This is a genomic window from Thiocapsa roseopersicina (assembly GCF_900106925.1).
Taxonomy (GTDB): domain Bacteria; phylum Pseudomonadota; class Gammaproteobacteria; order Chromatiales; family Chromatiaceae; genus Thiocapsa; species Thiocapsa roseopersicina.
On the sequence record NZ_FNNZ01000013.1, the window covers coordinates 57,672 to 114,569 of the forward strand.

Consider the following 56,898-nt stretch of genomic DNA (forward strand, 5'->3'; position numbering starts at 1 on the left):
GCCGCTCGAACCGAGAGCTCCCACGCATAAACGTGATAACGCACCCTGATCGCACTGCCCCCCGTCCGACAGATCCAGGTTTGCTTGTCGCGCTTGCGACACTCGAGCGGCGTTCCGTCGACCGATTCGGCGACGAGCGTCAGGATATTCCTTGCGAAGTCCCGGATCATATAGCTGCCGGGAATCCACGCGGGCAACGACAGCTCGATGAGCTCGGCACCAGAATTCGGGACCTCGATCTCGACGTGGAACTGATGTGCTTGCGCAGAAGCGGGGCAAACGCGATAAATCAGGTCGAGCGACATCGGGAATGCGCAGGAGGCAGTAAGGGGAAAGGTGATGTTTCCGAGATCGCGAACGTCGGTCCTTCAAACGACCTCGAGGCAATGCCCCGAGGTCGAAGTCAGCTTACCAGCGCGGCCCGCGTGAGGGACGCTCACCGCGCGGCTTGGCCTGGTTGACCTTCAGGTTGCGGCCCTTCAGCGGCGTCTCGTTCAGCCCCTTGATGGCGGCGTCGGCCTCGGAGTTGTTCGGCATCTCGACAAAGCCGAAGCCCTTGGACTCGCCGGTAAACTTGTCGGTGATCAAGTTCACGCTCGAAATCTCGCCATAGGCGGAGAATGCGGTCTTCAGCTCGTCTTGGGTCACGCCGTAGGCCAGGTTGCCAACGTAAATATTCATTATTCAAGAGTTCCGTGAGAGCGCATTGAAGAGAAAGAGAGAACGGTCGAAAAATCAATACGCAACTGTTTCGACGGTCTTTGCCCCCAACCGTTGGGGACGAAGTTTCCGCGGGGGCGGGCTGACCCGCCTCCCCGCGAGGGTTGTTCACGCCTATGGCGCCACGCGCCCGCGCCGGTCGCCGCCACGCCACGGACGTTTTGCCGTCGGCGAAGCGGCCGCAGTCGGCTTGCGCGCCGGTCGGCTCGGTCCACGCGAATCGCGGCGACCGCCGAGGCTTCGATCGGGCTCGCACTCGGGCGCAACCAGCGACGGCTCGAAACCGGCCACGGGATTCATCGAAATCTCTTTGCGCAGGAGCCGCTGGATCCCCTGCAACAAACCGTGCTCGTCATGACTGACCAAGGACAAAGCGTTTCCACCGGAGCCTGCTCGACCGGTTCGCCCGATACGGTGAACATAGTCTTCGGCCACGTTCGGCAGCTCGAAGTTCACCACTTGGGGCAAATCGACGATATCCAATCCCCGCGCGGCGATATCGGTCGCCACCAATGCCCGGACGCTCCCGCGCTTGAAATCGTCCAAGGCACGTGTTCGGGCCGATTGGCTTTTGTTGCCGTGGATAGCGGCGGCCGTGATGCCCTCTCGACCTAAGTGCTCGACCAGCCGATTCGCACCGGCCTTGGTCCGCGTGAACACCAGCACCTGATGCCAACCCTCGCTGCGGAAGAGGTGCGCGAGCAGATCGCGCTTGCGGGCCTTATCGACCGGATGCGCGGCCTGCGTGACCGACTCGGCGGCCGTGTTGCGGCGTGCGACCTCGATCAGCTTCGGACGCTTGAGAAGTCCGTCGGCCAGACGCCTGATGTCGTCGGAGTAGGTCGCCGAAAACAGCAGATTCTGACGCCGCTCGGGGAGCAGCTGAATGATGCGCCGGATGTCGTGGATGAAGCCCATATCCAACATGCGATCGGCCTCGTCGAGGACGAGGATCTCGACGCGCGACAGATCGACGGTGCGTCGGCCGGCATGATCGAGCAAACGCCCCGGGGTTGCGATCAGAACATCCACGCCCCGCTGCAACTGATTGATCTGCGGCTGCATACCGACACCGCCGAAGACGATCGCCGAGCGCAAGGGCAAGTGCAGGCCATAGGCATGCACACGCTCGCCGACCTGGGCCGCGAGCTCGCGCGTCGGCGTCAAGATCAGTGCGCGCGGATGACGTTGCGGATGACCCTTCTCGGAGAGCCGCTGCAGAAGCGGCAGTACGAAGGCCGCCGTCTTGCCGGTTCCTGTTTGCGCCCCGGCAAGCAAGTCATGACCGGCCAAAATCTCCGGTATTGCCTGCAGTTGAATCGGGGTCGGACGGGCATAACGCTGCGTCGCCACGGCACGCAGCAAGTCGGCCTGAAGGCCGAGTGAATCGAATGACATGAAAACTCCTGAAACCGGCCTAAAACCGCGCAAGCACGGGACCGGCCTAGGCAGAAAAGAGGCGTTCGGGGATGAAGCCTTGGGAAAAGGTGGGGTCAGCCGCGAGACGACGCATCGACCGGATGATGCGAGAACGGGAGTCTACGCGATGCGCTCAATGAAAGCCAGCGCCGCGCATATTCTATTTATCGGTGCGTTTTCCGAGTCAGCTTGGCCGGAGGTCGGAAACCGCCCCGACCCACCATCTCGACATCCGAGCTTGCTTGAAAGCGCTTCGCGCGACCGGAACAAGCCCGCCCGATGCCGAAATGGATGCCGAGATGGCGCCTTAGGAAATCACCGGAACAATCGCGCCTAGGCGTCGACCGCCTGGAGATAGTTGGATTTGAAGGCTTCGCGATCGGTCTTGGAAGAGGGGTCGTAGCCCTGCTCCGCCATCTTCTGCTTCATCCACCCGGGGAGAACGCCACGCACATAGACGTTGTCGCCATTCTCCGGATCGACATATCGCGTATACTGCCGCCCCCCGGTAGACGAACGCCGGACCGAGCCGACCGCACGCCGACGCTTGGATTCCACCAGAGGCAGAATTTCTTCCAATTCGTAGCCGTATTGCGCGATCAGCCCCCTGATCTGTTGAGCGACTTCCGATTTCGCCTCCTGACGGCGCACTTCCAGAGCGCGCTTCAGCTCAGTCTTGCTGCTTTCGATCTCGGCAAGCTGCTGCTGAATCTCGTCGACGCTAAGGTTAGCGTACTCCACGTGATGTACCTCCAAAACGAGTAAAGGGTAATCCCTAAAAAGTAAGCGAGCCGTCATTCGGCTCGGTGTCTATAATTTATGCGATTTGCATTGGATGTCAAGAAGAAACGGTAAAACGCGATCGGATGAGCTGCCGAGATCGATCCATGGGACATCTTTAAGCGAGCGTCGCGGCGCACAACTTGACCGAGAATGCCTACAGAATCGCACACGCTGATTGAGCAATTCGGAGCCGAATCCGATTCGGCAGAGCCGGAGACTCATCGGCTCGATGCCTGGTTAAGCGCCGCATCCTCCTCATTGCGGATCAGAAACATCGCGTCACCGTAACTGAAGAACCGATACCGAGCATCCACGGCATGGCAGTAGGCATCCATGACGAGGCGATAACCCGAAAAGGCGGAAACCAGCATGAGCAGCGTGGATTCGGGCAAGTGGAAATTGGTGATCATCGCGTCCACCACCCGAAACCGATAGCCGGGCCGAATAAAGAGGCGACTATCGCCCCGAAAAGGTTTGAGCTCGCCGTCGGCCGCGGCGGTCTCGAGACTGCGCACGCTCGTGGTGCCGACGGCGACGACACGTCCACCCCTCGCGCGCGTCGAATGCACCGCACGGCAGACATCCTCATTCACATCGATCCATTCGGCGTGCATCTCGTGTCGATCGATGTCGGCAACCCGGACCGGCTGGAAGGTTCCCGCACCGACGTGCAGCGTCACCTCCGCGAACCCAACGCCCATCTCCCGCAAACGGACCAACATAGCCTCGTCGAAGTGAAGACCTGCCGTCGGCGCGGCGACGGCCCCGCTGTGGCGTGCGTAAACCGTTTGATAGCGCGCCTCGTCCGAGGCGTCGTCCGGACGCTGGATATAGGGCGGCAAGGGGATATGACCCTGCTCCGACATGAGATCGGCGAAGGTGCCCTCGATCAGACCGAGTCGATAGAGATCGCCTTCGCGCTGACCCACGATGAGCTGCGCCCCCCCGTCGAGATCGATCGAGCACCCGGGTTTGGGCGACTTGCTCGCCCGGACCTGGGCCAACGCCGCGCGCGCATCCAAGACACGCTCGATGAGGATCTCGACCCGACCGCCGGTGCCTTTGCGCCCGAACAGCCGGGCACGCATCACCCGCGTGTTGTTGAACACCAAGAGATCGCCCGGCCGGAGCAACCGCGGCAAATCGGAAAAGAGAAGGTCGCGACACCCCTCGCCCGTGGGGTCGAGTGCAAGCAAGCGCGACGCACCGCGATCGGGCAGCGGGCGCTGGGCGACCAAGTCGGCAGGCAGGTCATAGTGAAAATCGCGAAGGTGCATGGAGCGAACAACAAGCAGCAGGATTCAAACGGTCTTCGACAAAGGTCTAGGAGCGGGCGGTCGGCGAACGCGGCGCGCATCATAGCATCCGAAGCGCGATCGTCTTCGGTTATCCTTGACGGCTGGATATCTCAATGACGCCCGCCTGAACATCGTGAGACTCGGTATCGATCGGCTATTGGAAGACCAAGCGCTGCGCCGACCCCTTCAAGGTCGCCGTCTGGCACTGCTCGGGCACCCCGCGTCCTGCACATCCGACGGTCGGCATAGTCTGGACGCCCTGATGGACCTCGGCGAGCTGAATGTCACGGCCGCCTTCGGCCCTCAGCACGGGATGCGCGGCGACAAGCAGGACAACATGGTCGAGACCGAGGACGCCCTGGACCCGCGACACGGCATCCCGGTCTTCAGCCTGTACGGCAAGGTGCGCTACCCGACCGACGCGATGCTCGATCGCTTCGATGTGTTGCTGGTCGACCTGCAGGACATCGGCACCCGCATCTACACCTATGTCACAACGCTGGCCTATCTGATCGACGCCTGCGCCGCGGCGGGCAAGGCCATCCGGGTCCTGGACCGACCCAACCCCGCCGGCCGCCCGATCGAGGGCAGCATCCTGGAGCCGGGCTGGGAGAGTTTCGTCGGTGCGGGTCCGATCATGATGCGCCACGGACTCACCTTCGGGGAGCTGGCGCGCTGGATCGTCGACTACCGCGGTCACGACATCGACCTCGAGGTGATCGCGATGGACGGCTATCGCCCCGAGGTCGGCCCGGGTTTCGGCTGGCCGGTCATGGAGCTCCCATGGATTAACCCGAGCCCCAACGCCGCAAGCCTGAATATGGCCCGCTGCTTTCCGGGCACCGTCTTGCTGGAGGGAACGACGCTGTCGGAAGGGCGCGGCACCACCGTGTCGCTCGAGGTGGTCGGCGCACCGGATATCGACTTCGAGCGTGTGCTCGCACGCATGCGCGCCGAGCATGCCGACTGGACCGAGGGCGCGCTGATCCGCCCCTGCTGGTTCGAGCCCACCTTCCACAAACATGCAGGCCGGCTGTGCTCGGGGCTCCAGATCCACACCGATCATCACGGCTACCGTCACGATCGCTTCAAGCCGTACCGACTCATCGCGCTCCTGCTGAAGGCGGTTCGATCGGAGTACTCGGACTATCCGATCTGGCGTGACTTCCCCTACGAATACGAGACCGAGCGTCTCGCCATCGACCTGCTCTCGGGCTGCACCGTTCTGCGCGAGTGGGTCGACGATCCGGAGGCTCGACCGGGCGATTTGGAACTGCGCCTAAGTGCGGACGAGGCGCAGTGGGCCGAGACGACGGCGGGGTTGCGACTCTATTAAATCGCGTCCAGAGCGAGATGCTCACTTTCGAGTAAGCTCGACGTTTGGTGCATCCACGACCCTTAGCGGGGACGCGGTTTAAAATAATATATTTTTTAATATCTTAAACCGCGCCGGATCCAGCGGCCGTCAAATCTGCCGGAGCCGACCCCATCCAAAAACATCGCATACCGCGCCGGGCGCGGTTTAAGCGGCCGGGGAGCGCGCATCGCGGAAGCGGATCGTCACGATGAGCCCGTCGGCATCGCCGCCGAGCGCGATGGATGCCTGATGCAGATCGAGCACGGCCTTCACGAGGCTCAACCCGAGTCCGCTGCCGGGCGTAGAGCGGCTGTCGTCGAGGCGAACGAAACGATCGAGGACCCGGTCGCGCGCCTCGGGCGGAATGCCCGGCCCGGAATCGCGAATCGTCACCGTCACGCCATCCTCCGAAGATGCTCCTGCAAGCGCGATGGTCCCGCCCGGAGGCGTGTATTTGATGGCATTGTCGACTAGGTTGGCCAAGGCTTGGAACAGGAGGTCGCGATCGCCCGTGACCTGGATCGGACCGTCGAGCCGAAGCCTTAAGTCCTGCCCCTTCTCGGCCGCGAGCGGCTCGTAGAGCTCGGCCAAATCCTCCAGCAGGGCGGCCAGATCCACGCGGGCAAAGGCGGCCCGTCGGGCGCCGGACTCGATGCGAGCGATCCGCAACAGCGCATTGAATGTGGACAGCATCTCCTCGGTATCGGCGATCGTCTCGGCGGCGAGCGAGCGGGCGTTCTCGCAGCCGTCGAGCTCGGTGCGCAGCAGCTCGAGCTTGGTCCTCACCCGGGTCAGGGGCGTGCGCAGATCATGGGCGATGTTGTCCGAGACCTGACGCACGCCCGCCATCAGCTGCTCGATGCGCTCGAGCATCCGGTTGAGATTCGCGGCCAGCGCGTCGAAGTCGTCGCCGCTGCCGTTGAGCGGGATGCGCCGCGAGAGATCCCCGGCCATGATCTCGCCGGCGGTCTGGTTGATCGTCTCGAGCCGCCGCATCACGCCCGCGCTCAGCAGCCATCCGCCCAGCAGGGCCAGGGCCGCAGTGATGGCCAGCCCCCAGCCGAGCGCGTCGAGGATCAGGGCACGCGTGGCCTCCAGATCGCGTACGTCGCGCCCGACCAAGAGCCGCAAACCGCCGTGCAGCAGAAAGACCTGTCCGCGTGCCGCATGCTCTTCGGTGCGGTCCGGTCCACGCTCGCGCAGACGGAAGCCGAGCCAGCCCTCCGCATCCGGAAATCCCGTGGGCCAGCGATCGAGATTGCCGGCGAGCGGCTCGAGCGTGTCGTCGACCAGCAGATAGACGCTCGACCCGACCGGATCGCGTGCAACACGCTCTTTAATGATCGAGGAAAGGCCGTTCAAGCCACGCCGTCGGTATTGCTCGGCAAGCCCGCGAATCTCGGCCTCGATGGTGGCCGCGCTCTGGCGGTCCATATAGCCGGCGGTCGACCAATAGAGAAAGGCCATGAGAATGCCGACCGAGACGCCGAGCAGCAGCACATAGAGAACGGCCAGACGGAAGGTCGAGCTGCGCAGGATGTTGGCGGCCCGCGCACGCAGGGCCGACCCCGGAACCTCGGCGTCGCTCATGCGTCGCGGATCATATAGCCGACACCGCGGACGGTCTGGAGGAGCGGCGGGTCGAAGTCCTTGTCGATCTTGCCGCGCAGGCGGCTGATATGGACATCGATGACGTTGGTTTGGGGATCGAAGTGATAGTCCCAGACCTGCTCGAGCAGCATGGTGCGCGTCACCACCTGGCCGGCGTGCCGCACCAGATATTCGAGCAGCCGAAACTCGCGCGGCTGGAGCTGAATCTCGCGGCCGGAGCGGTTTACCTCGCGCTTGAGAAGATCCATCTCGAGATCCGCGACCCGCAGGCGCGTCTCAGGAGTATCGGCCTTGCCGCGACGCAACAGGACCTCGAGACGCGCATGTAGCTCGGAGAAGGCAAAGGGCTTGACGAGATAGTCGTCGCCGCCCGCCCGCAGACCCTCGACGCGGTCGTCGACCTCGCCCAGGGCACTGAGAAAGAGCACGGGCGTGCGGTTGCCCGAGGCGCGCAACGTCCGCACGATGCCGACCCCGTCGAGCCCGGGCAGCATGCGGTCGACGATCAAGGCGTCGTAGTCGCCGCTTGCGGCCTGCAACAGACCGGCGCGACCGTCCGCGACATGGTCGGTGACCGCGCCGGTTTCGGCGAGTGCCTTCAGGAGATAGTCGGCGGTTTGGCGGTCGTCTTCGATCAGGAGGACTCGCATGGGTTGCTCGTCGGGAAGTGGGGGTGATGTGGCCGGGCTCGGGCGTTCGGCCTCCAGCTATCAGCCTTTGGCCGAAATAGCATACCGCGGAAGCCACACAGTCGAGGCGCGCGATCGCTTGTCGCCAAGCGATCGCTACGCCTTAGGTGCGCCCGAGATCAGGACGCGAAGGGGACGGCAATGAAGAGGGGCAGACCGTCCTTCTCGACACGCAGGATCAGACTTTCACGCTTCTCCTCGGCGGCCGCGCGCACCGCGGTCACGACCTGCTCCGGCGTGCTGACCGACGCCTTCCCGACCATCGAGATGAGGCTGCCGGCCTCCACCCCGGCGCGATCGGCCGGACTGTCGGGCTCGACCTGCGCGACGAAGACGCCGGCGGCATCCGCGTCGAGCCCGCGCTCGGCACGCAGCTCCGGGGTGAGCGGCGACAGATAGAGTCCCAGCCGGGGGCGGCTCGGCGCGTCGGCGTCTTCGCTCGGCGCCGCCGCGACCTGATCCTCGTCGGGCATCCGACCGATCGTCAAGGTCAGGTCACGCGTCGTGCCGTCGCGCACCACGCTCAGTGTCATGGCGGTGCCGGCCTTGGTCGCGGCGATCAGCTTCGACAGGTCCTTCGCGCTCGTGAGCGGCTGCCCGGACGCACTGAGGATGACATCGCCGGTTCGCAGATCGGCCGCGGCGGCGGGACTGCCGGGCACCAGATCGGCAACCAGCACGCCGGTCACCTCCTCGAGCCCGAGCCCGGCAGCCAATTCCTCTGTGACCTGCTGGATCTGCACGCCCAGCCAACCGCGCTCCACGCGCCCGTTCTCGCGCAGGTCGGCCACCACACGCTCGACGGTCTCGGCCGGGATGGCGAAGCCGATCCCGACATTGCCTCCGCTCGGCGAGAAGATGGCGGTATTGACGCCGATCACCCGACCCTCGATGTCGAACAGAGGTCCGCCCGAGTTGCCGCGATTGATGGGCGCATCGATCTGTAGATAGTCGTCGTAGGGGCCCGAGTTGATGTCGCGTCCGCGTGCGGAGATGATCCCGGCATTCACCGATCCGCCGAGACCGAAGGGGTTGCCGACCGCCAGGACCCAATCGCCCACGCGCGCCTTGCTCGAATCACCCAGCTCGACAGCGACCAGCGGGCGGTCGATGTCGATCTTAAGCACGGCGAGGTCCGTTTTGGGGTCGACACCGACCACGCGCGCCACATGACCGGTGCCGTCGTTCAGGACAACCGTCACCTCGCCCGCGCCCTCGATGACGTGATGGTTGGTGACGATATGGCCGTCGCTGTCCACCACGAAACCCGAGCCCTGCCCGGTGGCCTGGCGCGGCATCGCCCGCCCGCGCTGCTCGAAGAAACGCCGGAAGGACTCGGGCACCTCGGCATCCGGCGGAAGCGCCGGGTGACCCTGCAACGCCATGGGCTGAAGACTCTCGGACTTGACCGAGACGTTGACCACGGCCGGGGTGACCCGCTCGGCCACGTCGGCAAAGCTCGGAAGCGCCGCCGATGCGACGCGCGCATCCACGGGGATGGGTTGATCCGCAGCCACGGCACCGCGGCCGTTCCAATAGAGGGCGCCGGATGCGAGGGCAAGGGCCAAGGTCGCACTGACGAGTGCCGGGTGCCGCAGAGGCAGCGACACAGGGGCGGCGATCGATCGAGTCGGGGTTGTGATTCGGCGATTTGACACGGTATTCTCCTGACCAAGATCCGGGCGACATCGCCGTCGAGACGGATGCGCACCGGGGGTTTGCTGAACAGGTCGAGAGTATCCGGGCGCCGCCATTGCCCGAGGATGTCCGACACCTTAATTCTTGTTCATCCATGGAGCCGTCCACAGGGTCGCTTGCAGGAGCGGCGCCGACGGGGTACCGTTCGCGCGCCGGCAGCAGTGCGTCGGCGCTATTCGCACCGCGACGGGAATCGGAGAAACTCACCCTCGCGCAAGCACCATTCACAAGTATAAGCAGACGGAACATCGGCTCCGAAAGGATGATCCGAGTCGATCCGTCCGCACAACAGGGGAGCACACCATGAATGGAAAAACACTGGCCATGAGCTTGGCCTTCGCACTTGCAGGCGGGATCGCCACGGTCTCCTCGACCACGATAGCGGACGTGACGGTCATCCCGGTCACGGGCGCCGAGGTCACCTCGGAGATCAGCGGGATCGTCGAGATCGTCAACGTCGAGCGACGCATGCTGACGATCAAGACACCGGATGGCCGGTTCCAGGTCATCAATGTCCCTGAACAGGTCGGGCGCCTCGACGGGATCAAGATCGGCAACAAGCTCACCATCACCGAGACCGAGGCCGTACTCATCGATCTTGTCAAGGGACCCGACAAGGCCGCCGTCGGGACGACGCAGGAAACGGTCGTCGACCGCGAGCGCGGAAGGAAGCCGGCCGGCACCATGACCGACACCATGACCCTCTACGGTCGGATCGCGGCGGTCGACAAGGCCAAGCGCAAGGTCAGCGTGCAGGGCGCGCAGGAGACGGTCGACTTCACCGTGAATGACCCCGCACTCCTCAAAGAGCTGGCGGTGGGCGACGGCGTGGTCGCGACCTTCATCCGTTCGGTCAAAGGCAAGGTCGAGATTCGCTGAAACGATTGGAGGTCGATATGGCAACCATCGAAGAAGTCGAGATGGGACGTTACGCCCAAGAGCTCGAAGACGATGTTCGTCACCTGGTGCGCAAGTACTGCCGCATCATGGCTTGGGATATCCCGGACCTCGACGAAAAAGCTGCGCGTGGGCTGATCCTTGCGGCACTGCGCGCATCCGTCACCCGCGTCGAATCCGAGTAACCGGAAATCGACATGTCCAACGGCGTCGCCGCCGTCGCGGCTCGCCGTCGCGATCGGGTATGCGGGAAGCCACCGGCCGGCCGATTCGGGATACGTCCGATCACGCTCGGCCTTCTGACCTACATGCTTGCGGTTACCGGCTGTCAATCCACGCCGTCGAGCTCGCGCGGCGATGCCTGCACCTTCGCCCCCGGCATGACGACGGATGACTTGGCGCGTTGTGGCTGCGCCCCCGGAAACTCGCGCGGCGACGGCTCCGTCATGCTGATGTCGGAGGAGGCGCTCAACAACACACGCACCGTCGCCATCATCAACTACATGTGTCCGCTCGGCGCGGCCGGTGTCGCGAGGGTTGCCGTCATGAACGGCGTCGCCACGACCGTCTACGAGTAGAGGATACATCCAATTCGATCGGGTCGAAGGCGATGAGAGCACTGGACAAGCTCGTGCGGCGATGGCAGCTCAAGGCGATGGAGCACGTCGATACAACGGCGCTCGTCCAGGCGGGCAAGCGGCGTATCGTCGAGCGGTTTCAACGTGTCGCGCGCGAAGTGCCCGCCTACGCCGCCCTGCTGAAGACGCGCGGCATCCTTGCCGAGACGATCCGCACGCCCGCCGATTTCCTGGCACTGTGCCCGATTCTCGAAAAGCAGGACGTCTTCGGCAGCGTCCCGATCGAGCAACTGTGCGTCGGCGGACGGCTCGGGCCGTTGGCGGGTGTCCTGACAAGCTCGGGGCAGGGCGGGCGATTCGCCTTCGGTCTCTCCACGCATCGGCAAAACAAACGCGCGGCCAAGGTGATCGAGCTGGCGATGGAATACGCCTTCGGAACCGATCGCAACCGCACCCTCCTGATCAATGCACTCCCGATGGGCGTGCGCTTTTCCTGCTCGACCGTCACGGTCGCCGAGACCAGCGTGCGCGAGGATATGGTGTGCGCCTTGGTCGAGCAGTTTTCCCCCCGCTACGACCAGACTGTATTGGTCACCGACCCGCTCTTCTGCAAACGCATCCTGGATCATGGACGTGCGACGGGGCTTGAGTGGGGGCGCTTCAAGATCCATGTCATCCTCGGCGAGGAGACCTTCGGGGAGGCTTTCCGTCACTATGTCGCGAGCCGACTCGGGCAGGATCCCGAGGGCTGGACGCGCGGCTTGGTCGGTTCATCGATGGGTGTCGGCGAGCTCGGCCTCAATCTTTTCTTCGAGACGAGGGAGACGGTCCGGATTCGGCAACTGGCGTATCGCCGACGCGATCTCCTGAGCACTGCGCTCGGCGATTGGCCGGGCCGGGTCCCGCCGCTGGTCTTCGTTTACGATCCAATGCGGATTTTCGTCGAGGTCATCGAGCCCGATGCGAGCGGTTTCGGTGCCTTGACCCTATCGACGCTCGACCCCTCCTTGATGCTTCCGCTCATCCGTTACCGCACGGGTGATCGCGCCAGGCTGGTGATCAACACCGAGATTGCCCACGCCCTGCAGCAGGCAGGCGAGAACGGCATCGCGATCCCGAAGCTTCCGATGATCGCGGTCGCGGGCCGGGAAAAGGATGTCCTACCCGACGGACGCACCCTGCTCGACATCAAAGACGCGCTCTATATGCAGCCACACCTCGCCGACCAGCTCAGCGGAGCATTCCGCATCGAGCCCGGCGATACGGGCACGCGTTTGCATATTCAGCTGGGAGCGGGTTCGACCGCGCACGAAAACGAGATCGCCGATGGCTTGGCGACCTGCCTTTCGGGCCCGGAGTCCGTTGCGCGCGATCGAATCGAGATCTGGCGCCATGGTGACTTTCCATTCGGCCGAACGCTCGATTACGAGAGAAAATTCAGCTACATCGGAGCGATGTAGCCCCGGACCGCTAAGAGGTGATCGCCTCGCGCGAGAGACCCGCAGCGGTCGCTGACCGCAGGCACCTCACGCGGCAGAGCCGACCGATCGCCAGCTTGCGTCCTGGCCCTGCAGACCGACAGGCATCAAGGCGGGCTCGAGACCCTTGACCATGTATGCGAACGTCGCCGGCGAGGCCCTGGAAACCCCTCTTTCAAGCGCATCGATACTGACGACATAGGGTCGCACGGGACCGTAATAGTCTGTTTCCGGGCCAGCCGGCATGTATTTGAATCCCATGCGTTTGAGCAATACGTACAAACTCCGCTCCATGGCGAAGACCCAGTGGGTAATCCCACGTCGCTTGCTCTGCTGATAGAGCAAGCGGCAGATACCCATCAGAATTTCCGGGGAATTGCGCGGGGGCGCAAAGGCAAGCACGTCTGCCCCCTCCCCCGACAGCGACTCCTCCCGCGGCGGACCGCCGTAGGGCGTATCGCCCTCGCGCCTGCGAAACGCTTTGGACACCGCAAGACGCGACACCTCTCCGTATCGGGCCAGCGAGGGATGACTCGGGTCGTTCAGGAAACCGAACTCCTCGGAGAAGACGCAGTGCTGCATCGCCGGAAACCCGAGCGGAGAGCTCATCACCAGCCGCGCAGTGCCCGCGGGATGCCCCGCACGATGGGTGGCCAGCACATGCAGAGCGTGCGCGTCGTAGTCGTCCGACTCCAACTGCGTCGGATAGTGCGCCTCGTCCAAAAACTCGCGCTCGACGCAGTAAACCTGATAGCGAATCGAGTAAACGGTTTCCAGATCCGACGCATCCCGGACGCAGGTGAACCGAAAGTATGGATCTGGACCGTGGCCCGCCCCCGGATGACTCGCTGACTCCACCGCATTCAAGCTCATGCAACCCTCCGGGTGACAATATCGGAGCCACGCAACCACAGGCCGCGAGCGCGCAAAACAAGAGGCGAGATTACACTTGCGCCGAGCATCTCCTGGAAGTTTCGCCGACATGCGCTCCTGTCCGCCACACGACCTGAGCCTCGCCCAGTGCAGGAGGCTAGCACATCAACAACATGTCGCGTAATCCCAAGGATTACGGATCCGCTGCAAGAGTCGTCTTCGGCACCGACGCGACATGCAACGCTTTGCGCACGGACATGACCCTTGTGTATAGGCACCCGTACCAACTAGACTTGGGGCGTCGCTTTATCTCCCCAAGCCCGGTCGCGACTCACGAGACCGCGCTCGATCATGGCGAAGATCATGACGAGAGTTGCGACTCGCAGACGCCCAGATAAGACAATCCACGCCGACACTCCAGTCAACGGGGAAGAGCGGCACGGCATCGGTGCCGGTTGAGAAGGCGACCTGCCCGCGATCGCTCGGGCCGCGCCTGTCTTCGATACCGTCCATCGGCGCTGTAAGGACCTCGGCACGGGGCCTCGATTCTCGAGCGCACCCGTGATGGATGAGTCGATTCAGGACTTCTGGAACACGCCTTGATCTCCCGACGGTCTGTGCGCAATATCCTCAAGAGCTCGGTCGGTGCGGCCTTGTGCTGCTTATCGCTGCATGCCAGTCCGCAAGACTTGATCGCTCACCGCGACTCGGATGTCGAGACCTTGACCCGCAACGAGGCCCGTCTTTTCTTCACGATGCGCCTCAAGAACTGGCCCAACGGAACATTGGTCAAGGTTTTCGTACTCCCCGACAACAACGCACTTCATAATCGCTTCTCCAACGAAGTCCTCGGACTCTATCCCTACCAACTTCGCCGCGTTTGGGACCGACAGATCTTTTCCGGGACAGGGCAGGCGCCGACAACCGTATCGAGCGAGCAGGAGATGCTCGACCGTATCGCAACCACGCCGGGAGCGATCGGCTATGCAGACGGACCGATCGATAATTCAAGTATTCGCCTGTTGGAGGTGCGTTGAGATGCGTACCCGGCTCGCTATCGCGGTCATGCTGGCATGGCTAATTCCGAGCGCGGCTCCGGCACTGGAGTTTGTCGAGGGGAAGCTGCAGGTCCACGGCTTTGCCAGCCAGGCCGTCCTCAAGTCGACCGACAATTACTATTTCGGCAATAGCCCCGGCACCTCGTTCGACTTCACCGAGATAGGGCTGAACGCCTCCTACCAAAGCACTCCGAGTCTGCTGTTTTCGGGGCAGCTCTTGGTCCGACGCGCCGGGGAGATGTACGACGGCACCCCGTCTCTGGACTATGGGTTGGTGGATTTTACACCCATCTCCGATACCGAGCGGCGCCTCGGGGTGCGCCTCGGGCGCATCAAAAATCCGTTCGGACTCTACAACGAGACGCGCGACGTTCCCTTCACGCGCCCGAGCATTTTTCTTCCGCAGGTCATCTACTACGATAAGATTCGCAACGCTTTGCTGTCCTACGACGGCATCATGTTCTACGGAGACCGTTACCTGGAGCAGGGCAATCTTTCGCTGAACTTGGGCGTCGGGCAGTCCGTGATCGACGACAACGCGGAATGGGCATATCTCGGCGCCGACGTCGACGGCGAGATGCAGGCCGATGGCATCAACTGGGGGATCGGGAGCCTTTGGTTCTCGACTCCGGCAGACGAGCTCAAGCTCGGCCTCAGCGCCATCCTGACCGAACTGGACTTCGATGCCGGCCCGGGGTCGCCCTTGAGCTCGGGCACCATCGACGTCTTCGACTGGGTCGCTTCGTTTCAGTACAACGCTGCGGATTGGACGATTTCGGCCGAGTACTCCCGAGCACCCACGCACTGGAACGATCTCGGCCCCTATTTCCCCTTCAAAGATCAGGTCATGGAGGGGTATTATCTTCAGGGTGCCTACCGACTTCGACCGAATCTCGAGATCATGGCCCGTTACGAGGAAGGCTTTGCAAATCGCAACGACCGCGACGGACGGGATTTCTCGGATCTCACCGGCGGAACCACGCCACGCTTCGATTTCTTCTCCAAGATCCTGACAGCGGGGCTGCGCTGGGACCTCAATCCGAACATCATGTTTCGTCTCGAGTTTCAACGACACGACGGAACCTACGCCTTGTCGATCCGCGAAAACCCGGACTCGGGCGACCTCGTTCGCGAGTGGGACGTCTTCGCCGCCTCCATTTCGGTGCGTTTTTAAGGCCCCCGGGGATGGACGACGGAGCCACCGTCAAGACCACGCCGTCGGTCGATCTGAGTCTGCGCTGGAAGGCGCTCATCGCCATGACCCTGGCGCTCGTGCTCGTGAATGCATCGCTCGCGTTGATCTCGAACTTTCAGCTGACCCGTCAGTTCGAGCTCCAACAGAGCGCCGTTCGCGATCAACAAGCTCGACAGTTGCGCGCGCTCGTCGAAGAGGGCACCCAAGCGATGTCGAAGCTCGCCAGCCTGGTTCCTCTGCTCGGTCGCGGCGAATCGTCGATGACGGACCCGGACGCTGCGATCCAGGAGGCGTTGCTTACCAACGGTGCCATGCTCGATTTGGAATGGGACATTCGATCCGTTCAGTGGATTCGGCCGGACGGCACCACGGCAATCGTCTGGCCGGAAGATGCTCAGGATATTCCGGACGCACTGCGCGCCGAGCTTCAAAGAACGCCCGAGCAGGCGATTGCGGCACTCTTGTGCAGCCCGGAATGCCGGCAGTACAAAGCAACCCCGCTCCTTTGGGATGGCACCTTCGCCGGCAACCTGGTCCTCGGCCGCTCGCTTGCCGATGCATTGCTGGCCTTCCATGCGCTGACCGGGGCCGAGGTCGCCATCACCTGGCGCGATGATGCCCGGTCCGCGGAGCTGTTGAATCCGCTCAGCTCGGAATACCTGCGGTTTCCCGCCGTCACCTACCCGGACGACACCCTGCCCGTTCTGCGCGCCGCCGCGCCGATGCTGACAAGCGGCGACACGATGCAGGAGCCGCTTCTGATCCCGCATGGGTCGGGCTGGTCCGAGATCTTTCGCATCCCGGCGCTTGCCGCCGGCATCGACGCTCTCGTGATCAACGACGTGACGACCCAGCGCGAGGCGATCCGCACGGCCACGACCGGCAGCATCCTGCTCGGAACCCTGGGTTTGATCCTCTCGGGCTCGTTGCTCCTGCTGATCATCAAGGGCCCCTTGTACCGACTCAGGGATTTGGCAACGGTGATCCCCTTGCTGGCGGAAAACCGCTATGCGGATCTGCGCCGCCAGCTCCCGGGGCGCTCGAAGTCGCTCATGCTGCGCGACGAGATCGATCTCATGACAGACACTGTTAGGAGCCTGACCGACCGCATGGAGCTGCTCCAGTACGACCGCGAGCAGGCCGAGGCCCGCCTCGTCTGGCTCGCCGACCACGACCCCTTGACACAGCTGTACAACCGCCGCCGTTTCAACGACGATTTCGAGCGCATCCTGGATCAAACCATCCGTTTCGGACATCAGGGCGCCCTCCTGTTCCTGGACCTCGACCAATTCAAGGACGTCAACGATCTGAGCGGCCACCGCGTCGGCGATACCTTGCTGCAGCGCGTCTCCGAGCAATTGAGACTCGTCACACAGACAAGCGATTTGCTCGCACGCCTGGGCGGAGACGAGTTCGCCTTGGTCTTGCCCGAGGCGACGGAGGACGACGCCCTCGCCAGCGCGGAGTCGGTCCAAGAGGCGGTCTGCTCGATCAGCCTACAGGAGCACGGCCGCCGCCACAGGGTGACGGCGAGTATCGGCATCGTCATGTTTCCGACCCAGGGCAACGACATCGGCCAACTCATGGCGAGTGCCGATCTCGCCATGTATCAGGCCAAAGAGAAGGGCCGCGGGCGCTGGTACCTCTTCTCCGAGGAAGACCAGGGCAAGGAGCAGCTCGATGCCCGCGTGCTCTGGCGCGAGCAGATCAATCAGGCATTGACCCAGGGGCGATTCGAGCTGCACGTGCAACCGATCATCGAGATCGCCACCGGGCGGGTACGGCACATGGAGGTCTTGCTCCGGATGCGCGATGTGCGCGGCGGGATGGTGTATCCCGATCGGTTCATCCCCGTGGCCGAACGCACCGGACAGATCCAGGCTATCGATCGGTGGGTCATCGACAATGCGCTTGCCGCTATGGAGCTGCGGAATGACCTGAGCCTCTCGATCAACCTCTCCGCCAGCGCGATGGACGACCCTTTACTGCTGACGGACCTGCGACACCTCTTGGAAAAACACCGTATCGCGCCCGAGCGGATCTCCTTCGAGGTCACCGAAACCGCCGCGATCAACAGTCTGCTGAATGCCACGCGCCTGATGCGCGGAATGCAGGAGCTCGGATGTCGGTTCGCCCTGGATGATTTCGGCAGCGGCTATGCCTCTTACGCCTATCTGCGCAAACTTCCGGTCGACGAGGTCAAAATCGACGGGGCCTTCGTGCGAGACATCGCCAAGAATCCGGAAGACCGGATATTCGTCAAGGCGATCACCGACATGGCCCACGGCATGGGTAAGCGCGTCATCGCCGAATTCGTCGAGAACGCCGAGATCCTGGCGATTCTGAAGGGACTCGGGGTCGACGACGCCCAAGGGTACCATTTCAGCAAGCCGGTCAAGCTGGAGCAGCCGGGCACACCGATCATGTTCGACGGCGTCCTTTGATCGCCGAAGGATTTACCCCTCGCCGACCGCCCCCCGGATCACTTCGAAGATTGCTGCGGAATCCGCTTCGCCCAGCCCGCGCTCGACCAGCAGGTCCAGCCATTCCGCGACCATCGCCGCCGTCGTCAAGGAGATCCCCAACTCCTGCGCGGACTCGAGCACGACCCGCATATCCTTCCGATGCAGGCGTGACTTGAAGCCCGGGGTGTAATCGCCCTCGATCATCCGCAGGCCGTGCACCTCCAGGATTCTGCTGCCCGCAAAGCCGCCGAGCAGGGCCTCGCGCACCTTCCGCGGATCCACACCGCTCGCCTGCGCCAGCAAGACCGCCTCCGAGACGCCGGCGATGGTCGCGCCGACGACGATCTGGTTGCATGACTTGCAGACCTGACCGGCACCGCTCGGGCCGACGTGCACGATATTCCCGCCCATCGCCTCGAACAGCGGCCGCACCCGCGCAAAGTCGGCCGGCTCGCCCCCGACCATGATGGACAGGGTACCGGCCTTCGCCCCGGCCTCGCCGCCCGAAACCGGGGCGTCGAGCATCGCCGCCCCGGCGTCGCGGAGTCGCTCGGCGATCATCCGCGTGGACGAGGGCGAGATCGTACTCATGTCTACGACGACCGCATCGGGTCGGACGCCCTGGATGACCCCATCCGGACCCAGGATCACCGCTTCGACATCCGGGGTATCCGAGACCATCGTGAAGACGATCGACGTCTCTCGGGCAACCGCCGCGGGGCTCTCGGCAATCCGTGCACCGGCCTCGGCCAGCGGCGCCATCGATTCGGGACGCCGGGCATGAACGACGAGGTCGTAGCCGGCCTTGACGAGATTCAAGGCCATCGGCCGACCCATAATCCCGAGTCCGATGAAACCGACAGTTTGGGTCATGCTGTGATCCTCGTTGCTTGTTTCACCTGAGCCGCGCCCCGCCGAGAGCATGTCGAGCGACAAGGACGGGTTGACCGCAAACCTACACCGGGTGCCCCGAGCGCGGCTCAGCCGTCGAGCAGCTCGAGCCAATGGACGACCGGGATCTCGGTGCCGCCGCCGATCTGAAGCTGGCAGCCGATGTTGGCCGTCGCGATCAGCTCGGGCCGGCCGGACTCCAGCGCCTCGACCTTGCTCGCAAGCAATCGCGCGGAGAGCTCGGGTTGCGTGATCGAATAGGTCCCGGCGGAGCCGCAGCACAGATGACCGTCGGGCACCGGTGTCAAGGTAAACCCGAGCCGCGACAGGACCGGCTCCACGACCTGCTTGAGCTGCTGGCCGTGCTGCAGCGTGCAGGACGCGTGGAAGGCGACCTTGCGACCTTCACCCGGCGAGCCGAGCGGCGCGAGATCCAGACTCGCGATGATCTCGATCGGATCGCGCGCCAAGTCCGCCACGCGTGCGGCGCGCTCGGCATAGACGGCATCCTCGGCCAGCGCATGGCCGTAATCCTTCACCATGGCACCGCAACCGCTCGCGGTGACCAGGATCGCCTCGCAGCCCGCCTCGATCTCGGGCCACCAGGCATTGATATTGCGCCGCATGGCATCGAGCCCGTCCGTCACGGCGTTCAGGTGATAGGCCGCGGCACCGCAACAGCCGGCATCGGGCGACTCGATCAGATCGAACCCGAGCCGCGCCAGCACCCGCGCCGCCGCCGCGTTGGTCTTGGGCGTGGCGACCGACTGGACGCACCCGCCGAGCACCAACATGCGACGACGCCCCGCGGGCTTCGGCCAGACACCGGCCGGGCGCGGTGTCGGCAGCTTCGCCTTGAGCTTGAGCGGCAGCAGCGGCTTCACCCAGCGCCCGATCCGCATCAGGGGGCCGAAACGCGACGGATAGGGCACGGTTTTCACGAGCGCCCAGCGCAGCAGCCGCTCGGACAGAGGACGTTCCACGCGCTCCTCGACCAGGTGCCGCCCGATATCGAGCAGGCGCGCGTAACGCACACCCGACGGACAGGTCGTCTCGCAGGAGCGGCAGGTCAGACAGCGATCGAGATGCTGCTGGGTGATGCGGGTCGGCGCTTGGCCTTCCATGACCAACTTGATCTGGTAGATGCGCCCCCGCGGTCCGTCGAGCTCGTCGCCGAGCAGCTGATAGGTCGGGCAGGTCGCGGTGCAGAAGCCGCAGTGCACGCAGGTCCGCAGGATGGCGTCGGCCTCGCGACCGGCAGGCGTGCTCAGAAACTCGGGCAGGATCTCGGTCTGCATGCCTGGCTCCTAGAGGGTCGCGTAGAGGCGACCGGGGTTCAGGATGCCGTTCGGATCGAAGGCCCGTTTCATCTCGCGATGCAGTGTCATGAGTCCGGCGGGGAGCGGGTGGAAGACCTCCGAGCGGCGATCACCCCCGCGAAAGAGCGTGGCATGCCCGCCGACGGAGCCGACCGCCGCGCGGATGACCTCGGCCTCGGCATCGCTGCGCAGCCAGCGTTGCGCCCCGCCCCACTCGATCAGCTGCGCGCCCGGCAACGCCAGGGGCGCGACGGTCGGCGGCACCGACACGCGCCACAGCGGGCCCTCGCCGGCAAAGAAGGGATGGCGCTGCTCGCGTATCCGATCGCGCCAGAAGGCGAGCGCATCGCCGTCGTCGATCGCCTCGCCGCCGATCCGCTCGGCGGCGGCCGAGACACCGCCGTGGTTGCCGGACAACCGCACCCAAAGCTGCTCGCCGTCGAAACAGGTCGCGCTGATCGGCAGCGGCTTGGCGGCCCAGCCCGTCATGCGGGCGATCGCCTCCGCCTGCGAGCAGGTCTGTACCAGCGTCCGGCCGGTCGTCGGGATGGGGAGCACCTTCACGCTGATGTCGAGCAGAACGCCGAGTGTCCCGAAGGCCCCGGTCATGAGCCGCGAGATGTCGTAGCCGGCGACGTTCTTCATCACCTCGCCGCCGAAACGCAGGACCTCGGCACGCCCGGTCAGCACGCGTGTGCCGAGCACCAGGTCGCGGGCCGAGCCCGCGTAGGGTCGCGCGGGACCGGAGAGACCACAAGCGATGGTTCCGCCCAAGGTCGCGCCTAACGCCGAGCCGCCCCCTTCCGACGCATCGGCGAAATGCGGCGGCTCGAACGGGAGCATCTGCCCCTGCTCGGCGAGCGCGGCCTCGATCTCGCGCAGCGGGGTGCCGCAGCGCGCGGTCACGACCAGCTCCTTGTGCTGGTAGTTGAGGATCCCGTTATGTCCGGACAGGGACATGACATCGCCGTCGACCGCGCGCCCGAGCCACGACTTGGTGCCGTTGCCCTCCAAGCGCAGAGGCAAGGAGGCATCGGCCGCGTGGCGGACCCGATCTTGAAGCTCGGCGGTCAGGTCGTTGCTCAACGGTCTCCCCTTGTCGTTTAGGAACGATTCAAAATCAATATGAAAAGGTAGGTTGGGCAAAGCGCAGCGTGCCCAACCCGCACCGTCATCACAGAGAGCTCGACGAGAGAATCCCTTTGCGAGGCTTGTCGTTGTCGTTGTCGACAACGATTTGGTGCTTCGGTACCGAATTTATTTCTGGCTCGCGGCTCGCAGGGCGCTGCGGATGATCTCCTCGGCCCCGCCGCTGCCGTCGTCCGCCGCGCGGGCCATCCGCGTCGCGTCGACGGGGCGATAGCCCAGGGCCACCAGAGCGCTCACCGCATCGGCGAGCGCTTGCTCGCGCGGATCTCCACCGCCGGCACGCGTCTCGGGAAGATGGGGGACGCTGCCCGGAATCACATCCAGGCTGTCGCGCAATTCCATCACCAAGCGCTGGGCCGTCTTCCGGCCGATCCCCGGGACCCGGATCAGGACATCAAGGTCTTCGTGCTCGATACATTGTGCGAAGCGTGCCGCGTCCATCGAGGAGAGGATCGCCAAGGCCATCTTGGCGCCGACGCCGGTGACCTTGAGCAGACGCCGAAAGAGCGCGCGCTCCTGCTCGCGGCCGAAGCCGTAGAGCGACCAGGCATCCTCGCGCACCACCAAGTGGGTCACCAGGGCGACGGTCTCGCCGACGGCGGGCAGGTCGTAGAAGGTCGACATGGGGGCCTCGACCTCGTAGCCGACACCGCCCACGTCCAGCAACAGCTGGGGCGGGTGCTTGGCGAGGATGCGGCCGTGCAGACGGCCGATCACGGGCGCCAATCCCGCCAGGAGGCGGAGGCCCGTCCGCGCGCGGGGATGCCCATCGAGTGGGCATGACAGAGTGCGATCGCCAGGGCGTCGGCCTCGTCCTCGCAGGGTGTCTCGGGCAGCGCGAGCAGGACCCGAATCATGTGTTGGACCTGGGCCTTGTCGGCCCCGCCGGTGCCGACGACGGCGAGCTTGACCGTCTTGGGACTGTATTCATGCACCGTCACGCCGGACTTGAGCCCGGCGCAGAGTGCCGCGCCGCGCGCCTGACCGATCTTGAGCGCTGCAGTCGGATCACGGGCGAAGATGAGCTGCTCGACCGCCATCTCGTGCGGCGCATGCTCGGCCACGATGGCGGCCACACCGTCGAAGATGCGACCGAGACGATCCGGCCAGGGGTATTCGCCGACTCGCAGGGTGCCGCTGGCGATCCAAAGGCTGCGCTGACCATCGGTGTCGATGACCCCGTAGCCGGTCGTGCGCGAGCCGGGATCGATGCCCAGGATGCGATGGCGGAGCTTGGCCGGGGATCCGATCGGCGTGCGGCCGACGAATACGCCGACCGGTTGCTGACGCTCCTCAGGCATCGAGCTCGGCCAGGATCTCGTCGGCGATATCGGCGTTGTGATAGACGTCTTGGACATCGTCCAGGTCGTCGAGGACATCGACCAGACGCAGAAGCTTCTCGGCCGTGTCGCGATCGAGCTCGGCGAGGGTCGCGGCGTTGTAGGAGACCTCGGCCACCTCGGTATCGAACCCGGCTTGGGTCAGCGCGTCCTTCACCGAGGCGAACGCCTCGGGCGTGGTGACCACGTCGAGCGAGCCGTCGTCGTTGGCAAGGACATCCTCGGCACCGGCCTCGAGGGCCGCTTCCATCACCGCATCCTCGTCGGTGCCGGGCTGGAAACTGATGATGCCCTGCTTGGTGAAGAGATAGCCGACCGAGCCGTCGGTGCCCAGGTTGCCGCCGTGCTTGCTGAAGGCATGACGAACCTCGGCCGCGGTGCGGTTGCGGTTGTCGGTCATGCAATCGACCATGATGGCGACGCCGCCGGGACCATAGCCCTCGTAGCGGATCTCCTCGTAGTCGTCGCCCTCCATCCCGCCGGCGCCGCGCTTGATGGCGCGCTCGACCGTATCGCGCGGCATGTTGGCGCCGAACGCCTTGTCCATCGCCAGACGCAACCGCGGGTTCGCACCCGGATCACCGCCGCCTTCGCGGCTCGCGACCGTCACCTCGCGAATCAGCTTGGTCCAGACCTTGCCGCGCTGCTTGTCCTGCGCCGCCTTGCGATGCTTGATGTTGGCCCATTTGCTGTGACCCGCCATCGATGACCTCTCTTCACTCGAAATCGACCAAGCGCGCCCGGGATCCGGAACTGCGACCATGAGCCGGGCCGGTTGACACCACGGGAGTCGCGCTGCATGTTGTTTGGCCTGTCATTCTAGCATCGGCCGGGAAACACCGGGTAAACCCCGGCGCGCGGATCCAAGCGCGGACCGCCCGGCGGGCCCGCAACCGAACGCCGATCCGACCCCCGGCGATACCCCAGCGACATCAGGACCAGGACATGTACGCGACCCCCGAAACCGGCGACGGTTGGATCACGGCCCTCGTCGGCACCGACGAGGAAGGCTTTCGGGTCGAGGCGCGCTTTGCGATCTCGCCGCGGTTTCGCGCGCTCGTGAAGGGTCGTGAGTCCGATCTGGTCTTCGCCGCCCGCAGTCGGCTCGCTCGGATCGGGATCAACATCTGTCCGCTCGAAGAGCCGCTCTTCGACGGGGACCACTGCACGCTCAAGCTCCAGGTCGTCTCGGCGATCCGCTCATTCGGCATCGCCGAGCATCTTCGGCATATCGTGGTGCCGGGTCTGCGGGTCGGACGTCTGGTGTTCTGCCCGCAGGACAATCGGCTCGACTCCGCCGCCATCCACGGACTCATCCAGGGCAACGAGATCCAGGTCCCGGCCGGCTTCTCGGTCGACAGCAACGGCTATCTCATCCTGCGGCCGCAGCGACAGCTCTTCCGATTTCTCAAGCCCTTGACGCTCGAGCAGATCACGGCGATCGCCACCCATGCCGACGGTAAGGATCTGCTGAACCGCCTGCAGATCCGCGAAGCGGTCGATCACATCGCGCTGCCCCCGAACGACGGACTGGTGACGGCCTGCTCCATGTTTCTGCACCGTCATTACGTGGTGCTCCGCAACCTGGACGACGCGCTCGGCTTTCATCTGCAGGCGACGGTCCTGGATCCGGTCTCCACGCGCGGCACGAACGTCTATCTGGAGTTCATCAACCGCTCCGAGCGGTTGATCATCAATCCGAGCGTCGCCGCATCGGTACACGACGCCATCCCGGTCACGCCGAGTCGGCGCTACTGGCATGGCCGTGCGAGCACCTCGTCCGCCGACGCGGAGAGCGGGAACGACTATCCGCAGCTCGCCGAGATCTTCGATCGGCTCGAGGCGGGTCCGCTCGAGGATCGCTACTCGCATCGCATGATGGCGGTGACGCAGCATCCCGAGACCTTGCTGGCCGGAGGTCGACCGGATCGGATCTGGACCCGGCCCGAGGAGCCGCGCGACCCACGCGGCGGGACCGACCTGGCGGCCGGCTTGGTCGCCGAGGGCCTGAAGCTCGACACCCGTACCGAATTCGGCACCGCTATCCTGGAAGATCTCGCCGACGGTGCACGAGCGACGCTGTTGCTCGGCTATTTCCCGAATCTCATCGAGCACACCGAGATCTGCGCCGCAGCCCTGCGCCAGCGCATCGGTCGCATCGTCTTTCGGCGCGCCTCCTTCGAGCATGGTCACTTCCTATCAGCCCGCGACCACGGCCGACTGGCCGACTACGAGGGTCTCGGGATCGAGGTCTTCTGGTGCAACGATGCGCGCGCTCAAGTCGTGCGACACGTCTTCCGCGGGTTGCGCGGTTATTTCACCACGCCCGAGCAGGTCGACCGCTTCCGCTCCAGCCTGGTCTTCGCCATCTACGGATCCATCAAGCCGCTGGATGAGGCATCCGCCCTCCAGATCGAGCGTCTGCTGGCCAACCTGAAGGGTCTCTTCGGCAGCGACATCAGCATCCTCACGGGCGGCGGACCGGGTGCGATGCTCCAGGTCACCGAGGCCGCACACCGGCTCGGCCTGCTGGTCGGCTCCAGCTACATCGAGACGCTGGACCAGAAGCCCAATCAAAGCGCCGACTACTACCAGACCTTCCAGGCGCGTAGCCGCCAGTCACGCCAGCGCTGGTTCGAGATCGCGAGCTTCCACATCTTCCTCTCGGGCGGAGTCGGAACACTCGAAGAGATCGGCCTGACCCTGACCGACATGAAGCTCGGCGTCATCGAGGCCGGCCCCATCGTCTTTTTCGACGGCTCGGGCGAGGGATTCTACTGGGAGGGACTCAAGACCCAGCTCGAACGCATGACCGCCCAAGGCCGACTGCCGAGCTGGGTGCTCGACAACATCCTCATGACCGCGGACCCGGACGCTATCCCGCGCTTCTACAAGCAGACCCTGCGGCTGGGGTAAGGCCGTTTTGAACCTTGCATTCCGGCAAGCAACAGGGATGGCCGGCCGCCTGCTGATCCTGCTCTCCGCCCTCGCGGCCTCGGCAGCGGCCGAGGAGTTGCCGCTCTGGGAGGTCGGCGTGGGCGGCGGCGTGATCCGCATCCCGGATTATCGCGGCTCCGGCGAGGCAGGCACCTATCCCTATCCCTTTGTCATGCCGATCTATCGCGGCCGACAGCTCCAAGCGGACGAAGAAGGCATCAAGGGCGTGCTCGGCGAATCGAGCCGACTGCGGCTCGACTTCAGCGTCTTCGGCAATGTCCCGGTCAGCAGCGACAACAATGTGCGCGAGGGCATGGACGACCTGGACCCGATCCTGGAGATCGGCCCGATGTTGCGCTACAAGGCATGGACCGCGCCGCACCCCACTCAATCGGTAATCCTCGACCTGCCCGTCCGAGCAGCCCTGTCGATCGGACACGGCGTCGGATACGTCGGCTATGCGATCACCCCGCGCATCTCGTACCGGCGCCAAGTCGACCTGCTCGACAGACCCTGGAAGTGGTCGATCGGCGCCGAGGCGCTCTGGGGATCCGGGGGATTGAACCGCTATTACTATCAGGTCGACGCGGCGGATGCGACGGGGCAGCGACCGGCCTACATGGCCGAGGCCGGCTTTGGCGGCACCCGACTGCGCACCAGCCTCTACCGGCGCGATCGGAAGAAACTCATCAGCCTTTACGCCCTCTACGACAACCTCCAAGGGGCCGTCTTCGAAGACAGCCCGCTGGTGGAGCAGGCCTCGGGGTGGACCGTCGGGTTTGTCGTCACCTGGTTTGTGTTTCAGTCGAAGGACTTGGTCGAAATGAAGCAATGGGAATGGATGACCGAATAGCCCCTGCATGCAGCGGCGGACCGGTCGGTGCGCAAGCCGTCCGAGCCCGCGAGATCCGCATCGTGCGGTCGTTCCAGGGCACCGAGGTCCGGCGCGCGCATGCCCTCGATCTCGGGTGCGGGCGTACGATCGCGCCATGATCGCGTATACGAGCGGCGAGCCGGGCGGTGCAGATGGTGGGTTGCTCGCCGATATCCGCTTCGGACTGCACCATGATCGCGATCCCGCCGACCCGCGCCGTATCCAAATCGGCACACCGCCCATCGCCGGCTCGCCACGCCGCGAGGTCTGGCGTCTGCCGCAGACCGGCACGGCGGGTTGGTCGGGCGACATCGGCTACGTCTGCGGAGGCGACTTTCTCTTTGCGCATCTGCTGGTCCAAGAGCCCGCCGGGATCGACCTGTCGCGCCTGACAGAACGAGCCTACAAGCAGCTACTCGCAGTCCTGCGCGATACCGGCTTCCCGCACCCGCTGCGCATCTGGAACTACATGTCGCGCATCAACGACGAGGAGCTGGGCCTGGAGCGCTATCAAGCCTTTTGCAGAGGCCGCGCCAGAGCCTTTGCGGAGGCTGCGATCCCGGAACGCTGCTTTCCCGCAGCCACGGCCATCGGTTGCGAGGCACCGGGCCTCTCGATCCATCTGCTGGCCGGGCGCGGCGCAGGCGTGCCCATCGGCAACCCCCGCCAGATCAGCGCCTACCGCTATCCCCTGCCTTATGGACCGCGGCCGCCGTCCTTCGCACGCGCGCTCTGCTATCGAGGTCCGTGCGGGACCCTGGAGCTGGCCATCTCGGGCACGGCGAGCATCGTCGGCCATATCACCATGCATCCGGGGGAGCCGATGCGCCAAACCCGGGAGACGATTCGCAACCTCCACAGCCTCGTCGAGCAGGCGCGCATCGTGCCGCGCCGATCCGACCGGGGCCCGCCGGCACTGCTCAAGGTCTACCTGCGCGATCCGGAGCGCGTTCGCGAGGTCAACACCCTGCTGCGCGCCTGGACGCGCGGGCGCACCGAGATCATGTACCTGCACGGCAACATCTGTCGGCGGGATCTGGAGATCGAGATCGAAGGACACGACAGGGTCTCGCTGCACCATGACGGCGATCCTCACCCGAGCGACCGAGCCGACAGCCGAGAGGCACGCCCATGAATCCACCTCCGGTCAAACGGAGCTTGTCCCCGCACCCCGTGCTTCCCGCCCACTATGGCGCGGAGGAAGACCGTGTCGGGTACGTTCGCGGCTTATTCGATCGGACCGCCGAGAGCTACGACCGGATCAACGCCTGGATGAGCCTGAATCGGGGCCAGCACTATCGCAGGGATGCGATGGTGCGTGCCGGGGTTCGGGAAGGCCAGCGGGTGCTCGACTGCGCCTGCGGCACCGGCGTGATGGCCGCGCATGCACAGAGGCTCGTCGGCACCTCCGGCGTCGTCGTCGCGATCGACCCGAGCCTGCCGATGCTCGCGGTCGCCGGAACCCGCGGGGTGCAAAACCGCGTATCCGGGACCGCCGAGCGCCTACCCCTGCCGGATGCCAGCGTCGATGTCGTCACCATGGGTTATGCACTGCGCCACGTCGCTGATCTGGGCGTCGCCTTCGCCGAGTTTGCTCGGGTGCTGCGCCCGGGCGGTCGGCTGCTGGTCCTGGAGATGGTGCCGCCGCGCTCGCCTGTCGGACACCTCCTCGCGAAGCTCTATTTGAAGCACCTGGTGCCGACGCTGGCCTCATGGCTGGGCGGCAGCGGCGACGCCCGCCGGTTGATGCAGTACTATTGGGACACAGTGGATCAGTGTGTTGCTCCGGGCGTGGTGATCGACGCCTTGCAGGACGCGGGGTTCGTCTCGGTCGCACGATCGGTGAAGCTCGCACTCCTGACCGAGTACACCGCATGTCGTCTCGACGACGACCGATCCTGACAGCGTTTTGAGCAGGCTTTAGGCATGACGGAAGAGACGGCAACAGCTTCGCAACCCTCTATCGAGCAGGTCGAAGAGATGGTGATCCGCGCGTTGCGGCTCGAAGAGGTGGGCATTACACGGATCGACCCGAACGATACGCTCTTCGGCAGCGGGCTCGGGCTTGATTCGATCGACGCGCTCGAGCTCGCGCTGGCTGTCTCCAAGGAGTACGGCGTGACCATCAGCTCGGATGACCCGAACGTGCAGCAGATCTTCGCCTCGCTCGCGAATCTCGCCACCTACATCCAAACTCGACGGCGCGAGGCATGACCCTCTCGGCGCGCGTGCCGACCGCGCTCGCGATCCGCCGCCGGGTCCTGCGGGACCTGGAGCACACCCCCTTCATTGACTCCCTGCGCGGATCCCTGCGCCTGGACCTTCGCTGATCCAGGCGGAGCCGTCGCGTGCCCGAAACACCGGAATCACTACCGCTCTTGCCTGGATTCCAGGCGAATCGGACCTTGTTTCTGACCGGCTCGGCCGGCGTGGTGACGCATCGGGAATTCCTGAACAAGGCCGACGCACTCGCCAGGACACTACCGACCGCACCCTATCTGATCAATCTCTGCAACAATCGGTATCTGTTCGCGCTCGCCTTCGCGGCCGGACTGATCCGAGGTGCCGTGAGCCTGTTCCCGCCGAATCGGCTCGCCGCAACCGCGCACGAGATCGCCCTGGAGTATCCCGGCGCCGTCTGCCTCGCCGACACGTCGGTCGAAGGACTGGAGCTGCCGCTCGGTGTTGTCGAGGAGCCGGATTCGCTCGCCTGCGTCGAGCGGGCAATGCACTTCATCGCAGCCGATCGCGAGGTCTTCATCGGCTTCACCTCCGGCAGCACCGGCCACCCGCGTCCGCATCCGAAGCGCTGGGGCGATCTCGTCGGCTGCGCCCGTGCGGCCGCACGGCGCTTCGGCTTCGGCCCGGAGTGCAGCATCGTCGCCACCGTCGTCCCTCAGCACATGTACGGCATGGAGCTGTCGATCATGGTGCCCTTTGCGACCGGCGCCGCGGTGGCCGCAGCCCGCCCCTTCTTTCCGGCCGACATCCGTGACGCGCTCGCGCGCGCACCGGCGCCGCGCATCCTGGTGGCGACGCCCGTGCATCTTGCGAGCTGTGTCGAGGCGGGCTTGACCTGGCCCTCCGTGGACAGGGTGATCTCGGCGACCGCCCCGCTGTCGCAGACGCTGGCCGAACGTGTCGAGTCGCTGCTGTCCACCCGGGTGCTCGAGGTCTACGGCAGCACCGAGACCGGCTCGATCGCCAGTCGCCGCACCTGCCGGGATCCGGCTTGGACCTGGTACGAGAGCGTGCGCCCGCTGCGCGAGGCGGATGGGGTCCGCGTCACGGCCGACTTCCTCCCTGCCGCGACGATGCTCGGCGACCTCTTGGAGCTCGATGGCGACGGCGGCTTTCATCTCCTCGGCCGAGCCGCCGAGATGCTCAAGGTCGGCGGCAAGCGCGCCTCGTTGGCCGATCTGAACCTGAAGCTGACGGCGATCGAGGGCGTGCGTGACGGCGTCTTCGTGGCACCCGACGGGGACCGGGATCCGGTCGGGCGCCTCGCCGTGATCGCGGTTGCACCGGGGCTGACCCGGCAGGCGCTGATTGCCGGATTGGCGGGTCGTATCGATCCGGTCTTTTACCCGCGCCGGGTCGTCTTCGTCGATCGCCTGCCCCGGAACGAGGCCGGCAAACTGCCGCGGGAGAGCCTGCTGCGGATCTTGGAGACCCCGATCCAAGGCGAGCAAGATGCAGACTAGCAGGATGCCGACTCGGCGGATCTCCATCCCGCTCGAGCATCCGGTGTTCGAGGGTCATTTCCCGGGTCGCCCGATCATGCCCGGATCCCTGTTGATCGATCTCGTGCTTGCCGCCTGGGAGAACTCCGGGGGCGATCCGGTCACATCGGTGCCGAGCGTGAAGTTCCATCGGCCGGTGGCGCCCGGCGACACCCTGGTGCTCCACTTTACGCCGACGATCACGGGGACTGGAGCCGGGGTGCGCTTCACCTGTCTTCGCGAGGAGACGCTGGTCTGCTCCGGTCTTCTCGCACCGCAGGCACCATGACCGACTGGTCCAGCCAAGGCGAGCGAGGCAGCCGCTTCGCGGTGCGTCTGATCCTCTGGATCGCGCTCCATCTGGGTCGAGCGCCCGCGCGCCTGCTGCTCTATCCGATCACGCTCTATTTCCTGATCAAGGCCGGGCCGCAACGGCGCGCGTCCCGACGCTTCCTGACCCAAGTGCTCGGCAGACCCGCTCGGCTCGCGGACATCGCCCGACATCTCCACAGCTTTGCGGCAACCATCCTCGACCGCGTCTTCCTGCTCGCCGGGCGCCGAGAGCTGCTGGACATACGCCTGCATCACCCGGAGCGAGTCACCGACCGCGTCGCGGCCGGTCAGGGCTTCCTCTTGCTCGGGTCGCATCTCGGCAGCTTCGAGATCCTGCGCGCGCTCGCCATCGAGGAGGCGCGGTTGCCCCTGAAGATCCTCATGTATCCGACCCACAACCGTATCATCACGGAGCTGCTGCATGCCTTGAACCCGGCATTCGCCGACTCGGTGATCTCGCTCGCCTCCCCGCAGCCGCTCCTGGCCGTGCAGGAGAACCTCCAGGCCGGCCGGATCGTCGGTCTGCTCGGCGATCGCTACATGCCGGGCGAGCCGACGGTGATCTGCGACTTTCTCGGACGTCGCGCCGCCTTTCCGACCGGCCCGCTGAGTCTGGCCGCGGTGACCGGGGTGCCCGTGATCCTCCCCTTCGGGATCTATCGCGGCGGCAACCGCTACGATGTCTATTTCGAGATCCTCGCCGAGCGCATCGAACTCGATCGCGCGCGGCGCAAGGCATCGCTGCAGGAGTGGATTCAGCGCTACGCGGACTGCCTCGCCCATTACAGCCGCGAGGCACCCGAGAATTGGTTCAACTTCTACGACTTTTGGGAGGATGCGGATGACGAGCGCGGGACCTCGCAACGTGCGCGCTAGAGAGGCCGCCACGTCGTTCCTGCTCGGTCTGTGCTCGGCCTGCATCGCAACAGCCGCCGCAGCCGAACAGCCCGCAGACGTGCGGGCGCTGATGCAGCGCCTCGGTCGCGTCGAGCGGGTCGAGGTCGCCTACCAGGAGCGTGTGGAGTCCGGGCTGATCGATACCGCCGTCGGTACCCGCGGCAATCTCCTCTACCAGGCCCCGGACCGCATCCGCCGCATCAGCGACGACGGCGACGGCTTCGCGCTGGAGGGCAATCGGATGCAGCTCATCAGAGGCAATCAGGTCGCCGATGAGCTGATCGTGCCCGAGATCAAACCACTGGCGGCCTTGGTCGGCACGCTGCGTGCCACCTTCGCCGGCGACCTCGCCGCGCTGCAGGCGGACTATCGGCTCGACTACGGCGCGAGCGAGCAGGCGTGGACCCTCGACCTCGCACCCCGAGCGATGGCGCTCTCGCCCCTGTTCCAGCGCATTCGGATCGTCGGCAACGGCGCGACGATCGAGACCATCGAGATGCTGGAGGCGAACGGGGACCGTCGCACCCTGCAGATGCGGCTGCTCGCACGCGAGCCGGCCGGAATCGAGTAAGGGATGCCGCTGCCCAAACCGCCGCGGCGCTTGATACTGCTGGCGACCTGGCTTGTCGTTCTGGGGCTGCTCGCACTCTGGAACGGCTTCAATCTGCGCCCGAGCACCGATCTATCTCAGTTCCTGCCGCGCGGCGTGTCCCTGCAAGACGAGGTGCTGCTGTCGCAGGTGCGCGGCGGTGTCGCTGCCCGCACCCTGCTGCTGCGCATCGGCGGGAAGCGGCCGACCGAGGCACTGGCCGACGCGAGCCGTGCGTTGGCCTCGCGGCTGCGCAACGACGAGGGATGCGCGCAGATCGCCAACGGCGAGCTCGATCTCGCAATGCGCGAGACGGACCCGGACCTCTTCCGCTACCGCTATCTGATCGGTCCGCCGGGTGCCTGCGTCGATGCACTCACCGAGGCCGGGCTGCGTGCCGCACTCGAAGAACGCCTCGCGGAGCTGGCCTCGGGCGCGGCCATGCTGGACAAAGAACGCTTCGGCGCGGATCCCACCGCCTGCTATCGCCAACTGCTGCGCGCGCTGATCCCGCAACGCACACCGGATCGCCGGCATGGGGTCTGGTTCAGCCCCGACGGCGGCCACGCACTGATGGTCGTGGTCACGCACGCGCAGGCATCGGATCTCGCCGCGCAACGCCGTGCGGTCGAGCAAATCCGGGAGGTCTTCGATGACCTGCCCGAGAGCACCGGTCTGACATTGGAGCTCGCCGGCCCGGGCTATTTCGCGGTCGGCTCGGAGCAGCGCATCAAGACCGAGACGCAGGTGCTGAGCATCGCGGCCGGCATCGCCACCGCGGGGATCCTGGCCCTCGCCTTCCGCTCCGCGGCGCTGGTGCTGCTCGGCATGCTGCCGCTGCTGAGCGGGGTCATGGTCGGGACCGCGCTGGTGTCCTGGTTGTTCGGCTCGGTGCACGGCATCACCCTGGCCCTGGGTGCCACCCTACTCGGGGTCGCGCTCGACTATCCAGTGCACGTCTACGCCCATGCCGCCGGAGCCGATGCCCGCCAGACCAAGCCGGTCTGGCGCACGCTGCTGCTGGGCATGGCGACGACGGTACTCGGCTACGCGGCCTTGGCCTGGACCAGCTTCGAGGGCCTGTCGCAGCTCGGCGTCCTGGCTGCGGCGGGTCTGATCACGGCGGCCCTGACCTCCCGTTATCTGCTTCCGGCACTCATGCCCGTCGGCTATCGGCTGCCGGAGCGCCGCTGGCTGGCCGCGTTTCAGGCACGCCGGCCACAATGGTCGCCGCGTGCCGGAACGGGGCTGTTGCTGCTCGGTCTCGCCGGACTCGGGCTGGTCCTGTCGATCGGCGGCAACCCGTGGGAAACCGACATCCGCCGGCTGAGCACGGTGCCTCAGGCCGAGATCGAGAAGGACAGTTTGATCCGCGCCCAGCTCGGCGCCCCCGACGTCTCGCGTCTGCTCTATGTCGTGGCGGATGAGGAAGCGACCGTGCTGGAGCGCCTGGAGGCGGTGTTGCCCGACCTGGAAGGTCTCCAAGCGCAAGGACTGATCGGCGGGTTCGACAATGTCGCGCGCTGGCTGCCGAGCCCGCAGACCCAAGCCGCGCACCGCGCCGCACTCCCGGAGCGTTCGGAGCTGACTGCACGCTTGGCGGCCGCCAACGCCGAGCTGCCCTTTCGCCTGGAGCGGCTCGCGCCCTTCGTCGACGACGTGGATGCCTCGCGTGATCTCGAGCCCCTGACGGCAGCCGATCTTGCCGACGGACTCATCGGGACACGCGTCTCGATGCTGCTCCAGCCGCTCGGCGACGCCTGGCTCGGCCTGGTACCCCTGTCCGGCGTCGCCGACGAGGCCGTCGGTCCACTGGAGGCGTCGGCCGAGCGCCTCGGGATCCAGTATCTGGACCTGCGAGAAGGCACCGCCGATCTGCTGGCCGGATTCTTCGCCGAGACCCTGGACAAGTTCCTGGTCGCTGCCCTCGTCATCGCGCTCGCCTTGGCCCTCGCACTGCGCAGCCTCGCGCGGATCGGCCTGGTGCTACTCCCGATCGTCGTCGCACTCGTCTGGACATTCACGCTGTTGATCCTGATCCAGGGCTCGGTCAACCTCTTCCATCTGGTCTCGCTGCTCCTGGTCGCGGGGCTTGCCGTCGACTACAGCCTCTTTCTGAATCGCCCGGCCGCCGACGAGGCGGATCGGCTGCGCACCCTGCTCTCGGTGAGTGTCGGCGCGGGCTCGAGCTTCGCCATGTTCGGCTTTCTTGCGCTGTCCGCGATCCCGGCGCTGCAGGCGATCGGTCTCACCGTCACCCTGGGCATCCTCTGCGCCTACGTCCTGTCGCTGCTGCTGGCGAGGGCAGAGTCGGTTGGTTAAACTCGCGAAATCAGGGTTTTCCAGAGCCAGAGGAACGCAACCGCCACGCAACCATGCCGATCACCCCCGCCAGGATCCGAGCCTACACGCTGACCACAGCGTTGGGACAGGGTTGCCGACCCCACCTGCAAGCCCTGACCGAGATGCGGCCCGGCCTGCGTCTCTGGACGCCGGACGAGGCGCCTGTGCAGTCATGGGCGGGTGTCGTCGATGGCCTGGATGATGTGCGTCTGCCGGCTCGGCTCGCCGAGTTCGACTGTCGCAACAACCGTCTCGCCGAGCTGGCGCTGCACGGCGACGGATTCGCCGAGCAGGTCGAAGCGGCTCGCGAGCGCCGCGGCCCGAGCCGAATCGGCCTCTTTCTCGGTACCAGCACGGCCGGCATCCGCCACACCGAGCAGTGTTACCGACGCCACTTCGAGGAGAAGACGCCCGGTCTCGGCGAGGATCTGCGCTTCGACTCGACACACGCCTACGTCTCGCTCGCGGACTACTGCCGGCGTCGGCTCGGTCTGAGCGGACCCGCCATCGTGATTTCCACGGCCTGCTCTTCCGGCGCCAAGACATTCGCGGCGGCCCAGCGGGCCTTGTCGGCCGGACTCTGCGACGCGGCCGTCGTCGGCGGCGTCGATACACTGTGCGCAACCACGCTCCTCGGGTTTCAAGCACTCGGGCTGCTCTCTCCCACACCTTGCACACCCTGGGGGCTGGGACGCACCGGCATCAGCATCGGCGAGGGCGCGGCCTTCGCGCTTCTTGAGGGAAACGGCGACGCGGACGACGATGGCCTGTCCCTGCTCGGCTACGGCGAGAGCACCGACGCCTACCACATCGCCTCGCCTCACCCGCAGGGCGACGGCGCCGTGTCGGCGATGCGCGCGGCGCTCGACTCGGCGGGCCTGAGCGCCGACGTGATCGATTACATCAACCTGCACGGCACCGGGACCCCGGCCAACGACCTGTCCGAAGACCGGGCCGTCGCGCGGGTGTTCGGCGACACCGCGATCGCCAGTGCGACCAAGGGCTGGACCGGACATACCCTGGGCGCATCCGGAGCCGTCGAGGCGGTGCTTTCGCTGATCTGCCTTCGGCATGGACTCATCCCGGGCACGCTCAACACGACGACCTTCGATCCCGATCTATCGACACGACTCATCCGCGACAGCGCGCCGCGACCGCTCGCGCGGGTATTGAGCAACGCCTTCGGTTTCGCCGGCAACAACTGCACACTCGTCTTCGGACGGACCTCATGCGCCTGACGGTGAGCGGGATCGGAATCCTCGGCCCCGGACTCGTCGACTGGATCGGCGCCCGCCCCGTGCTCGCGGGCGATCACCCCTATGTCGCCGATGCGCTGAGTGTCTCGCCACCTCTGGGCCTGAATCCCAACGAGCGCCGCCGCGCGACACTGGCGACCCGGCTCGCCCTGGATGCAGCGCGCCAAGCCATGGCCGGCGCACGCTCCGACACGACCGAGCTCGCGACCGTCTTCGCCTCCGCCGACGGAGATATGGGTCTGATCGATTCCATGTGCCGGGACATCTACGAGCACCGGGTCCCGCCGTCGCCGACGGTGTTCCAAAACTCGGTGCACAATGCGGTCTCCGGATATTGGTCGATCGCCGAAGGTTGCCGGGGGCCGTCCACCAGTCTCGCGGCCGGCGACGGCACCTTCGCGGCCGGTCTGCTCGAAGCCGCCACCCAGATCGTCTGCTCCGCGCGCTCGGTGCTGCTGATCGCCTTCGAGGTACCCGCACCCGAGCTGCTGCATCCCCATCGGCCCTTCGACAGTGCCTTCGCCTGCGCACTGCGGCTCGAACCCGCCATCAGGAGCGAGGATCACCCCACATTGGATCTGGCACTGCGCGAGGACGAGCAAGCACTCACCTCGATCCAGGATTCGGCATTGGAGTCCATGCGCCGGACCAACCCCGCGGCCCGTGCACTGCCGCTGCTCGCGGCCATCGCCGCCGGCCGATCGGCGGTGATCGGATTGCCCTACTGGCCGGGGCTTCAGCTCGAAGTCCGCTTGGAGCCAGGCGCATGACCCTGCTCGAAGAGGTCTACGCCAAGCTCCCTCACGCCGGTGCCATGTGCCTGCTGGAGCAGGTGCTGGAGTGCGATCGAGACTCCATCCGCTGCACGACGGCATCCCACCGCGACCCGCGCAATCCGCTGCGTCGCGACGGCATCCTGTCGGCGGTGCACGGCGTGGAATATGCCGCTCAAGCGGCGGCTGCGCACGGCGTCCTGTCCCACGTCCTCGACGGCGACTCGCCCCTGCTCCTCGGGGCCGTGCGCGATCTGGAGATGCGCGTCGCTCGACTCGACCGACTGCCCGCGCCGCTTCAGGTCAGAGCTTGGCTGGAAGCGCGCGCGGGAATCAATGCCGTCTACCGCTTCGAGCTGAGCGCGGACGAGCACATCTCCGTGCGCGGCCGCATCACACTGGTGAGCGTCGCCACGGAGGCTAGATGAAACGCGCTCTGGTTACGGGTGCGAGCGGGGCGCTCGGCGCCTGCATCGCACGGCGCCTGGCCCGCGAGGGCCTGATGGTCTACGTGCACGGACACAGTCACCCGGAGCAGGCCGAGTCCGTCCGCGATGCGATACGCGCGGCGGGTGGCCGTGCCGAGTCCGTCGTCTTCGACGTGCGCGACGGCGATGCGGCCCGCGACGCACTCGACGGGATCCTCGCGCAGGGACCGATCCAGGTGCTGGTGAACAATGCCGGGCTCCACGACGACGCGCCGTTGGCCGGCATGAAGCCGGAGCAATGGTCACGCGTCGTCGACGTCGCCTTGCTCGGCTTCTACAATGTCACCCAACCCTTGCTCCTGCCGATGATTCGCGAGCGCTGGGGCCGAATCGTCAACATCGGCTCGGTCGCGGGCGTCATGGGTAATCGCGGGCAGGTCAACTATGCCGCGGCCAAGGCGGGACTCCACGGTGCCGCCAAGGCCCTGGCACTGGAGCTTGCATCGCGAGGCATCACGGTGAACACGATTGCACCGGGGATCATCGGCGAGACGGATGCCGAAGCCCTCTTCGATGCGGAGACGATCCGGCGTCTGGTGCCCATGGGTCGGGTCGGAAGACCGGAGGAGGTCGCCGATCTAGTCGCCTATCTAGTCACGGGCGATTCCGGCTATCTCTCGGGACAGATCATCAACCTGAACGGCGCCATGGCATGAAGGGAACCATCGTTGTCATCCCGGCATTCAACGAGGCACGGACGATCCGCGAGGTCATCACGGCCGTCCGTCGGCTGGACGTCGATCGCATCATCCTTGTCGACGACGGCTCCACGGACGCCACCGCGACGCTGATTCACGCACTGGAGACGCAGGACGGCGCCGCGCCGCGCCTGGAGCTGATCCGGCACCGGACCAATCGCGGCAAAGGTTTCGCCTTGGCCAGCGGCATCGCCCGTGCCCTCGCCTGCGGCGGCCGACGCATCGTCACCATCGATGCCGACGGTCAGCACTGCTCGGGCGACATCCCGCGCCTGGAGCGGACGGCCATGCGCGCACCCGAGGCCATCGTCATCGCCGCACGGACCGAGGCCCGAGATGCAGCCCCGCCCTTGCGCCGCTTCGCCAACGAGGTCGCGGATTTTTGGATCTCCTGGGCCTGCGGACGTCGCATCGAGGACACCCAGTCCGGCTTCAGACTCTATCCGGCCGCCGTCCTTGCGCGCCTGAGTGTGCGACCGCGCCGCAACGCCGGTTTCGCCTTCGAGACCGAGCTTCTGATCGACGGCGTCGCCGCCGGCGCCGAGATCCGCAGCGTCCCCATCATGACCCGCTACCTGCCCGACCGGCGTCTCAGCCATTACCGTCCGTGGCAAGACACCTGGAGCATCATCCGGCTGGTCGGCGCAAAGCTGCTCGGCCGCGGCCTGTATCCGACCGGCCTGCTGCGCTCGCTCGACCGGGGGATCGGATCGGCGAAAGACGGGGCCGCGGCGCTGCGGGACATCGACTGAGCTGAATGCAGAAACGGACCACCGCCCTTCAGGCTATCGGGCGGTGGAGGCAGGAACCCACCACCCGACGGGCGCAAGGGCGCCGTCGATGTGGTGCTCACGACGACGATAAGGAAAAGCAGGTGGAAAACGAGATTGCCCTCGGCATGCAAGGTCCCAACAGAGTCCCGGCGCGCCGGGGGCTCTTCAACATACGGATGCTCACGCTCCTGGTCATGGCCGTGAGCGTCATCGGTCTCGGCGGCTGTCGGACCTCGCCGATCCGAGATCTCGACGCGCGTCCGATCCCGCCCGGCGCGACTCCGACCCAGATCAGCAAGGCGATCCAGGGCGCCGGCAATGGCTTGGGATGGGCGATGCAGGAGACCCGCCCGGGCATGATCGTCGGCACCATCTACCTGCGCGACCATATGGCGAAGGTCGAGATCCCCTTCTCGACCTCCAGCTACAGCATTCGCTACAGCGCCAGCACCAACCTCAAATTCAACGAGGAGAAGCGGACGATCCATTCCAACTACAACAGCTGGATCGCAAACCTGGACAACCAGATCAGAGCGAATCTGTCGATGCTCTAATTCGCTTGCCGAGACGCCGCGGAATACCCCGGGCATACCCGGAACGATCGATCGCGACGAGATCGGAACCCTTGCACTTACCGTCCTGGTCGGTGTCGCGACCTTGGGGCTTCCCTTCTTGGTCATCGTGTCCGGTCCCGAGCTCGCCTTGTTCGACAGCCTGCGGCGCTTCCGTCCGGACCTGGTCGGCATCGCCGGCTACAGCCACGAGGCGTCCAAGGGATCGCCCGCCGCGGGTGCAACCCGACTACGGGCAGCACGGCTCGCGAGACTGCGCGACTAGGTATCATTAGGGTCTGACTTCCCTCGATCGCTACTATCCACGACACTGACAGGAGAGTTGAAGATGCGAAGAGGATCGATCGTCTGCGTCCTGATCGCGTTGACCGCGTTGACGGCCTGTACCAAGAAAGAGTCGAAGGAGAACTGGAACAACGTCAAGGAAGGCTCGAAGAACACCTGGCAGCAGGCCAAGAAGGCATTCTCCGAGGGGACCGAGGACTTCAAGGAGAGTACGAAGTAGACTCCCGAATCAAGGATCGAGAAACGCGCCCGAAAACCGCGGCACCCAGGATACGGCGGGCGGCCCGATACGGCACCCGAGGTCCACGCCTGTCGCGCTGCCGCGGTCATCGGCGCGGGCGTGACAACCCCTCGCGAAATCGGGAGAATTCCATCCATGGTATCGCGCATCGGTTCGATGGATGCGCGACGTTCGAACGACTGCCGCGCCGACCGAGCCGAGATGACCGGATCCGGGTCGCGCCGAGCCCCGAGGCGCCTTTGTGTCGACACTGATGACCTTCGAGCATCCGCTGAACGAGCGCGTCCGCACCTTCCTGCGGATCGAGCATCTGTTCGAGCGGCTCAACTATTTCGCGCCTCAGTACGACGCCTGGGCGACCCGGGTGGCCGTCGAGACCTTGCTCGACATCGCCTCGGTGACCGCGCGTGCGGATGTAAAGAACGAGCTGCTCAAGGAGCTCGATCGCAACATCGCCACGCTCAAGCGTTTCGGGGATCAGCCCGGGGTCGATCCGCGGGCATTGGACCGGGTGCTCGGCGACCTTGCGGATGCCGTCGGCGGCGTCCATCGCCTGTCCGGGCCCATCGGGCAGATCGCCCGCGAGGACGATCTCCTCAAGAGCGTCGCCCAGCGCAGCAGCATTCCGGGCGGGGCCTGCAGCTTCGATCTGCCGCAGTACCATCACTGGCTGATCCAGGCACCTGAGATCAGACAGGCGCGACTCGACCACTGGCTGCAGGATCTCCGGCCGGCCGAGCGGGCGATCCGCCTCGTGCTGTCGCTCGCCCGCACCAGCGCATCGCCGCGTCAGGTCCTCGCGGAGGGCGGTTTCTTCCAGGAGGCGCTCGATGCGCAGACGCCCGCCCAGATGGTGCGGGTCGGTATCAACGGCACCGGAGCACTCTATCCGGAGATCAGCGGACACAAGAGCCGCTTCAGCATCCGTTTCATGAAGACCGGACCTCAAGGGCGGCCGTCTCAGATCCCGGAAAATATCCCCTTCAAGCTCACGTGCTGCGTCTTTTGAACCGCGTCCTGCACAGTATGAACTGCTCCGACTCGCACGCTGCCCAGGCACCCATCAACCACCTCATCAGTGGACGCGGTTCAGATGATTCGGATTCATTCCCGAACCGCGTCCAGCAGGGATTCGTCGGCGTGCACCGAGCTGCGCTCACCAACAAAGCATCGATTTTCGCTCGGGACGCGGTTTAGCCATGGCCACGATCGTCTCCTGTCCGCGCTGCGGCAAGTCTGTTATCTGGGGTCCGCAATCACCTTGGCGCCCCTTCTGCAGCGAGCGCTGCCGTTTGGTCGATCTGGGCGAGTGGCTCGACGAGAATCACCGGATCCCCGGAACGGAGGAGGACCCCGACGAGGACTCGCCCATGAGCGAGCATTCGCCGGGGGCACATTAAACCGCGTCCGATGCGAGATGCGCATTTTCGAGTGAGATCGACATTTGGTACATCCACAACCCTTAGCGGGAACGCGGTTTAAAGAATATATTTTTTAATATGTTAAACCGCGCCGACTCCAGCGGTCGTGCAGTCTGCCAGGGCCGATTCCATCCAAAAATCATCACATACCGCGCTGACCGCGGTTTAACCGATCAGTCGATCGGCCAAAAGCCTCGAATCGCCGCCACACCTTGGGCGCCATGCTCACGGGCGACCTCCAGATCCGCTCCGGACAAACCGCCCAGCGCATAAACCGGGAGTGTCGCCGCGTCGGCAAGCTCGGCGAAGCGGTGCCAGCCGAGGGGCTCGGCGTCCGGGTGCGAGGCGGTCGGATTGACGGGCGAGAGCAGCGCGTAGTCGAGCCCGAGGCCCGCCGCGCGCACGAGATCATCCGCGTTGTGACAGGAGGCCCCGACCAGGTCGTCGGGCCGACCCGGGCGCTCGCTCAGTCGGGCGAGCGCCTGCCCTCCGAGGTGCAGGCCGTGACGCGGGACATCCAGCGTCTCCTGCGGATCGCGATTCAGGAGGAGACGTGCACCGCCCTGCTCGCAGAGCAGGAAGGCGCGCCGTGCCAAGTCGCGGTAGGCCGCATGTTTCAGCACATGCGCACGCAGTTGAACGAGCCTGATCCCGCCCGCGACGGCGCGCGCAAGCCGCGTCAGAAAGACCTCGGGGTCGAGCGGATCAAGACCCGTGATCAGCATGCGCCCGGGCAGGCGCAAAGCGGTGATGATGGGACGATCGGCCGCTGGAAAGCAGGCCGGATCCATCCTCTCGGGGCGTTGCCAAGCGAGGGGCTGACCCTCCAGACCGGCCGGGACGCCCGCGTAGGAGCAGACGCGCCGGACATCCAGCAGGACATGCCGATCGCCGTAATGGTGTCGGATGCGGATCAGCGGACGGCTGTCGTGGACCTCGATACCGAGCTCTTCGGCCAGCTCACGCGCCAGTCCCTGCTCGGGCGACTCGCCGTGCTCGAGCTTACCGCCCGGAAACTCCCACAGCCCGCCCTGATGGACGTGATCGAGGCGTTTGGTCACGAGCACGCGTCCCGCCCGATCGGAGATCGCGCCGACCATCACATGGATCAGGTCGACGCTCAACTGCGGTATTCGGCGTTGATCCGGACGTAGTCGTAAGAGAGATCGCAGGTCAGGATCCGCGCCTCGGCCCCGCCACGTCCCAGCGAGACGCGGATCAGGATCTCGGGCTCGGCCATGACCGCAGCCCCGGCCTCCTCCGTATAGTCGGGTGCGCGACCCCCGGCATCGACGATCAGGACCTCGCCGAGGTGGATTCGGATCCGATCGATGTCGAGATCCCGAAGACCTGCACGTCCGACCGCGGCCAGGATGCGGCCCCAGTTGGGATCGGACGCGAAGAGCGCCGTCTTCACCAATGGCGAATGGGCGATGGTGTAGGCGACCGCGCGGGCCTCATCGACGTGGGCCGCACCCTCGACCTGCACGCTCACCAGCTTGGTCGCACCCTCGGCGTCGCGCACGATGGCGGTCGCCAGCTCCACACAGACCGCATCGACGGCGCTCTGGAGTGCAGCGTATTGCGGCGATGCGCCGTCGCGGATCTCGGGATTCCCGCAGGCCCCGGTCGCGACCAGCACGCAGGCGTCGTTGGTCGAGGTGTCGCCGTCGACGGTGATGGCATTGAAGGATCGCGCGGCCGACGAGCCCAAGCATGCCTGGAGCAGGTCGGGCGCCACGGCGGCATCGGTCGCGATGAAGGCGAGCATGGTCGCCATGTTCGGACAGATCATCCCGGCGCCCTTGGCGATCCCGGTGATCGAGGCGGTGTGACCGTCGATCTCGAAGCAGCGCGAGACCAGCTTGGGCACCCGATCAGTGGTCATGATGGCCTGCGCGGCGGCAGGCCATGCGGAGGCATCCAAACGGTCTAGCAGATCCGGCAAGGCCGCGGCGATACGATCGACCGGCAGGTGCTCGCCGATCACCCCGGTGGAGAAGGGCAGCACCTCCTCGGCGGCACAGTCACCGACGGCGGCGAGTGCCGCGCAGCTCGACTCGGCGTCCGCCATCCCGCGCCGACCCGTGCCCGCGTTGGCATTGCCCGCGTTGATCAGGAGGTAACGCGGCATCGTTTGAGCCAAATGGGTCCGGGCGACCTGCACGGGCGCGGCGCAGAAGGCATTGCGCGTAAAAACGGCCGCACACCGACTGCCGGGAGCGAGCTCCATGACCACCAGATCGTCACGTCCCCGGTAACGAATCCCGGCCGCCCCCGCGGCCAGACGCGCGCCCCCGACGGGGAGCCAGGTTTGGTCGGGCTGGCCGGACAAGGTTGGCTCGGATGGCGTCATGGTGTCGCTCAGCTCGCCTTGCCGTGGCATTGCTTGTATTTCTTGCCCGAGCCGCAGGGACAGGGCTCATTGCGGCCGACCTTGCGATCGCCGCGGACGAAGGGTTGAGCCTGCGGATCCTCGGCGCTGCGGGCACCCGCACGGTCGCGACCTTCAGGCTGAGCATCCTCCGCAGACCCGGAACCTTGCCCGAAACCCTCGAAGCGCTCGTGCTTGAACTCGAACTCGCGTTCCCGCACGGGCGCTGCCCCGAGCGCGGCGACCGGTTGGGCCTCCGCACCGGGCTGAGTCTGCACCTGGAGCTTGGCAAGGGTGGCCACGACGTCGTGCTTGATGCTGTCGAGCATCGCGGAGAACATCTCGAAGGCCTCGCGCTTGTACTCCTGCTTGGGATTCTTCTGGGCGTAGCCGCGCAGGTGGATCCCCTGGCGCAGATAGTCCATCGCGGCGAGATGGTCCTTCCAGTGGGTGTCCAGGGTCTGCAGCATGACCGCCGTCTCGATCTGGCGCATGGTCGGCGAGCCGACGAGCTTCTCGCGCTCGGCATAGGCCGAGGTCAGGGTATCGTGGATGCGTGCGCGCAGGGTCTCTTCGTGGAGCGAGTCGTCCTCGTCGAGCCACTTGCGGATGGGCCAGTCGCCGCCGAAATGCTCGTTCAACGCGACACCGAGCCCTTCCACGTCCCACTGCTCTTCGAGACTCTCGGGCGGGACATAGGTGTTGATCAGACGCGTCAGGGCATCGTCGCGCATCGCGGTGACGGTATCGGAGACATCCACACTGTCCATCAGCTCGCGGCGTTGGCGATAGATGACCTTGCGCTGATCGTTGGCGACGTCGTCGTATTCGAGCAGCTGCTTGCGGATGTCGAAGTTGCGTCCCTCGACCTTGCGCTGGGCGTTCTCGATCGCTTTCGTCACCCAGGGATGCTCGATCGCCTCGCCCTTCTGCATGCCGAGCTTCTGCATCATCTTGCCGACGCGATCGGAGGCGAAGATGCGCATCAGGTTGTCTTCGAGCGACAAGTAGAAGCGCGAGGAGCCCGGATCGCCCTGGCGGCCGGAGCGGCCGCGCAACTGGTTGTCGATGCGACGTGATTCGTGCCGCTCGGTGCCCACCACATGCAGACCGCCGGCGGCCACCACTTGAGCGTGGCGCTCCTTCCAGGCGGCGCGAATAGCGTCGCGATCCGCTTCGGGGCCGGCGTCTTCGAGCTCGGCCTCCAGATTGCCGCCGAGCACGATGTCGGTCCCGCGACCGGCCATGTTGGTCGCGATGGTGACGGCGCCGGGACGGCCGGCCTGGGCGATGATCCCGGCCTCGCGCTCGTGCTGCTTGGCGTTGAGGACCTCGTGCGGGATCTTCTGCTCGACGAGCAGCCGGTCGATCAGCTCGGAGGTCTCGATCGAGGCGGTACCCACCAGGGCAGGCTGGCCGCGGGCGATGCAGTCGCGGATATCCTCGACGATCGCCTGGTACTTCTCCTCCTGGGTCAAATAGACGAGGTCGCCGCGATCCTCGCGGACCATGGGCTGATTGGTCGGGATGACGACGACCTCCAGACCGTAGATCTGCTGGAACTCGTAGGCCTCGGTATCCGCCGTGCCGGTCATGCCCGAGAGTTTGGGATAGAGCCGGAACAGGTTCTGGAAGGTGATCGAGGCCATCGTCTGGTTTTCGGGCTGGATCGCGACCCCTTCCTTGGCCTCGACCGCCTGATGCAGACCCTCGGACCAGCGCCGACCCGGCATGGTGCGGCCGGTGAACTCGTCGACGATGATGATCTGGCCGTCGCGCACGATGTACTCGACGTTCTTTTGAAACAGCGCATGTGCACGCAGCGCCGCGTAGACGTGGTGCATCAGGACGATATTGGCCGGATCATAGAGACCGCCTTCCTCGGCGAGGAGACCGATCTCCACGAGCATCTGCTCGACGTGCTCGTGACCTTCCTCGCTCAGATAGACCTGACGCGCCTTCTCGTCGACCGAATAATCACCGGGACCGAAGTCGGGCTGCCCCTCTTCGTTGGTGATGGGGGCCTGACGGGTCAGACGCGGGATGATCTTGTCGATCTGCTTGTAGAGATCCGTGCTGCCTTCAGAGGGACCGGAGATGATGAGCGGGGTGCGCGCCTCGTCGATGAGGATGGAGTCGACCTCGTCGACGATCGCGTAGAAGGGGTCGCGCTGCACGCGCTGCTCGGCCACGAAGGCCATGTTGTCGCGCAGATAGTCGAAGCCGAACTCGTTGTTGGTGCCGTAGGTGATGTCCGCGGCATAGGTCTCCTTGCGGGAGACCGGGCGCATGTGGCGGTAACCTTGACCGACCGGCGGTTCGTAGCTCAGGTCGAAGAGAAAGGATGCCGAGTCCGGACCGGTTCCGCCCGATGAGTTGATGACGCCGGTGGATAGACCGAGGAAATGGTAGATCTGTCCCATCCAGGCGGCGTCTCGCCGAGCCAGATAGTCGTTGACGGTAACGACGTGGACGCCTTTGCCCGGGAGCGCATTGAGGTAGGCCGAGAGGGTCGCGACCAGGGTCTTGCCCTCGCCGGTGCGCATCTCGGCGATCTTGCCGTCGTTGAGCACCATGCCGCCGACCATCTGCACGTCGAAGTGGCGCAGGCCGAGCGTTCGCTTGGATGCCTCGCGCACGACCGCGAATGCCTCGGGGATCAAGCTGTCGAGATCGGCACCCGCAGCAAGTCGCTCGCGAAACTCAGTCGTCTTCGCGGCCAAGGCCTGATCCGAGAGTGGCTCGAGCTCGGGCTCGAGGGCGTTGATCCGTGCGACGGACTTGAGCAGTGTCTTGACGAGCCGGTCATTCCGGCTGCCGAAGACCTTCTTGAACAGATGCTTGACCATCGGATACGTTTGAGACCTGTCGGGAAAATCCCGGCATGATACCGGAATTCAACGACAACCGCAGGTGCCGTCGGAGGTGCGCCCGGGGCCGGGGTCTGCGACGCCTGCCCGGACAAACCCCCGGCAAAGCCACGCCCCCGACCGCTAGAGCGACCACCGCGCCCTAACCGGGTTGATCCTCGGACGCGCTGGCCAGCACGGGCCTGGGTTGACGGTCGATATAGCGGAATGGATCGACCGCCTTGCCGTCCTTGATCACCTCGAAATGGACATGCGGACCGGTCGCGGTCCCGGAGGATCCGACCGTCGCGATCTTCTGCCCCTGCCGGACCATCTGACCCTCTTTGACCAGATTGTCCTGGTTGTGGGCATAGCGCGTGACCAACCCGTTGACGTGCCGGATGTCGACCGTGCGTCCGTATCCGCCCTTGCGACCGCTGAAGGTCACGACACCGTCGGCGACCGCCACGATTGCGGTACCGCGAGGACTTGCGAAGTCGACACCCTCGTGAAAGAGGCGCCTTTTCTTGATGGGATGCACCCGAAAACCGAATCTCGAGGTGACGTAACCGGCGCGAACCGGCCAACCTGAGGGCATGACCTGCGCGGTGAGATCCTTGTCCATGATGACATCTTCGAGAACCTCGAGCTTGCGCTTGCGATCCTGCACCAGGCTGACCATGCTGCCGAGCTCGCTGGCGATCTCGCGGATCGTGAAGTCACGGGCTGGACCTTCCTCGGCACCGCCACGCGGCGGCGGATCCGTAAAATCGAACTCTTCCGGATTCAGTCCGGACATGTGCACCAGACGCTCGCCGAGTGCATTCAACCTGAGCAGCTCGGCTTGCATCTCCCCGACACGCGAGGCAATCAGATCGAGATCTTCGGTAGCAGCGGGGGCTGACGAGGGGGCGAGACTTGCGGGTGAGGAGCGGGGAACGATGGAAGGCTGAGCGCGATTGTCGACAATTGGCGTCATGTTTTGGTAGTGCCCGATCCAGAATCCTAATCCTCCACCGGCCAAGGTAAACAAGATAACGGCCAAGAGCGCTATAACGGCCTGTCCGCGAGCGGTTTTTCGTCGATCGAGGTGGTGCATCGTTTTCTACTCTGTTTTGGTCTTTACTGTTGAGCGCTGGGCATATGGTTCAATTGTCGCCACAATCGTGCCTCAGGTCGATTCGTTTTTCGCCGCAAGCAAACATCGAGACGCCGTTTGCTCAGGCCTTGCGCATGTCGAGGTAGACCTCCGATGCTTCGTCCGGGATTGGCCCACGTCCGTGAGCTGCTTCAGTCCAACCGATTGATCCGCCGGCATCTTGAGCACCGCGACCGAGAGCTGGCGCTGCTCGGCATGGTCTTGAGCCGGTTGCCCGATCCGCTGCGTGCGCATTGTCGCGACGCCGTGCTTGCCGATGGCGTCCTGACGCTTTTTCTCGATTCGCCGGCGTGGGTCACCCGCGCACGCTTCCTGATCGAGGATCTGACCCGAGCCCTCGAGCGTGAAGGCGTCGCGAAGGTGATTACTCAGGTCCGCGTCCGCGCACAGGGCGACGGGGTGGATACCCTCGGGGCGAAGCCGCGGGGGGCGGTCGAGGGGCAACGGAGCGGCGGCAACCGACTGACCGATCGGGCGCTCGCCCATCTGTTCGGCGCGGCGGACGGGATGTCGGATCCGCTGCTGGCCGAGATCTTTCGGCGTTTTGCAAAAAACCATACCCCGACCGCCTTGACGGCGGCCGGGGACGGGAGGGATGAAGCGCAGGGATCGCGCGGCGTCGGAAAGACGCCGGCGTCGCAATCGGACTAGGCCAGCGCCATCGGGTGCGCATAGCAGATCGGGGACTCGGTGGAGTCTTCGAACACCACCTCTTCCCAGGCACTGACGTCGGCCACCAACGCCCGCAACAGGTTGTTGTTGAGCGCGTGCCCCGACTTGTGCGCCTGGAAGGACCCGATCAGGGTATGCCCCAGAAGATAGAGGTCGCCGATAGCATCCAGGATCTTGTGCTTCACGAACTCGTCTTCGTAACGCAGGCCCTCGTCGTTGAGGACGCGGTATTCGTCGACCACCACGGCGTTGTCGAGACTGCCCCCCAGTGCCAGATTCTGTGCACGCAATGCCTCGATCTCGCGCAGGAAACCGAAGGTGCGCGCCCGGCTAACCTCCTTCACGAACGAGGAGGTGGAGAAGTCGACGATCGCCCGGTTGGTGCGCGCATGGAATGCCGGATGGTCGAAGTCGATCGAGAACTCCACCTTGAATCCGTTGTAAGGCGTGAAACGCGCGTATTTGTCGCCGTCGCGCACCTCGACCGGCCGCTTGATCCGGATGAAGCGCTTGGCACGATTCTGCTCTTCCACCCCGGCCGACTGCACCAGGAACACGAAAGGCCCGGCACTGCCGTCCATGATCGGCACCTCGGCGGCGCCGACATCCACGTAGGCGTTGTCGATCCCGAGCCCGGCAAAGGCCGACAGGATGTGCTCGACCGTCGAGACGCGGACATCGCCCTTGACCAGGGTCGTGGACAGGCGGGTGTCGCCCACATTGAACGGCGTCGCCTTGATCTCGACGGGCACGTCCAAATCCACCCGACGGAAGATAATCCCCGTATCGGGAGCCGCCGGCCGCAAGGTCAACGGGATCTTCTCTCCGGTGTGCAGGCCGACACCGGTCGCCCGGATCACATTCTTCAAGGTACGCTGCTTGAGCATCGGTCGAGGTCTCCCATCGCAAGCCATGGCGGCTGTCGGCATCCGTTGCCGGCTGATCGACGACCGAGCGTGACCCGGCGAATCCATGCCGGAGCCACGATCGTTTTCCATTCGTCATGTTGTTTTGCGGCTCGCATGCGAGCCACCTGCCGACAAGCTTAGGGTTTTCCCCGACGTTTATCAAGATCAACAACGAACCTTTTTGAAGACGACTGTTTTAGAAGAATTATTCGATACAGGGAAACCCCTGATCAATCGGCCTGACGGCGCAGGAACGCCGGGATATCGAGATAGTCGAGATCGCTCTCGACCACCGCTTCGGCCACCGCCGCGGCACCGCCCCGGCGATAGATGGCGGGACGCCCCAGGTCGTTGTAGTTGGGCGCGCTCTCGTTGCTGCCCGCACTGCTGACCAGGTGCATCGCCGCCGCCTCATGGGCGCCCTGGCGTTTGAGCATGACGCGACGCTCCCCCAGCCCGGTCGCCACGACGGTGACCCGCAGCTCGTCGTCCAGCGCCGGATCGATCACGGTGCCCACCACGACCGTTGCATCGTCGTCGGCGAAATCACGCACCGTGTTGCCGACCTCGTCGAACTCGCCGATGGTCAGGCTCAGTCCGGCGGTGATATTGACCAGGATGCCCTTGGCACCGGCAAGGTCGATATCCTCCAGCAGCGGGCTGCGGATGGCGGCCTCGGCTGCCTCGCGGGCACGATGCTCGCCGCGCGCGGCACCCGTACCCATCATGGCCACGCCCATCTCGGACATGACGGTCTTGACGTCGGCGAAGTCGACGTTGATCAAGCCCGGACGGGTGATCAGCTCGGCGATGCCTTGCGTGGCATGTAGCAGCACGTCATTGGCGGCGCTGAAGGCGCCCAGCAAGCTCATGTCCTTACCCAGAACCGCCAGAAGTTTTTCGTTGGGGATGGTGATCAAGGAGTCGACGTGCTTGGCCAGCTCGGCAATCCCTTCCTCGGCGATGCGACGACGCTTGGTCCCCTCGAAGGGGAAAGGCTTGGTCACGACCGCAACCGTGAGGATCCCGAGCTCCTTCGCGACCTGTGCCACGACCGGCGCGGCACCGGTACCGGTCCCGCCGCCCATGCCGGCGGTGATGAACACCATGTCTGCGCCTTCCAGGGCCTCTTGGATGCGATCGCGGTCCTCCATCGCGGAGTTGCGGCCGACCTCGGGGTCTGCACCCGCGCCCAACCCCTTGGTGATGCCGGCGCCGAGCTGAAGGATGGTCTTCACCTGCGAGCTCTTCAGCGCCTGAGCGTCGGTGTTGGCGCAAATGAAGTCGACCCCTTCGATGGTCGCGGCGACCATGTGGTTGACGGCGTTCCCGCCGCCGCCCCCGACCCCGACGACCTTGATGACGGCGTTCTGACTGTGGGTATCCATGAGCTCAAACATGCTGTTGTCTCCTCTCGAATTCATTTGTTGCACGACCTATGAAACCTCGTACGTGCGCGCCTCGGCGCGAACGCCCCCCCGACACCACCGCGACGCGAGACGCGTCGCGGCCCGAGACCGCAGGCCGCGGCCCCCCGACCGACGGGGCTTGACGAAACACCCCGCCCCATACCCACCCTCAACGGGGTTAAAGCCCCGTCGAAAGCATCCGACCGAGTTAAACCGCATCGGCGACGACCCGCACGCCGTTCGGCAACGCCTGCAAAACGAGCAACCACCGCGGGTCGAAGCCGACGCGGCTTCATCAAAAATTGCCCTGGAACCAGCTGCGCATTCGCGCCCAAGCCCCCCTCAGCCCGGCGGAATCCCCGATCTCCGGACGCCGCGAGAAACGATGCTGGCGCGCGTACATCAGTAGGCCCACCCCGGTGGAATAGATCGGATTGTTCACGACCTCGTCCATCCCGATGACATATTGCGGGACGCCGAGACGCACCGGCATGTGAAAGACCTCCTCGGCCAGCTCGATCAGACCGTCCATCTTCGAGCTGCCGCCGGTCAGCACCACCCCGCCCGCGACCAGATCCTCGAAACCGCTGCGGCGTAGCTCGTTGTGGAGCAGGGTCAGGAGCTCCTCGTAACGCGGCTCGACCACCTCGGCCAAGGTTTGGCGCGAGAGCCTGCGCGGGGGGCGATCGCCGATGCTCGGCACCTCGATGGACTCGCTGTTGGCGGCCAGCTGCGCCAGGGCGCAGGCATGCTTGACCTTGATCAGCTCGGCATGCTGCGTCGGCGTGCGCAGTGCGACCGCGATGTCGTTGGTGACCTGATCGCCGGCGATCGGGATGACCGCGGTGTGGCGAATCGCCCCGTCGGTGAAGACGGCGAGATCCGTCGTGCCGCCGCCGATGTCGACGACACAGACGCCGAGCTCCTTCTCGTCGTCGCCGAGCACCGAGTAGCTTGAGCTGAGCTGCGCGAGCACCAGATCGTCGACTTCGAGCCCGCAGCGCCGGATGCATTTGATGATGTTCTGGGCGGCACTCACCGCACCCGTGACCATGTGCACGCGAGCCTCGAGGCGCACGCCGCACATCCCGATCGGCTCGCGGATGCCCTCTTGGTCGTCGATGATGAATTCCTGCGGCAGGATGTGCAGGATCTTCTGATCGGCCGGGATCGCCACGGCGCGCGCCGCATCGATGACCCGGTCGACATCGGCCTGGGTGACCTCGACCTCCTTGATCGCGGTGATGCCGTGCGAGTTGAGGCTGCGCACATGGCTGCCGGCGATCCCGGCATGCACCGAGTGAATCTCGCAGCCGGCCATCAGCTCGGCCTCCTCGACCGCGCGCTGAATCGACTGGACGGTCGACTCGATGTCGACGACCACGCCCTTCTTCAGACCCCGCGAGGGGTGTGTGCCGATACCGATGATCTCGATCTGGTTGTCGTCCTTGAGCTCGCCGACCAGCGCGGCGACCTTCGAGGTCCCGATATCCAGGCCCACCAATAGATTCTTGTCGTTACGTCTCGACATCCGGTCTTATCCTCGTTTGCCGGATCGCGTGGGGCGATCCGTTGTCGCACGAGCCTGCGGCTCGGCGTTCGCTGCCCATTTCACGGCGAAACCGTTGCTGTAGCGCAGGTCCACCACCAGCGGCTGACCGGCCGCCTCCAATTGCGTCGCGCTGGCGATATAGCGCGCAAGCCGTTGATCGACGCCTTCCGTGCCGAGATACAACTCGACCCCCATGACCAGCTCGACCCGCCAAGCCCCGCGCGGATCGACCGAGAGGGTCTGGATTAAATGGCCGATCAGCATCAGATCGTCGCGCCACTGCGCGTAGCGCTTCACCACCTCGGGCGCACGTCGATCCTCGCCTTCGAGCAGCGGCAGACCCGCCGGGACCGTCCCCGTGCCGGGCCGAAAAACGATGCCCTCGGCGGTCACCAGACCATCGCGATTCCAGCGCGCGATCGGGCGGTGCTCTTCGACTGCGACCCGCAACCGATCCGGCCACACGCGCCGAACGCTGGCGCGACCGACCCAGGCCAGATCCTCCGCGGCCTGTTTCAGATCCTTCAGATCCGCCGTCAGGATGCCGCCGCGCAGCCGCTCGCTGATGGTCTCCTGCAACAACCGCGACGAATGGTGATGCAGCTCGCCCTCCACCTCGATAATGCGCACCGGCAGCAGCTGCGGCTCCCAGTGACCGAGCAGCCACACCCCGCTCGCCATCGCCGAGATCAAGAGGAACCCGACCAGAGCGAGCCAAGGCCCGGAGCGGCGCTCACGCACCTCCACGACCGGGGGGGTGATGCGTGCCGGGTCAGCCACGGTCGAGACTCGTCTCCAGGATCCGCACAACCAGGGTGTCGAAGTCCAGCCCCGCCACCCGCGCCGCCATCGGTACCAGGCTGTGGTCGGTCATGCCCGGCACCGTGTTGATCTCCAGCAGGAACGGCTCGCCGCTCCCGTCGACCATCAGGTCGACACGGCCCCAACCGCTCGCACCGGTCGCCTCGAAGGCGTCGAGCGCGAGTCGCTGCAAGCGTGCTTCCTCCGCTTCGGGCAGACCACAGGGACAGTGATAGCGCGTGCTGTCGGCCCGATATTTGGCCTCGAAGTCGTAAAAGGCGTGAGGGGTTTCGAGCCGGATCATGGGGAGCGCTTCCTGTCCGAGCACGGCGCAGGTGTATTCAGCCCCCTGAATCCAACGCTCGGCGAGGACCAGTGCGTCGTAACCGCGTGCCGCGCGCCAGGCATCGGCGAGTGCGGCCCGGTCCTCGACGCGCGCCATCCCGATGCTCGAACCCTCGTGAACCGGCTTGATCATGAGCGGAAAGCCCAATGCCTCGGCACCGGCCAGATCGGCCTCCGTGCGCAACAGCACCGAGGCGGCCGTCGGCAGGCCGCAGCCCGTCCAAGCCAGCTTGCAGCGATACTTGTCCATGCCGAGCGCCGAGCCCAGCACACCGGAGCCCGTGTAGGGCATCCCGATGGTCTCCAAGGCGCCTTGGATCTGACCGTCTTCGCCGCCGCGCCCGTGCAAAATAATGAAGGCGCGATCGAAGCCGCCGGTGCGCAAATGCTCGAGGACACGCTCGTCCGGATCCAGCGCATGCGCGTCGATGCCCTGACGCAACAGCGCGGCCAGCACGGCACTGCCGCTCTTGAGCGAGATCTCGCGCTCCGCCGCGCGCCCGCCGAGGAGCACCGCGACCTTGCCGAACCGAGCGCGCGCCTGGATTTTCTCTGGTGTCATGGTTGCTCTCCGGCAATTTGTTTGACCTCGGGCACCAATCTGACGCCGGTGGCGTCCTCGACCCGGCGCTGCACCAGGTCGATCAGCTCGCGGATGTCCGCGGCACTGGCCTCGCCCGTGTTGATGATGAAGTTCGCATGCTTCTCGGACACCTGCGCGCCTCCGATCCGATGACCCTTGAGCCCTTCCGCCTCGATCAAGCGTGCGGCATGATCGCCCGGCGGATTGCGGAATACCGATCCGCAGCTCGGAAGCCCCACGGGCTGCGTCTGCGCACGCCGGTCGAGCAGCGCCCGGATCCGGGCCATCCCCGCCTTGCCGTCGCCGGGCTCAAGCTCGAGCTCGACGTCCAGAAACCACTCGCCGGGCGGCCCGAGGACCTCGCGGTAGCCGATCGAGAAATCCCCCGGCACCCGCTCGCGAATCCGACCGACACGATCGATGGTCCGCACCGAGACCACATGCGCCCAGGTCTCGCCGCCCCAGGCGCCAGCATTCATCGCCAGCGCGCCGCCCATGGTGCCGGGGATGCCGGCGAGAAACTCGCACCCGACCAAATCGTGCCGCGCGGCGAAACGCGCCACCTTGGCACAGGAGACGCCGGACTCGGCATAGATGCCGGTCGCACCCCTTCGCTCCAGACGTGTCAAACAGGCCTGGGTCTGGATCACGGTGCCGGGGAAACCGGCGTCGTCCACCAGCAGATTGCTCCCGAGCCCGAGCCACAAGAGCGGCTCCTGCGGATCGAGCCGCGCCAGGAAGGCGGCCAGATCCGCCGCGTCCGATGGCCGATAGAAGCGGCGCGCAGGGCCCCCGACCCGCCAACTGGTGTGGCGGGAGAGCGGCTCGCGCTCGCGCAGCTCGCCCATCATGCCTCCGACCGGACCATCAGGCCGGGCAGACGCGCCGCCAGGCCGCCGATGTCGCCGGCGCCCATCATCAGCACCATGTCGCCGTCGAGCACCAGGTTGTCCAGGAGACCCGGCACCTCGTCGATCGCCTGTGCGAACACCGGATCCAGCTCGCCGCGGGTGCGGATCGCGCGACTCAGTGCACGCCCGTCGGCGCCCGCGATCGGCGCCTCGCCGGCCGGGTAGACCTCGCACAAGACGAGCGCGTCCGGGCTGGACAGAACCGCCACGAAGTCCTCGAACTGCTCTTGGGTGCGCGTATACCGATGGGGTTGGAAGACCAAGACCAATCGGCGTCCGGGCCATCCGGCGCGTGCGGCCGCCAAGGTGGCCGCGATCTCGCGCGGGTGGTGCCCGTAGTCGTCGACCAAGAGCAGTCGGCGGCCGCGCAGGTCGGTCAGTTCGCTGATCATGAAGCGACGCCCGACCCCTTCGAAGCGGGACAGGGCGCGCGCGATCGCCTCCTCCTCGACACCCAGCTCGAGCGCGACGCTGATGGCGGCCAGCGCGTTCAGCACGTTGTGCCGACCGGGCAGGTTCAGATCGATCTCCAACGGCGACTCGAGGTCGCGAGCCTCGACGCGAAAACGGGTGCGCATGCCGTCCTGCCGGATCTCGACCGCGCGCACGTCGGCCTCCGCGCGCGTTCCGTAGGTCCGCACCGGGCGCGGCACCGTCTCGATCAGGGCGCGGATCTCGTCGTCGTCGATACAGAGCACCGCAAGCCCGTAGAAGGGCAGATGGTGCAGGAACTCCATGAAGGTGCTGCGCAACCGATTGAAGTCGTTGCCGTAGGTGCGCATGTGATCGGCATCGATATTGGTGACGATCGAGATCATGGGCTGCAGATAGAGGAAGGAGGCATCGCTCTCGTCGGCCTCGGCGACCAGATATTTGGTCGTCCCCAACTTGGCATTGGCCCCCGCACTGTTGAGCCGACCGCCGATGACGAAGGTCGGATCGAGCCCGCCCTCGGCCAGAATGCTCGCGACCAGGCTGGTCGTGGTCGTCTTGCCGTGCGTGCCGGCCACCGCGACGCCGTAGTAAAAGCGCATCAGCTCGGCGAGCATCTCGGCGCGACGCACGATCGGGATACGCCCGGCGCGCGCGCCCTGAATCTCGGGGTTGGTCTCGTCGATCGCGCTCGACACCACGACGGCATCCGCATCCGCGACCTGCTCGGCCCGGTGACCGATGAAGATCTCCACACCCAACCCCTTGAGACGACGCGTCGCATCGCTCTCGCGCAGATCCGACCCCGCGACCTCGTAGCCCAGATTGGCCATCAGCTCGGCGATGCCGCTCATCCCGGAGCCGCCGATCCCCACGAAGTGGAGTCGACGAACCCGACCCATCCGGGCGGCGGTATGTTGAAGATGTGCGTTCATCGACCGGCAACCTCTAAGCAAGCAGCCGCAATCCGTCCCGCGGCATCCGGCTGCGCGCGCTCGCGGGCCGCATCGGCCATCGCCGACAGGCTCTCGCGATCGCCCAGCAATTCATGGAGCAGCGCGGTCAAACCGGCAACGGTCAGATCGCGCTGAATAAGGAGTCGCGCCGCGCCGACATCTGCCAGATAGCGGGCGTTGCCAACCTGATGGTCGTCGACCGCGAACGGATAAGGCACCAAAACAGAGGCGACGCCGGCCGCGGCCAGCTCCGAGACCGTGAGTGCGCCGGCCCGGCAGACCACCAGGTCGGCCCAACCGTAAGCCTCGGCCATGTCGTTGATAAAGGGTGCAACCTCCGCCTCGATACCGACTGTCCGATAGGCCGCCTGCGCGGTCTCGAGCGTGCGCTCGCCGGCCTGATGACGGACGCTCGGGCGCAGCTCCGCCGGCAGCCCCGCCAGCGCGGCGGGGACCATCTCGTTGAGGACTTGAGCCCCGAGCGAGCCGCCCAGAATCAGCAGCCGAGCCGGCTCGGCGGTTCCTTCCGCGCGGCGCCGCGCCAGACGCTCGCGCGGCGGCGGCAGATCGACGATCGCGCGGCGCACCGGATTTCCGCAAGCGTCCGCGCCACGCGCACCCGGAAAGCTGCCGGGAAATGCCTCGAACACCCGTGTGGCGATCCGCGCCAACCACTGATTGGTCATCCCGGGCACGAAGTTCTGCTCGTGGATCACCAGCGGCAGACCCAACATCCGAGCGGCCAGACCACCGGGACCGGAGGCGAATCCACCCATCCCCAGCACCACCGAGGGACGACGCCGACGCAGGATCCGCGCGGCCTGCCAGAGTGCAACCGCGATCTTGAAGGGCGCGCCGAGGATCTGAGCGACCCCCTTGCCACGCAGGCCCTCGATGCGGATCCACTCCATCTCCAAGCCGTGCTCG

56 protein-coding genes (2 of these 56 running past the window's edge) are annotated in these 56,898 nt (G+C 65.6%); 29 read left to right on the top strand and 27 right to left on the bottom strand.

The genetic code is table 11. The features are described from left to right. The 5 genes from BLV04_RS14240 to queA form a co-directional block, all read right to left on the bottom strand. Positions 1 to 305 carry the beginning of a M61 family metallopeptidase gene (locus BLV04_RS14240; RefSeq protein WP_093033305.1) on the bottom strand. 1,537 nt of this gene lie to the left of the window's left edge, so 305 of the gene's 1,842 nt are visible here — the first part of the coding sequence; the start codon lies at positions 303 to 305; its stop codon lies off the left edge, out of view. A gap of 103 nt (positions 306 to 408) precedes the next feature. Next, positions 409 to 681: an RNA-binding regulator gene (gene rbp / locus BLV04_RS14245; protein ID WP_007191936.1), complete on the bottom strand. Its 273-nt coding sequence runs from the start codon at positions 679 to 681 to the stop codon at positions 409 to 411. Positions 682 to 834: 153 nt separating this feature from the next. Then, positions 835 to 2,118, bottom strand: coding sequence for a DEAD/DEAH box helicase (locus BLV04_RS14250; protein WP_093033308.1), 1,284 nt, complete (start codon positions 2,116 to 2,118; stop codon positions 835 to 837). A 354-nt stretch (positions 2,119 to 2,472) separates the two neighbouring features. Next, the gene (locus BLV04_RS14255) at positions 2,473 to 2,880 is read right to left on the bottom strand and encodes an H-NS histone family protein (RefSeq protein ID WP_093033611.1); all 408 of its coding nucleotides are present in this window, start codon (positions 2,878 to 2,880) and stop codon (positions 2,473 to 2,475) included. Between the two features lie 260 nt (positions 2,881 to 3,140). Then, positions 3,141 to 4,199, bottom strand: a complete 1,059-nt coding sequence (queA, locus tag BLV04_RS14260) for a tRNA preQ1(34) S-adenosylmethionine ribosyltransferase-isomerase QueA (RefSeq protein WP_093033311.1) — start codon at positions 4,197 to 4,199, stop codon at positions 3,141 to 3,143. A 151-nt stretch (positions 4,200 to 4,350) separates the two neighbouring features. Between queA and BLV04_RS14265 the strand changes: the two genes are divergently transcribed. Next, positions 4,351 to 5,556 carry an exo-beta-N-acetylmuramidase NamZ family protein gene (locus tag BLV04_RS14265; protein WP_175534642.1) on the top strand — a complete coding sequence of 402 codons (1,206 nt, stop codon included), beginning with the start codon at positions 4,351 to 4,353 and terminating at the stop codon, positions 5,554 to 5,556. 186 nt (positions 5,557 to 5,742) lie between these two features. Here BLV04_RS14265 and BLV04_RS14270 read toward each other — a convergent pair whose 3' ends face one another. The 3 genes from BLV04_RS14270 to BLV04_RS14280 all read right to left on the bottom strand — a co-directional run bounded on the left by BLV04_RS14270 (position 5,743) and on the right by BLV04_RS14280 (position 9,487). Continuing rightward, positions 5,743 to 7,167, bottom strand: a complete 1,425-nt coding sequence (locus tag BLV04_RS14270; protein WP_093033314.1) for a sensor histidine kinase — start codon at positions 7,165 to 7,167, stop codon at positions 5,743 to 5,745. Next, positions 7,164 to 7,838 (bottom strand): winged helix-turn-helix domain-containing protein, encoded by a 675-nt coding sequence (locus BLV04_RS14275; RefSeq protein ID WP_093033317.1) that lies wholly within the window; start codon positions 7,836 to 7,838, stop codon positions 7,164 to 7,166. Before BLV04_RS14275 ends, BLV04_RS14270 begins: the two co-directional genes overlap by 4 nt. Before the next feature lie 158 nt (positions 7,839 to 7,996). Beyond that, on the bottom strand, positions 7,997 to 9,487 hold the full coding sequence (locus BLV04_RS14280) for a Do family serine endopeptidase (RefSeq protein WP_245731890.1): 1,491 nt from the start codon (positions 9,485 to 9,487) through the stop codon (positions 7,997 to 7,999). 391 nt (positions 9,488 to 9,878) lie between these two features. On the opposite strand from BLV04_RS14280, the gene BLV04_RS14285 reads away from it, so the two are divergent. The 4 genes from BLV04_RS14285 to BLV04_RS14300 are packed head-to-tail and all read left to right on the top strand — an operon-like array spanning position 9,879 to position 12,510. Further along, a complete protein-coding gene (locus BLV04_RS14285; protein ID WP_093033323.1) occupies positions 9,879 to 10,454 on the top strand; it encodes a hypothetical protein in 576 nt (191 codons plus the stop codon). Between the two features lie 17 nt (positions 10,455 to 10,471). Then, positions 10,472 to 10,657, top strand: coding sequence for a hypothetical protein (locus tag BLV04_RS14290; RefSeq protein WP_093033618.1), 186 nt, complete (start codon positions 10,472 to 10,474; stop codon positions 10,655 to 10,657). A gap of 12 nt (positions 10,658 to 10,669) precedes the next feature. After that, positions 10,670 to 11,050: a hypothetical protein gene (locus BLV04_RS14295; protein ID WP_093033326.1), complete on the top strand. Its 381-nt coding sequence runs from the start codon at positions 10,670 to 10,672 to the stop codon at positions 11,048 to 11,050. Between the two features lie 32 nt (positions 11,051 to 11,082). Then, the gene (locus BLV04_RS14300) at positions 11,083 to 12,510 is read left to right on the top strand and encodes a phenylacetate--CoA ligase family protein (protein WP_093033329.1); all 1,428 of its coding nucleotides are present in this window, start codon (positions 11,083 to 11,085) and stop codon (positions 12,508 to 12,510) included. A 66-nt stretch (positions 12,511 to 12,576) separates the two neighbouring features. On the opposite strand, the gene BLV04_RS14305 is transcribed toward BLV04_RS14300, so the two are convergent. Further along, positions 12,577 to 13,401, bottom strand: coding sequence for a PEP-CTERM/exosortase system-associated acyltransferase (locus BLV04_RS14305; protein WP_093033332.1), 825 nt, complete (start codon positions 13,399 to 13,401; stop codon positions 12,577 to 12,579). A 722-nt stretch (positions 13,402 to 14,123) separates the two neighbouring features. On the opposite strand from BLV04_RS14305, the gene BLV04_RS14310 reads away from it, so the two are divergent. Genes BLV04_RS14310 through BLV04_RS14320 form a run of 3 tightly spaced genes read left to right on the top strand, consistent with a single transcriptional unit; the run spans position 14,124 to position 18,098 of the window. After that, a complete protein-coding gene (locus tag BLV04_RS14310) occupies positions 14,124 to 14,438 on the top strand; it encodes a type 2 periplasmic-binding domain-containing protein (RefSeq protein WP_245731891.1) in 315 nt (104 codons plus the stop codon). Position 14,439: 1 nt separating this feature from the next. Continuing rightward, positions 14,440 to 15,633, top strand: a complete 1,194-nt coding sequence (locus tag BLV04_RS14315) for a putative porin (RefSeq protein WP_093033338.1) — start codon at positions 14,440 to 14,442, stop codon at positions 15,631 to 15,633. Positions 15,634 to 15,644: 11 nt separating this feature from the next. After that, positions 15,645 to 18,098: a putative bifunctional diguanylate cyclase/phosphodiesterase gene (locus BLV04_RS14320; RefSeq protein ID WP_093033341.1), complete on the top strand. Its 2,454-nt coding sequence runs from the start codon at positions 15,645 to 15,647 to the stop codon at positions 18,096 to 18,098. 12 nt (positions 18,099 to 18,110) lie between these two features. Here the strand turns inward: BLV04_RS14320 and BLV04_RS14325 are convergent, their stop codons facing one another. The 6 genes from BLV04_RS14325 to BLV04_RS14350 all read right to left on the bottom strand — a co-directional run bounded on the left by BLV04_RS14325 (position 18,111) and on the right by BLV04_RS14350 (position 23,521). After that, positions 18,111 to 18,992: a 2-hydroxy-3-oxopropionate reductase gene (locus BLV04_RS14325; RefSeq protein ID WP_093033344.1), complete on the bottom strand. Its 882-nt coding sequence runs from the start codon at positions 18,990 to 18,992 to the stop codon at positions 18,111 to 18,113. 107 nt (positions 18,993 to 19,099) lie between these two features. After that, on the bottom strand, positions 19,100 to 20,308 hold the full coding sequence (gene glcF / locus BLV04_RS14330; RefSeq protein ID WP_093033347.1) for a glycolate oxidase subunit GlcF: 1,209 nt from the start codon (positions 20,306 to 20,308) through the stop codon (positions 19,100 to 19,102). Between the two features lie 9 nt (positions 20,309 to 20,317). Further along, on the bottom strand, positions 20,318 to 21,415 hold the full coding sequence (gene glcE, locus BLV04_RS14335; RefSeq protein WP_093033352.1) for a glycolate oxidase subunit GlcE: 1,098 nt from the start codon (positions 21,413 to 21,415) through the stop codon (positions 20,318 to 20,320). A gap of 171 nt (positions 21,416 to 21,586) precedes the next feature. Beyond that, positions 21,587 to 22,195 carry a Holliday junction branch migration protein RuvA gene (gene ruvA, locus BLV04_RS14340; protein ID WP_093033358.1) on the bottom strand — a complete coding sequence of 203 codons (609 nt, stop codon included), beginning with the start codon at positions 22,193 to 22,195 and terminating at the stop codon, positions 21,587 to 21,589. Next, complete coding sequence (ruvC, locus tag BLV04_RS14345) at positions 22,192 to 22,779, bottom strand: crossover junction endodeoxyribonuclease RuvC (protein WP_245731892.1); 588 nt, start codon at positions 22,777 to 22,779, stop codon at positions 22,192 to 22,194. Before ruvC ends, ruvA begins: the two co-directional genes overlap by 4 nt. Then, a complete protein-coding gene (locus tag BLV04_RS14350) occupies positions 22,772 to 23,521 on the bottom strand; it encodes a YebC/PmpR family DNA-binding transcriptional regulator (protein ID WP_093033360.1) in 750 nt (249 codons plus the stop codon). The genes ruvC and BLV04_RS14350 overlap by 8 nt, the downstream gene beginning before the upstream one ends. 242 nt (positions 23,522 to 23,763) lie before the next feature. On the opposite strand from BLV04_RS14350, the gene BLV04_RS14355 reads away from it, so the two are divergent. The 20 genes from BLV04_RS14355 (at position 23,764) to yacG (ending at position 40,999) form a co-directional block, all read left to right on the top strand. Beyond that, complete coding sequence (locus BLV04_RS14355) at positions 23,764 to 25,734, top strand: LOG family protein (RefSeq protein WP_093033363.1); 1,971 nt, start codon at positions 23,764 to 23,766, stop codon at positions 25,732 to 25,734. Positions 25,735 to 25,771: 37 nt separating this feature from the next. Beyond that, complete coding sequence (locus BLV04_RS14360; protein WP_093033366.1) at positions 25,772 to 26,608, top strand: MipA/OmpV family protein; 837 nt, start codon at positions 25,772 to 25,774, stop codon at positions 26,606 to 26,608. Positions 26,609 to 26,744: 136 nt separating this feature from the next. After that, positions 26,745 to 27,764 carry a chorismate transformation FkbO/Hyg5 family protein gene (locus BLV04_RS14365; RefSeq protein WP_093033369.1) on the top strand — a complete coding sequence of 340 codons (1,020 nt, stop codon included), beginning with the start codon at positions 26,745 to 26,747 and terminating at the stop codon, positions 27,762 to 27,764. Further along, a complete protein-coding gene (locus BLV04_RS14370; RefSeq protein WP_093033372.1) occupies positions 27,761 to 28,531 on the top strand; it encodes a class I SAM-dependent methyltransferase in 771 nt (256 codons plus the stop codon). Before BLV04_RS14365 ends, BLV04_RS14370 begins: the two co-directional genes overlap by 4 nt. A 24-nt stretch (positions 28,532 to 28,555) precedes the next feature. After that, positions 28,556 to 28,843 carry a phosphopantetheine-binding protein gene (locus tag BLV04_RS14375; RefSeq protein WP_093033375.1) on the top strand — a complete coding sequence of 96 codons (288 nt, stop codon included), beginning with the start codon at positions 28,556 to 28,558 and terminating at the stop codon, positions 28,841 to 28,843. 134 nt (positions 28,844 to 28,977) lie between these two features. Beyond that, a complete protein-coding gene (locus tag BLV04_RS14380) occupies positions 28,978 to 30,333 on the top strand; it encodes an AMP-binding protein (protein WP_093033378.1) in 1,356 nt (451 codons plus the stop codon). Next, the gene (locus BLV04_RS14385; protein ID WP_093033381.1) at positions 30,323 to 30,640 is read left to right on the top strand and encodes a 3-hydroxyacyl-ACP dehydratase FabZ family protein; all 318 of its coding nucleotides are present in this window, start codon (positions 30,323 to 30,325) and stop codon (positions 30,638 to 30,640) included. Before BLV04_RS14380 ends, BLV04_RS14385 begins: the two co-directional genes overlap by 11 nt. After that, positions 30,637 to 31,560: a lysophospholipid acyltransferase family protein gene (locus BLV04_RS14390; protein ID WP_093033384.1), complete on the top strand. Its 924-nt coding sequence runs from the start codon at positions 30,637 to 30,639 to the stop codon at positions 31,558 to 31,560. Before BLV04_RS14385 ends, BLV04_RS14390 begins: the two co-directional genes overlap by 4 nt. Then, positions 31,550 to 32,152, top strand: coding sequence for a LolA-related protein (locus BLV04_RS14395; protein ID WP_139191938.1), 603 nt, complete (start codon positions 31,550 to 31,552; stop codon positions 32,150 to 32,152). Before BLV04_RS14390 ends, BLV04_RS14395 begins: the two co-directional genes overlap by 11 nt. 3 nt (positions 32,153 to 32,155) lie before the next feature. Continuing rightward, complete coding sequence (locus tag BLV04_RS14400; protein ID WP_093033390.1) at positions 32,156 to 34,492, top strand: MMPL family transporter; 2,337 nt, start codon at positions 32,156 to 32,158, stop codon at positions 34,490 to 34,492. A 53-nt stretch (positions 34,493 to 34,545) separates the two neighbouring features. Then, entirely contained in the window at positions 34,546 to 35,751 is a 1,206-nt protein-coding gene (locus BLV04_RS14405) for a beta-ketoacyl-ACP synthase (protein WP_093033393.1), read from the top strand. Continuing rightward, positions 35,742 to 36,539 (top strand): beta-ketoacyl synthase chain length factor, encoded by a 798-nt coding sequence (locus BLV04_RS14410; protein WP_093033396.1) that lies wholly within the window; start codon positions 35,742 to 35,744, stop codon positions 36,537 to 36,539. The genes BLV04_RS14405 and BLV04_RS14410 overlap by 10 nt, the downstream gene beginning before the upstream one ends. Further along, positions 36,536 to 36,970, top strand: coding sequence for a hotdog family protein (locus BLV04_RS14415; protein WP_093033399.1), 435 nt, complete (start codon positions 36,536 to 36,538; stop codon positions 36,968 to 36,970). Before BLV04_RS14410 ends, BLV04_RS14415 begins: the two co-directional genes overlap by 4 nt. Continuing rightward, positions 36,967 to 37,686 carry a 3-oxoacyl-ACP reductase FabG gene (gene fabG, locus BLV04_RS14420; RefSeq protein WP_093033402.1) on the top strand — a complete coding sequence of 240 codons (720 nt, stop codon included), beginning with the start codon at positions 36,967 to 36,969 and terminating at the stop codon, positions 37,684 to 37,686. Before BLV04_RS14415 ends, fabG begins: the two co-directional genes overlap by 4 nt. Next, a complete protein-coding gene (locus tag BLV04_RS14425) occupies positions 37,683 to 38,480 on the top strand; it encodes a glycosyltransferase family 2 protein (protein ID WP_093033406.1) in 798 nt (265 codons plus the stop codon). Before fabG ends, BLV04_RS14425 begins: the two co-directional genes overlap by 4 nt. A gap of 122 nt (positions 38,481 to 38,602) precedes the next feature. Further along, entirely contained in the window at positions 38,603 to 39,055 is a 453-nt protein-coding gene (locus BLV04_RS14430) for a hypothetical protein (RefSeq protein ID WP_245731893.1), read from the top strand. 103 nt (positions 39,056 to 39,158) lie between these two features. Continuing rightward, on the top strand, positions 39,159 to 39,338 hold the full coding sequence (locus BLV04_RS14435) for a hypothetical protein (RefSeq protein WP_093033409.1): 180 nt from the start codon (positions 39,159 to 39,161) through the stop codon (positions 39,336 to 39,338). Positions 39,339 to 39,401: 63 nt separating this feature from the next. Then, positions 39,402 to 39,578 carry a hypothetical protein gene (locus tag BLV04_RS24970; RefSeq protein WP_175534638.1) on the top strand — a complete coding sequence of 59 codons (177 nt, stop codon included), beginning with the start codon at positions 39,402 to 39,404 and terminating at the stop codon, positions 39,576 to 39,578. 262 nt (positions 39,579 to 39,840) lie between these two features. Next, positions 39,841 to 40,608 (top strand): cell division protein ZapD, encoded by a 768-nt coding sequence (zapD, locus tag BLV04_RS14440; RefSeq protein WP_093033412.1) that lies wholly within the window; start codon positions 39,841 to 39,843, stop codon positions 40,606 to 40,608. Positions 40,609 to 40,798: 190 nt separating this feature from the next. After that, the gene (gene yacG, locus BLV04_RS14445; protein ID WP_093033416.1) at positions 40,799 to 40,999 is read left to right on the top strand and encodes a DNA gyrase inhibitor YacG; all 201 of its coding nucleotides are present in this window, start codon (positions 40,799 to 40,801) and stop codon (positions 40,997 to 40,999) included. A 194-nt stretch (positions 41,000 to 41,193) separates the two neighbouring features. Here yacG and BLV04_RS14450 read toward each other — a convergent pair whose 3' ends face one another. From BLV04_RS14450 to BLV04_RS14465, 4 genes are all read right to left on the bottom strand, one after another. Continuing rightward, positions 41,194 to 42,144, bottom strand: a complete 951-nt coding sequence (locus BLV04_RS14450; RefSeq protein ID WP_281241847.1) for a Nudix family hydrolase — start codon at positions 42,142 to 42,144, stop codon at positions 41,194 to 41,196. After that, positions 42,141 to 43,376, bottom strand: coding sequence for a bifunctional glutamate N-acetyltransferase/amino-acid acetyltransferase ArgJ (gene argJ, locus BLV04_RS14455; protein WP_093033630.1), 1,236 nt, complete (start codon positions 43,374 to 43,376; stop codon positions 42,141 to 42,143). The genes BLV04_RS14450 and argJ overlap by 4 nt, the downstream gene beginning before the upstream one ends. Positions 43,377 to 43,384: 8 nt before the next feature. Next, positions 43,385 to 46,243, bottom strand: coding sequence for a preprotein translocase subunit SecA (gene secA, locus BLV04_RS14460; RefSeq protein ID WP_093033419.1), 2,859 nt, complete (start codon positions 46,241 to 46,243; stop codon positions 43,385 to 43,387). A gap of 163 nt (positions 46,244 to 46,406) precedes the next feature. Next, positions 46,407 to 47,093 (bottom strand): M23 family metallopeptidase, encoded by a 687-nt coding sequence (locus BLV04_RS14465; RefSeq protein ID WP_245731894.1) that lies wholly within the window; start codon positions 47,091 to 47,093, stop codon positions 46,407 to 46,409. A gap of 402 nt (positions 47,094 to 47,495) precedes the next feature. Here BLV04_RS14465 and BLV04_RS14470 point away from each other — a divergent pair, with 402 nt between their 5' ends. Further along, positions 47,496 to 48,053: a DciA family protein gene (locus BLV04_RS14470; protein ID WP_093033425.1), complete on the top strand. Its 558-nt coding sequence runs from the start codon at positions 47,496 to 47,498 to the stop codon at positions 48,051 to 48,053. Here the strand turns inward: BLV04_RS14470 and lpxC are convergent. The 8 genes from lpxC to murG form a co-directional block, all read right to left on the bottom strand. Next, on the bottom strand, positions 48,050 to 48,961 hold the full coding sequence (gene lpxC / locus BLV04_RS14475; RefSeq protein ID WP_093033428.1) for a UDP-3-O-acyl-N-acetylglucosamine deacetylase: 912 nt from the start codon (positions 48,959 to 48,961) through the stop codon (positions 48,050 to 48,052). The genes BLV04_RS14470 and lpxC overlap by 4 nt on opposite strands. 251 nt (positions 48,962 to 49,212) lie before the next feature. Continuing rightward, positions 49,213 to 50,382: a cell division protein FtsZ gene (ftsZ, locus tag BLV04_RS14480; protein ID WP_093033431.1), complete on the bottom strand. Its 1,170-nt coding sequence runs from the start codon at positions 50,380 to 50,382 to the stop codon at positions 49,213 to 49,215. Between the two features lie 304 nt (positions 50,383 to 50,686). Beyond that, positions 50,687 to 51,922, bottom strand: coding sequence for a cell division protein FtsA (gene ftsA / locus BLV04_RS14485; RefSeq protein WP_093033434.1), 1,236 nt, complete (start codon positions 51,920 to 51,922; stop codon positions 50,687 to 50,689). Positions 51,923 to 51,928: 6 nt separating this feature from the next. Beyond that, a complete protein-coding gene (locus BLV04_RS14490; protein ID WP_093033436.1) occupies positions 51,929 to 52,723 on the bottom strand; it encodes a cell division protein FtsQ/DivIB in 795 nt (264 codons plus the stop codon). Then, a complete protein-coding gene (locus BLV04_RS14495) occupies positions 52,716 to 53,651 on the bottom strand; it encodes a D-alanine--D-alanine ligase (protein WP_093033439.1) in 936 nt (311 codons plus the stop codon). The genes BLV04_RS14490 and BLV04_RS14495 overlap by 8 nt, the downstream gene beginning before the upstream one ends. Further along, positions 53,648 to 54,523, bottom strand: a complete 876-nt coding sequence (gene murB / locus BLV04_RS14500; protein WP_093033442.1) for a UDP-N-acetylmuramate dehydrogenase — start codon at positions 54,521 to 54,523, stop codon at positions 53,648 to 53,650. The genes BLV04_RS14495 and murB overlap by 4 nt, the downstream gene beginning before the upstream one ends. Continuing rightward, positions 54,520 to 55,950 (bottom strand): UDP-N-acetylmuramate--L-alanine ligase, encoded by a 1,431-nt coding sequence (gene murC / locus BLV04_RS14505; protein ID WP_093033445.1) that lies wholly within the window; start codon positions 55,948 to 55,950, stop codon positions 54,520 to 54,522. The genes murB and murC overlap by 4 nt, the downstream gene beginning before the upstream one ends. Beyond that, positions 55,947 to 56,898 carry the 3' portion of an undecaprenyldiphospho-muramoylpentapeptide beta-N-acetylglucosaminyltransferase gene (gene murG / locus BLV04_RS14510; RefSeq protein ID WP_093033448.1) on the bottom strand. The gene runs 143 nt beyond the window's last position, so only the last 952 of its 1,095 coding nucleotides appear in the window; its start codon lies beyond the right edge, outside the window — the gene reads right to left on this strand; the stop codon is at positions 55,947 to 55,949. Before murG ends, murC begins: the two co-directional genes overlap by 4 nt.

Bases quoted from the DNA above. Each gene is read 5' to 3' on its own strand.
- rbp (WP_007191936.1), bottom strand. From the start codon at position 681: ATGAATATTTACGTTGGCAACCTGGCCTACGGCGTGACCCAAGACGAG.
- BLV04_RS14250 (WP_093033308.1), bottom strand. From the start codon at position 2,118: ATGTCATTCGATTCACTCGGCCTTCAGGCCGACTTGCTGCGTGCCGTG.
- queA (WP_093033311.1), bottom strand. From the start codon at position 4,199: ATGCACCTTCGCGATTTTCACTATGACCTGCCTGCCGACTTGGTCGCC.
- BLV04_RS14270 (WP_093033314.1), bottom strand. From the start codon at position 7,167: ATGAGCGACGCCGAGGTTCCGGGGTCGGCCCTGCGTGCGCGGGCCGCC.
- BLV04_RS14275 (WP_093033317.1), bottom strand. From the start codon at position 7,838: ATGCGAGTCCTCCTGATCGAAGACGACCGCCAAACCGCCGACTATCTC.
- BLV04_RS14285 (WP_093033323.1), top strand. From the start codon at position 9,879: ATGAATGGAAAAACACTGGCCATGAGCTTGGCCTTCGCACTTGCAGGC.
- BLV04_RS14290 (WP_093033618.1), top strand. From the start codon at position 10,472: ATGGCAACCATCGAAGAAGTCGAGATGGGACGTTACGCCCAAGAGCTC.
- BLV04_RS14295 (WP_093033326.1), top strand. From the start codon at position 10,670: ATGTCCAACGGCGTCGCCGCCGTCGCGGCTCGCCGTCGCGATCGGGTA.
- BLV04_RS14300 (WP_093033329.1), top strand. From the start codon at position 11,083: ATGAGAGCACTGGACAAGCTCGTGCGGCGATGGCAGCTCAAGGCGATG.
- BLV04_RS14305 (WP_093033332.1), bottom strand. From the start codon at position 13,401: ATGAGCTTGAATGCGGTGGAGTCAGCGAGTCATCCGGGGGCGGGCCAC.
- BLV04_RS14315 (WP_093033338.1), top strand. From the start codon at position 14,440: ATGCGTACCCGGCTCGCTATCGCGGTCATGCTGGCATGGCTAATTCCG.
- BLV04_RS14320 (WP_093033341.1), top strand. From the start codon at position 15,645: ATGGACGACGGAGCCACCGTCAAGACCACGCCGTCGGTCGATCTGAGT.
- BLV04_RS14325 (WP_093033344.1), bottom strand. From the start codon at position 18,992: ATGACCCAAACTGTCGGTTTCATCGGACTCGGGATTATGGGTCGGCCG.
- glcF (WP_093033347.1), bottom strand. From the start codon at position 20,308: ATGCAGACCGAGATCCTGCCCGAGTTTCTGAGCACGCCTGCCGGTCGC.
- ruvC (WP_245731892.1), bottom strand. From the start codon at position 22,779: ATGCCTGAGGAGCGTCAGCAACCGGTCGGCGTATTCGTCGGCCGCACG.
- BLV04_RS14350 (WP_093033360.1), bottom strand. From the start codon at position 23,521: ATGGCGGGTCACAGCAAATGGGCCAACATCAAGCATCGCAAGGCGGCG.
- BLV04_RS14355 (WP_093033363.1), top strand. From the start codon at position 23,764: ATGTACGCGACCCCCGAAACCGGCGACGGTTGGATCACGGCCCTCGTC.
- BLV04_RS14360 (WP_093033366.1), top strand. From the start codon at position 25,772: ATGGCCGGCCGCCTGCTGATCCTGCTCTCCGCCCTCGCGGCCTCGGCA.
- BLV04_RS14365 (WP_093033369.1), top strand. From the start codon at position 26,745: ATGATCGCGTATACGAGCGGCGAGCCGGGCGGTGCAGATGGTGGGTTG.
- BLV04_RS14370 (WP_093033372.1), top strand. From the start codon at position 27,761: ATGAATCCACCTCCGGTCAAACGGAGCTTGTCCCCGCACCCCGTGCTT.
- BLV04_RS14375 (WP_093033375.1), top strand. From the start codon at position 28,556: ATGACGGAAGAGACGGCAACAGCTTCGCAACCCTCTATCGAGCAGGTC.
- BLV04_RS14385 (WP_093033381.1), top strand. From the start codon at position 30,323: ATGCAGACTAGCAGGATGCCGACTCGGCGGATCTCCATCCCGCTCGAG.
- BLV04_RS14390 (WP_093033384.1), top strand. From the start codon at position 30,637: ATGACCGACTGGTCCAGCCAAGGCGAGCGAGGCAGCCGCTTCGCGGTG.
- BLV04_RS14400 (WP_093033390.1), top strand. From the start codon at position 32,156: ATGCCGCTGCCCAAACCGCCGCGGCGCTTGATACTGCTGGCGACCTGG.
- BLV04_RS14405 (WP_093033393.1), top strand. From the start codon at position 34,546: ATGCCGATCACCCCCGCCAGGATCCGAGCCTACACGCTGACCACAGCG.
- BLV04_RS14410 (WP_093033396.1), top strand. From the start codon at position 35,742: ATGCGCCTGACGGTGAGCGGGATCGGAATCCTCGGCCCCGGACTCGTC.
- BLV04_RS14415 (WP_093033399.1), top strand. From the start codon at position 36,536: ATGACCCTGCTCGAAGAGGTCTACGCCAAGCTCCCTCACGCCGGTGCC.
- fabG (WP_093033402.1), top strand. From the start codon at position 36,967: ATGAAACGCGCTCTGGTTACGGGTGCGAGCGGGGCGCTCGGCGCCTGC.
- BLV04_RS14425 (WP_093033406.1), top strand. From the start codon at position 37,683: ATGAAGGGAACCATCGTTGTCATCCCGGCATTCAACGAGGCACGGACG.
- BLV04_RS24970 (WP_175534638.1), top strand. From the start codon at position 39,402: ATGCGAAGAGGATCGATCGTCTGCGTCCTGATCGCGTTGACCGCGTTG.
- yacG (WP_093033416.1), top strand. From the start codon at position 40,799: ATGGCCACGATCGTCTCCTGTCCGCGCTGCGGCAAGTCTGTTATCTGG.
- argJ (WP_093033630.1), bottom strand. From the start codon at position 43,376: ATGACGCCATCCGAGCCAACCTTGTCCGGCCAGCCCGACCAAACCTGG.
- secA (WP_093033419.1), bottom strand. From the start codon at position 46,243: ATGGTCAAGCATCTGTTCAAGAAGGTCTTCGGCAGCCGGAATGACCGG.
- BLV04_RS14465 (WP_245731894.1), bottom strand. From the start codon at position 47,093: ATGCAAGCCGAGCTGCTCAGGTTGAATGCACTCGGCGAGCGTCTGGTG.
- BLV04_RS14470 (WP_093033425.1), top strand. From the start codon at position 47,496: ATGCTTCGTCCGGGATTGGCCCACGTCCGTGAGCTGCTTCAGTCCAAC.
- lpxC (WP_093033428.1), bottom strand. From the start codon at position 48,961: ATGCTCAAGCAGCGTACCTTGAAGAATGTGATCCGGGCGACCGGTGTC.
- ftsZ (WP_093033431.1), bottom strand. From the start codon at position 50,382: ATGTTTGAGCTCATGGATACCCACAGTCAGAACGCCGTCATCAAGGTC.
- ftsA (WP_093033434.1), bottom strand. From the start codon at position 51,922: ATGTCGAGACGTAACGACAAGAATCTATTGGTGGGCCTGGATATCGGG.
- BLV04_RS14495 (WP_093033439.1), bottom strand. From the start codon at position 53,651: ATGACACCAGAGAAAATCCAGGCGCGCGCTCGGTTCGGCAAGGTCGCG.
- murB (WP_093033442.1), bottom strand. From the start codon at position 54,523: ATGATGGGCGAGCTGCGCGAGCGCGAGCCGCTCTCCCGCCACACCAGT.
- murC (WP_093033445.1), bottom strand. From the start codon at position 55,950: ATGAACGCACATCTTCAACATACCGCCGCCCGGATGGGTCGGGTTCGT.